This window comes from Pantoea sp. JKS000250 (genome assembly GCF_003201065.1).
GTDB lineage: Bacteria > Pseudomonadota > Gammaproteobacteria > Enterobacterales > Enterobacteriaceae > Pantoea > Pantoea vagans.
Window position 1 is genome coordinate 1 of record NZ_QICZ01000002.1, and the last position, 57671, is coordinate 57671.

Sequence of the window (57671 nt, forward strand, 5' to 3'; positions counted from 1 at the left end):
TTGAGGTAAATCCACTCACGCAGCAATCGAGAAAACCAGCCCGTCTGTTCCCGCTGTGCATGCCACTTGGCCAGAACGATGTTGTCGCGGGTAACCAGCTTTGCAGAGTCATACATGCCCTCATTGCCAAACCGTTCAATTTTATTACGCGCATCGTAGCTGTCGGCAAATACGGTTGCCGCAGTGAGCGTGGTGCTTAGCGTCGAGCCGATTAAATCAAGATTACATTTCTCATAGTTTTTAATAAAAATGAGCGACGTCGATGACAGCAACAACCAGCACAACAGTAATATCACCGCCGAATTGATGGTGCTTATTTTCCGCAGTTTATTGCGGATGGATGATTTATCGTGCTTGAGTTTATCGAATTTCATTTCATTCACTTCCCTCGCGGGAGAGTAAAAGCACATCCGGATTCACTCTGACACCGCTTCTGGCAAGTGAATCGAGATTAACGGAGAAGTGCGTATGGTCCGGTTGAAAAATCAGGCAAAAAGCGGCACCCACAGCGCATTCCGCATTGTTCTCTGCCAGGGTAAGCACCGCTCTTCCCTTCAGCTGCTCAATAATGTCCACCTGCTGCTGCGGTGTCTGATCGCCGAAATAAAGGGCATCGCAGCGATGCGACGCGAGATCACCTGCACCCGCAAGATAGACCACGGTGAATGTCGCTGCTGCAGCGGCGCTGTTTTCCGGCAAAGAGAGATGGCGTGCTGAAGTAAAAACACATAATTCAGGCGGCTTATTTAAATTTTGCCAGTGGGTAAAACTGATGATGCCGCTGACGATACGATTAGCCTTGTTATCCTTTATCCCGGCCAGCGCAACAGAGGGATGAAGACTCAGCAGAATAAGTAGCGTTAAGGCGATCTGGCAGATGCGGCGCACCAGTAGCAGCACATCGACGTCATGATGAAGGTGATATTTATCGGTCATACTGCGTTCCGGTAATACTACGCACGGCAGGAGAGCTGGATAAGCGCACAAATATTAACATAGCGCGGGTTACGCTTGCACACGGAATTTTCTTAGCTATAGATCATTCTGCTTATACTTTCAGACAGGCTTATTCACGGAATAGTCTTCGGCCGTAACGGCTTTTGACAGCGACGGCCGGCAGAGGATTAACGCATTTCACCGGCTATTTGTGGTGGATAATTACGTCTCTCTTCTGGTGCAGCAATCCGCTCAACTATTCGTTTTAAGGCACAGACTGGATAAAGACGTCAGAATAAACGTGATGCTGATAATCTATCGCGCCAGCGATATTCCGCAATTAATCTGTCCCCTTAACACCCTCAGACATACCCCATCATTTTCAGCAGCGACTGCACCTGATTCATCGCTTCGCTGCGATGTGACACGCCCAGTTTCTGATAGAGATTGCGGATATGAGTTTTGATGGTAGTAGACGCCACCGCCAGCTCACCGGCAATCTGATCGTTGCTGTAGCCCGAATAGATTAACCCCAGCACCTGCCATTCGCGCTGCGTCAGCGGGCTGGTGCGGATCAGTTCCGGCACGTCAGGATGGTTAAGCAACCGGCTGACAAAGCCTTCATCGAAATGGGCGAACTTGTGACGGTGATATTTGTTGATCTCCAGCAGGATGCGGCGGGCGCGGTGGCTGTCCAGCTCATTCAGGGTATTAAGCTGTATCAGCTGCCGCAGTTGCTGCGCCATCATCTCGCCTTCAATGACAAAGTGGCTGATAAAGCCGGTGCTGCGCGCCAGTTTCAGCGCCTCGATCAGCACGCGCTGCGCCTCCGCCTTGCGGTCGGTCTGCCAGTAGATCTGATTCAGCAGCAGCAGATTACGGTTTAAGTCGCTCATCAGGCGCAGGGCGCGGGCGTTCTCATTCAGCTCCTCCAGCACCACTTCCGCCTGACTGACATCGCCCAGCAGAATCTGCGCGCGGGCGATGTTACGCCACTGCCCCTGCAGAAAATGGTTGTTGGCGAAGGCGGGTTTGGGTGTCAGCCGCATCCAGTCTCGGGCGTTCTGGCTTTCGCCTGTCATCTGCCAGTAGATCACCCGCACTTTGTCGGCATTAGCAATCCAGTCGCTGTGCCAGTTACCGTTGTTCAGCAGGTTTTCCAGACGGTTAAGGTAGCTGCGGGCGTTATCCAGATTGCCGCGCGCCAGCGAGCACTGCACCAGCAATCCCAGACACTGGATCTGCTGCTGCGGCTGGAAACCGTTCAGCACCTTGATGCCTTCGCGCGCCGCCTGCTCTGCCTCTTCCAGTCGTCCCCAGGCCCAGAGCAGCTGGGCACGTATGCGCAGCAGAAACTCATGCAGCGGGAACTGTGCCAGATGCTGCTCTTCCACCAGCACAAAGGCGCGGCTCTGGATCTCATAAGCAGCCTGCAAAAAGCCCTGCGCAAACAGAATTTCGCTCTGCTGAATCAGGCTCCAGAGCGCGTAGTGCCACACTTCATCGCGACGCGCCATCTGTTCGGTCTGCCGCATCAGCTTAAGTGAATCGTCCAGTTCGCCTTTGCAGTGCATCACCTCACCGTGCACCGAGGTTGCCACAATGCGGCTGTAGTGACGGCTGGCTGGCAGGGTATCAAGCGCCACTTTCGCCAGCCGCTCCGCTTCATCGGTCTTGCCATCGTTGATCGCCACCTGAGCGCGCAACGCATTAAATTCACCGCGCAGTGCCGCGTCAATCTCGCAGTGGCTGGCCTGCTCAAAACGCGCCAGCAGGCTGTCGACTTCTGAAAAGCGATGCTGAGTCTGCATCAGCCACGCCTGCAATAGCACCAGCATCGGGTTGTCGAGCATCATCTCCCACGGCAGCGCTTTTAAAGAGTTCTCCAGCAGCGGCAGCTCGCTCTGATTAAACAGCGTCCAGGCGTGCTTCAGCAGCACGTCCCGCAGCATGGTAGCGTCGCCCGAGGCAAGCGCATGATGAATCGCCTCGCCGGGAAAGCCCTGCGCCATCCAGCTCTCGGCTGCCGCCCGATGCAGCGCAGGCAGCTCTGCCGCCAGTTCCCACTGACAGCGCTGACGCAGGAAGTTGCCAAACAGCGGATGGTAGCTGAACCAGCAGCCGGAGTCGTCCATGCGCTGCAGAAACAGTCCCTGGCGTTCGATCTCCTCCAGCCGCATCTGACCGTTCTCTTCGCGGGTCACGCAGGCGATCAGTTCATCATTCATTGAGCGCAGCAGCGCGGTTTTCAGCAAGAAATGGCGGGTCGGCAGATCGACGTTATCCAGCACCTCTTCAACCAGATAGTCGGCGAGATGGCTGGCATTGATGCCGGAGAGACGCCGGGCGGAATGCTGCGCCGAACTGGCTCCCTGGCGTGCCGATAGTACAATCAGCTGCAGCGCCGTCGCCCAGCCTGCGACATCATCACACAGGCGGCTGCTCTCTTCGCTTTCCAGCGGGGCCGCCAGACGACAGTCAAAAAACTGGCGCGCCTCCTGATGGGTGAACGCCAGCTGCTGGCTGCCCAGTTCGATCAGCTGCTCCCGCACCCGCAGATTAGCGATACCGAGCTGCGGCAGGTTACGAGACATCAGAATCAGGGTCAGATTTTCAGGCTGATGGCGCAGGAAAAAGCGCATCGCGTCATGGATAACCGGATTGGTGATCAGATGGTAGTCATCAACGATCAGCCACAGCGGCTGCTGCCACTCCACCAGCTCGATAAACAGCTGGGAAAACAGCGCGTTGAGATTCACATATTGCCGCTTCTGCGCCAGCAGCTCACTGCGGGGACAGCCGCCGTGTGTTGCCTGTTGCAGTGCCGCGATCAGGTAATCGGCGAAGCGCTCTGGCTGATTATCACCCTCGTCTAAAGAAACCCAGCCCAGATCGCTTTTCCCCGCCGCCCACTGTGACACCAGTGTGGTTTTACCGTAGCCCGCCGGACTGGTCACCAGCACCAGCCGATAGTTACCGGCAGCGGTGAGCTTTTGCAGCAATCTCTCGCGGATCACGGTGCCTTCAAGACGCACCGGGCGACTGAGTTTGGCGGGTATTAACATGGGCGCGCGTTTCTCCATTTGTCGAGCGCATCATTATTTTACGCTTCGTAATTATTCCTTACACAGGTTCAGCATTTCGTCAGATGAATGCAAGCAAACCCATTAATTAAACTTTACAAAAGCGGGCGCAATCACACTCCTGCGGCGATTTCGGATTAGCCTCATCCTCTCCACCCTCCCTATCCTCCTGCCCTAATTCTTTGCAGGAGGATGAGCAATGATTTCCACCCGGGCAGACTGTCGCCTCATTGACCCATTTTCTGTTTTTACAGGACATCAACCATGACACAGCCCGATTTCAACCCGACTCAGTTCAACGCGGCCCTGACCCGTCAGTGGCAGCGTTTTGGCCTGCGCGATGCGCAGGAGATGACCCACGCACAGTGGTGGCAGGCACTCAGCGGTGCGCTGGCCGATATGCTGGCCGCGCAGCCTGCTCCCCCGGTCCCGACAGACCTGCGCCATGTTAACTACCTGTCGATGGAGTTTCTGATTGGTCGCCTGACCGGCAACAACCTGCTGAACCTGGGCTGGTATGACGCGGTTAACGACGCGCTCTCGGCCTGGAACGTTTCACTGACCGACGTGCTGGAAAACGAAACGGATCCGGCGCTGGGCAATGGCGGCCTGGGTCGGCTGGCGGCCTGCTTCCTGGATTCCATGGCGAACGTGGGTCAGCCTGCGACGGGCTACGGTCTGAACTATCAGTACGGACTGTTCCGCCAGCGCTTTGAGCAGTGCGCACAGATTGAAGGCCCGGATGACTGGCAGCGCGATCGCTATCCGTGGTTTAACCACAACGCCGCGCTCAACGTGCGGGTCGGGCTGGGCGGTAAAGTGGTGACCATTGGCGGGCAGCCGCAGTGGCAGCCGGCGTTTGAACTGACTGGTGAAGCCTGGGATCTGCCGGTGGTCGGTTATGAGAATGGCATCAGTCAGCCACTGCGTTTGTGGCAGGCGAAACATGCGCAGCCGTTTAATCTGGGTCGCTTCAATGACGGTGACTTTCTGCGCGCGGAACAACAGGGCATTGATGCAGAAAAACTGACCAAAGTGCTCTACCCCAACGACAATCACCAGAACGGTAAAAAGCTGCGTCTGATGCAGCAATATTTCCAGTGCGCCTGCGCGCTGGCTGACATTCTGCGTCGCCATCATCTGGCCGGACGCAGCATTGAAACCCTGGCCGATTACGAAGTGATCCAGCTGAACGACACCCATCCGACGCTGGCGATTCCGGAGCTGATGCGGCTGCTGCTGGACGAGCATCAGCTGAGCTGGTCTCGCGCGTGGCAGATCACGCAGCACACCTTCGCCTACACCAACCACACCCTGATGCCGGAAGCGCTGGAGTGCTGGGATGTCCGGCTGGTGCGCAGCCTGCTGCCGCGCCATATGATGATTATCAACACCCTGAACGCGCAGCTGAAAACGGCTGTCACGGCGCGCTGGCCGGACAATGACGCAAAATGGGCAAAACTGGCGCTGGTGCATAACAACCAGCTGCGGATGGCCAATCTCTGCGTCACCAGCGGCTTTGCCGTTAACGGCGTGGCAGCGCTGCATTCGAAACTGGTGGTGCAGGATCTCTTCCCGGAGTATCACCAGCTGTGGCCGGAGAAATTCCATAACGTCACCAACGGCATTACGCCGCGCCGCTGGATTAATCAGTGCAACCCGGCACTGAGTGCGCTGATCACCCGAACGCTGAACAAGCCGTGGCTGAACGATCTTGATGCCCTGCAGGGACTGGAAGCCTTTGCGGATGACGCTGCCTTCCGCGCGGACTATCGCGCCATCAAGCAGCAGAACAAACAGGCGCTGGTCGGCTGGATCAAAAACCGCACCGGTATCGAAATCGACCCTACCGCGCTGTTTGATGTGCAGATTAAGCGCCTGCATGAATACAAACGTCAGCATCTCAGCCTGCTGCACATCATTGCGCTGTGGCAGACGCTGGTCAGCGATCCGCAGGCGAATCGCGCGCCGCGCGTGGTGCTGTTTGGTGCCAAAGCCGCGCCGGGCTATGCGCTGGCAAAAAATATCATCTACGTCATCAACAAAGTGGCTGAGGTGATCAATCAGGATCCGCGTATTGGCGACCGGCTGAAAGTGGTGTTTATTCCCGATTACAACGTCTCCGTTGCCGAGCGACTGATTCCCGCCGCCGATCTCTCTGAGCAGATCTCTACCGCCGGAAAAGAAGCCTCCGGCACCGGTAATATGAAGCTGGCGCTTAACGGTGCGCTGACCATCGGCACACTGGATGGCGCGAACGTTGAGATCGCTGAGCAGGTCGGCAGCGAGAACATCTTTATCTTCGGGCATACCGTGGAACAGGTGAAGGCGTTAAAAGCCGATGGCTATGCCCCGGCGCAGTGGCGCAAAAAAGATCCACAGCTCAATCAGGTGTTACAGGCGCTGGAAGATGGCACCTTCAGCCAGGGCGACCTGCACGCGTTTGACGCGATGCTGCACAGTCTTGGCCCGGAAGGCGGCGATCCTTATCTGGTGCTGGCTGACTTCCAGCCCTACCTGGACGCACAGGCGCAGGTTGAACTGCTGTGGAACGATCAGGAGGCCTGGACGCGTGCCACCATCCTCAATACCGCGCGCTGTGGCATGTTCAGCTCCGATCGCGCGATCCGCGATTACCAGCAGCGCATCTGGCAAGCGAAACGCTAAGGAACGCCATGAAAGTTTTGGATGAATTTTCCCTGGCAGGCATCGCTGCTGAGTATATCAATGCACACGGCAAGCCACAGGCGATTCCGACCCTGACCCGCCAGCGGTTGCTGGCGGTGATGCAGCCTTCCCATCCGCTAAGCGCGCCGCTGCCACCGGCGGTAATTTTTCGCAGCGGCGAGTCGCTCAGCCTCTCGCCGCAGCTGAGCGACGATACCCACTGGCATCTCATCAGCGAGGCGGGTGAGATCAGCTCCGGTCGCTGCCAGCCCGCCCAGCCGCTGCATCTGCCGCCGCTGCCCGAAGGCTATCACCAACTGACGCTGCAACAGGACGCGCAGCAGTGGTCATGCCGGGTGATTATTGCCCCCGCCCGCTGTTATGAACCCCCTCAACTGCTGGCGGGTGAATCCTTGTGGGGAGCCTGCGTGCAGCTCTATACCCTGCGCTCGGCCGAAAACTGGGGCATTGGCGACTTTGGCGATCTGCGCCGGATGCTGCCAAAGGTGTCCGCACGCGGCGGCGCGTTTATCGGCCTTAATCCTGTTCATGCGCTGTTTCCCTCCAGCCCGGAGAGCGCCAGTCCTTACAGCCCGTCGTCCCGGCGCTGGCTCAATGTGCTTTACATCGATGTGAATGCGGTGATCGATTTCCGGCAGAGCGCCGCCGCGCAGGCCTGGTGGCAGTTGCCGCAGACGCAGCAGACGCTGGCGCAGGCTCGCGCAGCCGAATGGGTCGATTATGCGGCAGTGACGCGGCTGAAAATTCAGGCGCTGAGCCTCGCGTGGCCGCAGTTTACCCAGCGTGACGCCATCGATCCTGAGGTGCAGGCGTTTAATGCGTTTATCAGGGAAGGCGGCGAGAGCCTGCTGCATCAGGCGCTGTTTGATGCGCTGCATGCGGATCAGATGGCGCAGGACAGCGGGCGCTGGGGCTGGCCGATCTGGCCGGAGGCGTTAAAGCATCCCGGCAGCCCGGCGGTGCAGGCGTTTTTAAATCAGCATCAGGATCAGGTGCGTTTCTGGCTCTGGCTGCAGTGGCTGGCCGCACAGCAGTTTGAAAGCTGCTGGAATTGTTGCCAGCAGCAGCAGATGCCGATCGGACTCTACCGAGATCTGGCGGTGGGCGTCGCCCAGGGTGGCGCAGAGACGTGGAGCGAGCGCGATCTCTACTGCATGGAGGCCAGCATAGGTGCACCGCCGGATATTCTCGGCCCGCGCGGTCAGGACTGGGGATTGCCGCCCATGGATCCGCAGATGATGCGTCAGCGCGCGTGGGAGCCGTGGATCAGCCTGCTGCGCGCCAGCATGCGTCACTGCGGTGCGCTGCGTATCGATCATGTGATGGCGCTGATGCGGCTGTGGTGGATCCCGGCGGGAGAAAGTGCCGACCACGGCGCTTATGTGCACTATCCAATCGACGATTTGCTGGCGATTCTGGCGCTGGAAAGCCAGCGTCATCGCTGCATGGTGATTGGCGAAGACCTTGGCACCGTGCCGGAGGCGATTGTCGATAAGCTGCGGGATGGCGGTGTTTACTCCTATAAAGTGCTCTGGTTCGAACAGACCTCCGATACCGGTTTTCGTCCGCCCGCCAGCTGGCCACGCCAGGCGATGGCTGTCGCCACCACGCACGATCTCCCAACGCTGCGCGGCTGGTGGCAAAGTGACGATCTGACGACCGGCGCGCAACTCGGTCTTTATCCCGACAAAGTGGTGCTGGCCGGGCTGTATCAGGATCGACTCCGGGCGAAACAGGCGCTGTTGAACAGTCTGCATCGGGTCGGTGCGCTGCCGAAACGTGCCGGACGCGATGCACGCCGCACCGGGATGAGTAAAGCACTGAACCGGGCGATGCAGCGCTATCTGGCGGACAGCCACAGCGCCCTGCTGGGTCTGCAACCGGAGGACTGGCTGGATATGGCCGCGCCGGTCAACATTCCCGGCACCAGCGACGAATACCCGAACTGGCGACGCAAGCTGAGCGTGACTGTTGAGGCACTGTTCAGCGATGCGGAAACTGACGTGTTGTTAAGGGATTTAACGACTCGCCGCAGGCGGCGGCTGCGGGGTTAAGGCTGGAGTTAAGATTAAAAGAGCAAACCCCGAAATTTTCGGGGTTAGTTCATTTGATAGCAAATCCTGTCGTCATCATTTACGGACGAAAACCTGCTCCCGGATTATTACGTTTAGGCGGAGAAAATTTCAAACATGCAGGGCTGACAACAAAAATGACTCTTACGGAGACAAAAACGATAATCGCCGCAATACAGCAGCAATGACCTTAGTCGTAGCATCACCAGTAGCGGCAGATACCGTTAATTCTTCGAGTTCATTATCTTCATCACGTATAGCTATGCCGTTACGATTCAAAAAAACCATCGTGACGAAAAATGCAGTTCGCTTATTACCATCATTAAAAATGCGTCCCCGGGATATAGCGATGAGGTAGATGGCGGCTAATACAAAGATATCTTCCACACCTTCATAATAGAGCTGGTTCTGTACCCTATAAATGATAGCTTCTGCTCTCTGGGGTTCTGGCATACCCTTGATACCTGGCAGAACAGCCAGCAGACGATCATGAAAAGCTATCACCTCCTGAGCACTAACCCATTTCATCGGTCAGCCAGTGCCTTCACCGTACGTGAATGTCGCCCCATAATGTCGGCAAATTCGGCATCCAGTTTTGCTTCCTGCCAGGCATTAAAATCGTCGCGACTGATAAGTACAGCAGAAGAACCATCGCGCCGGGTTATTTCTACAGGCTCACCGGCCGTAGCTGTGTCCATGACTTCAGCAATGTTTTGTCGGGCCTCAGTGGTGGTGTAACTACGCATATAGCCTCCTGAAATCAGATAATGAAATGTACATCAGTAACGTACAACTCGCAACTTCAGAGCATTATGTTTGCTCACCCGTTTTTATACAGATTGCTCAGCCAGACAACACCAGGGCAAGGGTGCGTATCGCAACAAAAAAAGGTGCGCCAGAGCGCACCAGATGGGACAACATCAATAGCGTCGGGGCAGCATCACCCCTTGCCTTTAACACTACTGATAAAGGTTTGCCGTGCAGAGGTGGAACCCAGCCGCTCGGCTTCATCCAGCAGTTTCAGCGCCTTGTCGATGTTGCCGCTGTTCACTGCCTGGGTGATCTTCTGATTAAAGTAATGCTCGGTGTCGCTCATGATGGGTTCAGCACGGGCTTTTGGCTCGGGCGCGGCGGCCGGAGCAGGCGCTGCGCTGTAGGCCGTTGCCGCCGGTGCACTGTTACCCACTGTGACCGGGCCTGGCCCGGATGAGCCAAACAGTGGCCCGACCAGAATCGAGGAGCCGGAACTGGTCTGCATTTTCAGCTTAATGGTGCCTTCGCGGCTGTGGCTGGCAACGGGATCGGGGATATCCGGTACGGCATGACCGGTGCCCTGGGCATAGGCTTTGGCCGGATCGAGCAGTGTGGTGGTCTGTGTCAGATCGCTGTCGGTGGTGAACACCAGCAGGTAAATCTTCTGCTGGCCCAGCGCCGGCGTGAGTTTCATCACGCCTTCCAGCCGATCCGCCGTCATCACACCCGGCTTTTGGTAGGTAAAGTAGCGGCTGGGAAACCAGGCCGCCGGACGCAGATTTTCATCCAGCACCAGCACGTTAGGCGCAAAAACCTGACCGTTCTCCACAAGGCTGCTCAGCGTCAGCGTCAGTTCGCCAATCGTGGCGGGCAGACTGTAGGCCGCGACCGGCCCGGCAATGTGTGGCGCGTTCAGCGTCTGGCCGCTATTAGCCAGTTTAGTGGTCTGGGTCTGAGAGGCCGCCAGAGGCTGCCAGCTCAGGCGTTGTAACGTTTCAGGAGCCACGACGGGTGCAGCGGAGAGATCCTGCGGCACCAGATTAACATCGGCCAGGGCAGGCAGAGCGTGCCCTGTCAGCAGCGCCGCACTCAGGCAGAGTGCAGCCAGTTTTTTCATTTTCATTATGCGTACCTTATTGCAGGTCGCGGTGTGAACCAGGCAATGGCACACCACGACCAAAGAGATCCCTCAGGCGCGAGGCCGCGCCTGTCAGAAAAGGTTTACCACCAGATTTCCATCTGCGCGCCGAAGGTGACTTCGTCGTTGTTGCCACGGCTGTTAGTCAGGATGCCGTTGCCGGTGGAGTCAGCAGAGGCGAAGGTAGTGAGATCGCCGGCTTTGTCTTTGCTATAGCCCCACTTCTCATCCCATTTGGCGTAGGTTGCGAACAGACGCAGCGCCGGTCGTGACCAGATGCTGTCACCCGCCTGCCACTGCTGCGCCAGCGTCACTTTGTACTGTCCATTACGCTCGCCGGCCTGCTGCGATTTCACGTTGTCGTAGCCCAGCTCCAGCAACGTACTCATAATCGGCGTCCATTTGTACATCGGGCGCACACCGACGGTGTACCACTCGGTGCCGCGGTTATTGTCCAGATCGATGTTCTGATACATGGCGACGTACATCAGGTCCCAGCGTTCCGCCAGCGAGATTGCGCCGTGATCGAGAATACGATACATGTCACCGTTGTTATTAAGGCTGGTGCCCTGCGGCACGCCTTTGCCCTGCGAGGTCAGCGCGTCGGTTGCGTATTGCAGCACAAACTTGTTGTAGCCTTTCAGCATGCTCTGGGTATGTTCAGCCGTGAACATCCAGCCATCTTTCGACGCACCATCTTCAAGACGGTAGTCATCACGGGCATTGGCACGGCCGTAATCGACACCCAGTTCCAGCACGCCATCCGTGTTAGTTTCCAGACCGGCCAGACGCACATCAAACACGTCGTTGGCGGTGCTGGTGGCGAAGTCACGGATACGATCGCTGGAGAAGGTGTAAGAGCCGCCGGCTTCAGACGAACGGGTTGCCGCGAAAGAGAGCTTACCAAAGCCGAGATCAACATCTTCCAGACCCGCGCCCGGACCGGAGATATCCCAGTAGTAGAAGTCGATCATATGAACGTCGTGACGCTGATAGAAGCGCTTACCGGCCCAGATGGTGGAACCTGGCAGTGCGTCGATCAGGTTTTTACCTTTGACGTTGGCTTCGCGGAAGGCGGGTGAGGTCGCTTCCCAGTCATTCTGCTGTGCCACGGAGTAAGCCACGTTGGTGTCGAAATAGAAGCTTTTGTCGCCCTCTTTCCACACTTCCTGGCCTAATTTCAGTTCGGCGTAGGTTTCACATTCGTTACCCAGACGGTACTTACTTTGAGCGCCGGTCGTCTGGAAACATTGCTGCTCGCCACCGCTGCCGGTCCAGCCAATGCCGGAACGGGCGTAACCGGTAAAATCAACCGCCATCGTCGGGGCGGAGAGGGTTCCCACCGCGACGGCAACGGCAATGGGAAGTTTGCGCAGAGTTAACATTTTCTATCTCCTGAGGTCATTGCTTTTATTGTTTTTGGCAGGGCTATACACCCGGCTCCTGATACAGCCTGCGGCACGCGCTCCCGTCCTCGCGGAACAGGTGACAACGCTCGGGCGGCAGGCCAATACCGAGGATGGCGCCCTCTTTTACCAGCACGACGTCCTCCTGGCGGTAGACCAGGTTCTGACGGATAGCGGGAATCTCGATGTGAATCTGTGTTTCATGCCCCAGCTGTTCCACTACCTGCACTTCCCCTTCCAGGGTAACGTCGGCGATATCGCTGGAGAGCAGATGTTCCGGGCGAATACCCAGTGACATATTGCTGCCAACCTGGACCCCGGCACTGTCCACCGGCAGCCAGACCAGCTGCTGATTCGGCAGCCGCACCTGCACCTGATCGATGGCGGTGGCGGTCACTTTGACCGGCAGGAAATTCATTTTGGGTGAGCCGATAAACCCGGCGACAAAGCGGTTGGCGGGATAGTGATACAACTCAAGCGGCCTGCCGATCTGCGCAATGCGCCCGGCATCCAGCACCACAATCTTGTCAGCCAGCGTCATCGCTTCGATCTGATCGTGGGTGACGTAAATCATGGTGCGCTTAAGGCGCTTATGCAGACGGGAGATCTCAATGCGCATCTGAACGCGCAGCGCGGCGTCGAGATTCGACAGCGGTTCATCGAGCAGAAAGACGCGCGGCTCCGCCACCAGCGTGCGACCAATCGCCACGCGCTGACGCTGGCCGCCAGAGAGGGCTTTGGGACGGCGATCGAGCAGGTGCGCCAGTTGCAGAATCTCAGCGACCTGATTGACGCGCTGATGGATCTCCGCTTTTTTCACCCCGGCCAGCTTCAGGCCGAAAGACATATTCTCCGCCACCGACAGATGGGGATAGAGCGCATAAGACTGAAACACCATGCCGATGCCACGTTCAGCAGGCGGCACCTCATTCATGCGCCGGTCGCCGATTAACAGTTCGCCGCTGGTGATGGTTTCCAGTCCGGCAATCATGCGCAGCAGCGTCGATTTGCCACAGCCCGACGGGCCAACGAAAACAACAAATTCCCCTTCACGAATAGTGAGATCGATATCTTTCGACACCACCGTATCGCCCCAGGCTTTTGTGACATTGCGTAGCACAACGCTCGCCATGATCCCTTCCCTCTTAGCTGCACATTCGTGTCTGCCGGGCGGCAGACGGGTTCCGGGGCTCACTATGCGAGAGGAAACAGGGAGTCACATCCTCCGCCGCCACGCAATCTGCTGGGGGAGGAGGCGGGAGGAGGAGAAACGCGGGCTGACGCGGAAGGCCGCGCGGTGCCGCGCTTTTTTGTGATCGCTGACGCAGACCTGCAGGATTTTTTACCGCTTCAGCTCGCGCTTAAGGCGCTTTTTGCCAGTGCGATCACAGCGATTACGCCAGGGGCGTAGAGCGCGGGAGGATGAGATGCCGGTGTGGATACGCACAATGATGCCGACAGAGCATTCACCACTTCCGCTAACAGGATGGATTTATGACGATGAAAACCGGAGCACGAATTCTGGCCCTTTCTGCCCTCTCTGCCGTGCTCTTTTCAGCAGGCGCGATGGCAAAAATCGAGGAAGGTAAACTGGTCATCTGGATCAACGGTGACAAGGGGTATAACGGCCTTGCCGAAGTGGGTAAGAAGTTTGAGCAGGAGACAGGTATCAAAGTCACGGTCGAACATCCTGACAAAATGGAAGAGAAGTATCCGCAGGTCGCAGCGACCGGCGATGGCCCGGACATTATCTTCTGGGCGCATGACCGTTTTGGCGGCTATGCGCAGTCGGGCCTGCTGGCAGAAGTGACGCCAGATGCCAGCTTCCGCGAGAAGATCTTCCCGTTTACCTGGGATGCGGTGCGCTTTGACGGCAAGCTGATCGGCTATCCGATTTCCGTTGAGTCGCTGTCACTCATCTACAACAAAAAGCTGCTGCCGACTCCGCCAAAAACCTGGGAAGAGATGGCCGCGCTCGACAAGCAACTGCGCGCCAAAGGCAAAAGCGCCATCATGTTTAACCTGCAGGAGCCCTACTTCACCTGGCCGCTGCTGGCTGCGGGCGGGGCTTATGCCTTTAAGCTGACCGACGGACACTATGACGTGAAGGATGTCGGCGTCGATAACGCCGGGGCGAAAGCGGGCATGCAATTCCTGGTCGATCAGGTTAAAGCCAAAACGCTGAATGCGGACACCGATTACTCCATTGCCGAAGCCGCCTTCAACAAGGGCGAGACCGCCATGACCATTAATGGTCCGTGGGCATGGGGCAATCTGGATAAGAGCGGCATCGACTATGGCGTTACAGAACTGCCGACGCTGAACGGGAAACCGTCTAAAGCCTTTGTCGGCGTACTGAGCGCCGGGATCAACGCCGCCAGTCCGAACAAAGAACTGGCGAAAGAGTTTCTGGAGAACTATCTGCTGACCGATTCCGGGCTGGAAACGGTCAACAAAGACAAGCCGCTGGGTGCCGTGGCGCTGAAATCTTACCAGCAGACGCTGGAGAAAGATCCGCGTATCGCCGCCACCATGAGCAACGCGAAACAGGGCGACATCATGCCAAACATCCCGCAGATGGCGGCCTTCTGGTACGCGATGCGCACCGCGACCCTGAACGCGCTGGGCGGACGTCAGAGCGTTGACGCCGCACTGAAAGATGCCCAGGCCCGTCTGAAGAAGTAATTCTCCCTTTTGCAGCCGGGGCAACCCGGCTTGAGTGATCGTTAAGGAAAACCGCATCATGTCAGGAAAACCGAAAACGCGCAGTCTGCTGCTGAAAAGCGTTCTCATCGGGCTCTGCTGTCTGCTGGTCGGCTATCTGCTGGTGCTGATGTACGCGCAGGGAGAATATCTGTTTGCGCTGCTGACGCTGATCCTCAGCGCGACCGGACTGTGGATTTTTGCCAACCGTCGCGCCTATGCGTGGCGCTATGTCTATCCTGGCGTCGCAGGCATGGCGCTGTTTGTGCTATTCCCCCTCGCCTGCACTATCGCCATCGCCTTTACCAACTACAGCAGCAGTAACCAGCTTACCTTTGAGCGGGCGCAGCAGGTGCTGCTGGGCCGCACCTTCCAGTCGGGTGAGGCGGTGAATTTTTCACTCTTCCCGGCGGGCGATCGCTGGCAGCTGGTGCTGAACGATGGCAAAGACAATTTTGTCTCTCCGCCATTTGCATTTGGCGCAGATCAGACGCTGAAAATGACGCCTGCCACGCCACCTGCAGGCGAACGGGCGACGTTCCGAGCGATCACCACCCACCGTCAGGCGCTGAGCCAGCTCCGCGCCGAGCTGCCGGATGGTCGTCAGCTGCGGATGAGTTCGTTGCGCCAGTTCTCCGGTACCCAGCCGCTCTATCGGGCTGGCGCGCAGGATGAGCTGATTAACCAGCAGAGCGGCACGCGTTACCGCGCTAATCCGCAGACCGGTTTTTATCAGGCGGTGAACGCAGACAATAACTGGGACAACGAAACGCTGAGTCCTGGTTTTACCGTGAATACCGGCTGGAAAAACTTCGTGCGGGTCTTTACCGACGAAGGGATTCAGAAGCCGTTCCTGGCGATATTTGGCTGGACGCTGCTCTTCTCGTTGATCACCGTGGTGCTGACCGTCGCCGTGGGCATGGTGCTGGCCTGTCTGGTGCAGTGGGAAGCGCTGCGCGGCAAAGCGGTCTATCGGGTGATGCTGATTCTGCCCTATGCCGTGCCGGCCTTTATCTCGATCCTGATTTTCAAGGGGCTGTTTAACCAGAGCTTTGGTGAGATCAACGTGATGCTGAGCGCGCTGTTTGGCGTGAAGCCCGCCTGGTTCAGCGATCCGACGCTGGCGCGCACCATGCTGATTATCGTCAACACCTGGCTCGGCTATCCCTACATGATGATCCTCTGCATGGGGCTGCTGAAAGCCATTCCCGACGACCTTTATGAAGCCTCGGCGATGGACGGTGCCGGACCGCTACAGAACTTCTTCCTGATTACGCTGCCGCTGCTGTTGAAGCCACTGATGCCGCTGATGATTGCCAGCTTTGCCTTTAACTTTAATAACTTTGTGCTGGTGCAACTGCTGACCAACGGCGGGCCGGATCGCCTGGGCACTACCACGCCAGCCGGTTATACCGACCTGCTGGTGAACTATACCTGGCGTATCGCCTTTGAAGGCGGTGGCGGGCAGGACTTTGGTCTGGCGGCCGCCATTGCCACGCTGATCTTCCTGCTGGTGGGTGCGCTGGCGGTGATTAACCTGAAAGCCTCGCGGATGAAATTCGATTAATAGCCTGATGGACCAGGCGCTAAGGAGTTGTTATGGCTATGGTACAACCCAAATCGCAACGGCTGCGTCTGCTGACCACGCATCTGCTGCTGCTGTTATTTATTGCCGCGATTCTGTTTCCGCTGCTGATGGTGATCGCGATTTCCCTGCGAGCCGGTAACTTTGCCACCGGCAGCCTGATCCCGGAGCAGATTTCCTGGGAGCACTGGCGGCTGGCGCTGGGCTTTAGCGTTGAACATGCCGACGGACGCGTGACGCCGCCACCCTTCCCGGTGCTGCTGTGGTTATGGAACTCGATCAAGATTGCGGCAATCAGCGCGCTGGGCATCGTGGCGCTCTCCACCACCTGCGCCTATGCGTTTACCCGTATGCGCTTTACCGGTCGCGCCAGCCTGCTGAAAGGGATGCTGATTTTCCAGATGTTCCCAGCGGTGCTTTCGCTGGTAGCGCTCTATGCGCTGTTTGATCGTCTCGGCCAGTATCTGCCCTTTATCGGGCTGAATACCCACGGAGGGGTAATCTTCGCCTATCTGGGCGGCATTGCGCTGCATGTCTGGACGATTAAGGGCTATTTCGAAACCATCGATGGGTCACTGGAAGAGGCCGCCGCGCTGGATGGCGCAACGCCGTGGCAGGCGTTCCGGCTGGTGCTGCTGCCGCTGTCGGTGCCGATTCTGGCGGTGGTATTTATTCTGGCGTTTATCGCCGCGGTAACTGAAGTGCCGGTCGCCTCGCTGCTGCTGCGCGACGTCAACAGCTATACCCTGGCGGTGGGGATGCAGCAGTACCTCAATCCGCAGAACTACCTGTGGGGGGATTTTGCCGCGGCGGCGGTGCTGTCCGCGATTCCGATCACCCTGGTTTTCCTGCTGGCGCAGCGCTGGCTGGTAAGCGGATTAACCGCGGGCGGGGTGAAGGGCTAAACGATCATCATTGTACGTTGCCACTGCTTACACAACGCCTGTTGTGGTTGAATGATTCGGCGGCCTGCGGGCCGCCTTTTTTCTAATCCACTTCTGACGCCAGACTGTCTGCCACCAGCGCCATCACCATAGCCGCTATCGCCTGCTGACCTTCCGGCTTGCTGATATCGCCGCGTGCCACTGCGCCTGCGATGGCATCCGCGCCCCCCAGCAGCCCCCACATGCCGGCTTCCGCAATACCGCTACTGCCAGCAAAAGGCGCAAGCCAGCACTGACAGCGGGCAATAAAGTCGAGCTGATAATGGCGTTTGACGGCGGCCAGTTCCGGTGAGGTACTGAGCGCGGAGAGCAGTTCGGGGATTTCGCGCCCCTCCGTCATCACACAATCGACATAACAGGCCGCGAGCACGTCCGCTTTTTGTTGCAGCCTGACTGGCGCGGCATCCATCGCCGCATTCATCCGCTCGCTCTGGCGGCGATCAAAATCGTCATACAACGCCGCCAGCAGCCCATGACGGGTGGTGAAATGGTCATACACCACCGGTTTACTGACACCCGCGGCGTCGCCGACCCGCGCCAGCGTCAGCGCCTCGCTGCCTTCCGTCTGCATTATCTGCCACGCGACGTCTGACAACTGCCTGCGTCGGGCCTCACGTGACAGACGCTTACGGGGTGTTTTTTCTACGGTCATGTTTTTCCTGATGGGCGAACAGACGCTGGCCCAGAGCCTGCGCCAGCTGATAGTGCGACTCAGGATAACCTTCATCGCCGATCAGTAACAGCTCACTGGTCACCACCGGCGCACCGCAATAGTCAAAGATGCCGTTTTCAATCTGATTACGCATGCTGGTGAAATAGCCGCGCCGCAGAAAGGTTCGGGTGTCCGCCGCGCCAATCGCCAGCAGATGCACAGGCAGATGGCCAAGGCGTTTAATTACCCGACCATCCTGTTCGCTGAAGGCCCAGTCCTGGATAAACACCCGGTCGATCCAGCCTTTTAGCTGTGCCGGGAATGACCACCAGTAAATCGGATAGACCAGTACCAGCGCATCGGCGCGGTCCAGTCGCTGCTGTTCCGCCAGCACTTCGGGCGATGCCATAGCCTGACCGTTGAAACGTCGATGATCATCGAGCGTGAAGCGCGGATCAAACCCTTCTGCCGCCAGATCGGCCTTTTCAACCGTGTGGTGCCCTGTCGAGATTATGCCCTGCGCCAGCTGGTCTGCCACGTGGTGGGAATGCGCATCCTGGTCAGGATGGGAAGTCACTATGAGTGCATGCATCGTTGTCACCTTACCTGATTAACCTGATTAGCCAATAAGCTACTAAAAGTAAGTTACTATTGGTAGGTTAGCAAGCAGCAACGTCTGTTCTTCTGACCAACCGCATTTACGGTTTAAACGCAGCCGTCGCCAGCAGAGCCTGCTCCAGTTGATGAGGGTCGAACCTAAAGGGAAGATGCGCCAGGCTGGCGGCCGGAAAGTGGATTTGCTGCGCGATTTGACGCACGGTGTCGGCGTCGATAGCCGCGGGCAGCGTCAGGGGCGAGTGGAAAAGGCGCAGCAGCGACAGCAGTTCCGGCTCGATCTGTTTGCCCTGCTGTTCAATCCATGACTGGATAAGCAGGCTGAAACCGACCTTTTCGCCGTGCAGCCAGTGATGCAGTTCCGGCTGGTGCGTCAGACGATCATGGATAACATGGGCAAAGCCGGGCGTCGCCATTGCGTCCTGAATACTGTTCGCCAGCCCTGCCAGCACAATATTGGCTTCAATCACCTTCTCCAGCGCTGGGGTCACCTGTTGCGCAAGGTTATCGGCCACCGCCGTTTCACCCCATTGTTTCAGCACCGTCACCGCCTGCCAGGCGGCGGCGACTTTAAGATCCAGCGCCATCCGGTGCCGCGTCTGTCGCTGATAAGGTTCAAACTCAAACCATTTTGCCAGCGCGTCAACAATACCGGATCGCAGGTAGCGGACGTCGCTATGGGCAATCACTTCACTGTCCACCAGAATCCATTCCGGCATGGCATTAAGTGGCTGACTGCGAAGATGCCCGCCCTGCTCGTTATAGATAATTGCCAGCGGAGACCAGGCCGCGCAGGTGGCAGCCAGCGTGGCGAAGTTGACCAGCCGCACATCCGGCAGGGCATCGTTGACCGCTTTGGCACAGTCCAGCACCCGGCCACCGCCCACTGCCAGTATCAGGGTGGCTCCGTGCGTCTGCACCCGCTGTTGCAGAGCAGCTATCGCCGCATCGGTGCATTCACCGGTCAGCATGTCGAGCTGCCAGCGAATACCTGCCTGTTCCAGGCTGATGGTCAGTGCCGGATTCACCGCCTGCCAGGCGTTCGGCGACGTGAGGATGTGAATATGCGAGGCCAGCGGCCGGATAATCTCACCCACTTCAGACCGGAGTCCGGGCCGTTGCAGGTAGCCTTTCGGCGACATTACACGAAACATCGATGCCCCTTAACGCCGATAAGCCAGCGAACGCACCAGGCGGTCACCAAGTTTCTGAATCAGCATCACCAGCGCCAGCAGCACCACAATGGTGGCCGCCATGATCTGGTTATCGAAGCGCTGATAGCCGTAGCGAATCGCCAGATCGCCCAGTCCGCCACCGCCGACCACACCCGCCATCGCCGAGAAGCCAATCAGCATCACAATAGTCAGGGTAATGCCCGCCACCAGCGCAGGGAGTGCTTCCGGCAGCAATACGCGGCTGACGATATGCCACAGCGTGCCGCCCATTGAGACTACCGCCTCAATGCGGCCGCGATCGACCTCATCCAGCGCGTTCTCCACGATGCGGGCAAAGAAGGGAAAGGCGCCCAGCGTAATCGGGACAATCGCGGCGGTACTGCCGAGCGTGGTGCCGACCAGCAGGCGGGTAAAAGGAATCAGTGCGATCAGCAGCACCACAAACGGCAGCGCGCGCCCGGTATTGACCAGCGCATTGAGCAGCAGTGAAATCGCGCGGTTAGGCAGAATGCCCTGGGGACGGGTCAGGAACAGCAGCACGCCCACCGGTAAACCTATCGCAACCGTAAAGAGTGCCGCCAGCAGCACCATATATAACGTTTCGCCTGTGGCGTTCAACAGCAGTTCCTGAAACCGATCGCTACTCATGCTACGCATCGGGTTAATGCCTCTCGCTGATATTTTTCAATAAACGCCCGGTCCGCTTCGCCATCCTTCAGCAGCATTTTGCGCAGGCGTCCCTCTTCACGTCCCATGATCTGGCTCAGCGTGCCGCTCTCGACCAGCTGGCCATTCTCCAGCAGCGCCGCACCGTCACAGATACGTTTTACTACCGCCATCTCATGGGTAATCAACACAACTGTGATATTGAGCTGCTGCTGAATATCGGCCAGCAGATCGAGAATCGAGGTGGTGGTTTCGGGGTCCAGCGCGCTGGTGGCCTCATCGCACAGCAGATAACGCGGTCGGGCGGCCAGCGCGCGGGCGATGCCGACGCGCTGTTTCTGTCCACCTGAGAGCTGCGACGGCCAGGCGGCCGCAAAGGACTCCAGCCCCACCAGTTTCAGTAGCGAGGCGACCCGCTGGCGGCGCTCCGCCCTGGGCACACCGGCAATCTCCAGCGCCAGATCGACATTGTCCTGCACGTTACGGGAATGCAGCAGATTGAAGTGCTGGAAGATCATCCCCATCTGCTGGCGCTGCTGACGCAGCTGCGCCAGGCTCAATGTGGCGAGATCCTGACCATCTATCTCAATCCGCCCGTTGGATGGACTCTCCAGCCGGTTCAGGCAGCGCAGCAGCGTACTTTTGCCCGCCCCGCTCCGGCCCAGGATACCAAAGATGGTGCCCTCTTCAATGGTCAGAGAGATATCGTCTAACGCTGGCGCAGGTGCGCCAGCGTAGTGTTTGCTGAGATGACTGAGCTTAATCATGCTGCTGGTCCACGACCGGAATCACAGAGCCCTGATAGGTTTTACGGATGAACTCTGCCACCTGCGGCGAGCGCAGATCTTTCGCCAGCTGAATCACTCGCGGATCTTTCGCCAGTTCAGGCGTGGTCACCAGCAGGTTGGCGTAAGGGTTATGCGCCGCGGACTCCAGCCCCAGCGCATCTTTCGCCGGATTCAGACCCGCTTCCAGGGCATAGTTGCCGTTGATAATGGCGGCATCAACGTCATCCAGTGACCGTGGCAGCTGCGGTGATTCGATCTCAACAATTTTAATTTTCTTCGGGTTTTCACTGATATCTTTCGGCGTCACCAGCGTCGAACCCGCCTCGCCCTGCGCGTTAAGTTTAATCACCCCTTTATCCTGCAACAGCCAGAGTGCGCGGCTCAGGTTGGTGGTGTTGTTCGGCACGGCAATGCTTGCGCCCTCTGGCAACGCTGCCAGCGATTTCACCTTACGCGAGTAGATCCCCAGCGGCTCAATATGCACACTGGCGACCACGGCAAAGGTTTTTCCCAGCGCTTTCTCCTGATCTTTTAAATAAGGCAGATGCTGGAAGTAGTTGGCATCGACATCCCCGGATGCCAGCAGTTCATTGGCATTCACGCCCCCGCTCAGCTCAACAATTTTGATATCCAGTTTCGGATCCAGAGTTTTGACATACTCAAGGATTTCCGCATGCGGCAGCGGATCGGCCGCCACGCGCAGCGGTGCCGCCTGTAAACTTTGAGCAATCAGCAGTGAAAGACCAGCCAGAACCAGAAAGCGCTTTTTAATCATCATCATTTATCTCTTATCGTTATCAGTCGTAGTTTTTAGTGGGTGTTGTGTTCGGGATAGAAACGCTGGGCAACTTCCGGATGCGAACGCAGCCGGCCTTTAAGGTAATTCCAGCCCACTTCTCGCAGGAGCGGATTAAGCGGATCGCTGCTCGGTCCCTGCGCCAGCTCAGCCAGCTGCGGGGGAAGCTGATAGATTGGCACGACGGCGTCGAGCTGTGCGCCAAGGAAGAATGCGATGGATAACCGCTCATTGTTCTGCTGCGGAGACACCACGCGGTGTACCGTCGCGCGCAGATAGCCGTTGGTCGCCAGCTCCAGCAGTTCGCCAATGTTGACCACAAACGCGCCCGGCAAAGGTGAGGCATCGATCCAGTTGTCCGGCGTCACTTCAACCTGCAAGCCCGGCTGGTCGTCCTGTAATAGCATGGTCAGGAAACCCGAATCCTTGTGTGCACCTACACCCTGGCGTGATTCACCCTCGGTGCGGCCCGGATAGCGGATCAGTTTGATGTGTTCGTTGGGATAGTCGCCGTAAAGGTTATCGAAGGCGTTACGTGGCAGGTTCAGCGCTTCGGCAAAGGCGCGCAGCAGCTCCAGCGCCACGGCAGTCATCTGCTGCTGCCAGCGGGTCACCACCGTCTGCAATTCAGGCAAGGCTTCAGGCCACTGGTTCGGCCCCTGCATGCGTTGCCAGGTCGGGGAATCGGCAGTGACGGGCAGCGCTTCGCGCTCTGCGCCAATATCGAACTGCTCACGATAGTCGGGCTGGCTGCGGGTGATTTCCACGCCCGCCAGGTTGTAACCACGAAAATGCGGTGAGTTGGCCATGGCGACCGCCGTTTTGTCCGCCTGCGGCAGAGCAAAAAACGTCCGTGCGACCCGCTGAACCTCATCCAGTAATTCACGGTCGATACCGTGATTAATTAAGTAGAAGAAACCGACATCACGCGCGGCCTGGCTTAATTTTTCCAGAACCTGTCGCTGCTGTTGTTGATTACCTGACAATAATGCGAAATCAATGACCGGCAATTCTGATGGGGTTAACGCACTCATGATTAACACTCTGTTGGCATAGAATCGTTTTACCTTGCCATTTCAGTTATGCGTTAACTACCAACTAATCCTGCTATGGATATGCGGCGGATGGGAATATCCCACCGCCCCTTAAGTCCCCACCCGCAGATTACTCTGTGGTCGGGATCACAAATTCCGGTGGCGACCACGCTGTGATTTCAGGCAGGATCTCGTGGTAAAGCGCAATCTCTACAAAACAGGTCTGCGCGCTGCACCCCTGGCCCAGTCGTGAACTGCCGCGATCCTGGGTCAGCACATTAGGGTTGCCATGTTTATCCAGCGGCTTGCCCTCCTGCTGTTCGAGCGGGTCATACCAGGCCCCGGTCGACATCTGCACCACCCCCGGCAGGATATCCTGTGTCAGATGCACGCCCGCCAGCAGCGCGCCGCGTTCGTTGAACACTTTCACGATGCTGTTCTCCTCAATGCCGCGCGCAGCCGCATCCTCAGGGTGCATCCAGAGCGGCTCGCGCCCGGCAATTTTGGTAGCCCGGCTGACCCGGCCATGATCGTACTGGCTGTGTAGCCGGGTTCGCGGCTGGCTGGAGAGCAGATGCAACGGCCACTGCTGCTTCTCCTGCTGCTGAGCCTGATATTCCGGCGGATACCAGAAGGCAAAACCGGGCGCTTCTTCATAGCCAAAGTCAGCCACCCGCTGCGAAAAGAACTCAATTTTTCCCGATGGCGTGCTGAGCGGGTCCGACTCCGGGTTATCGCGAAATGCTTTGAGGAGGATCTGCGGTGTGTCAGGCGCGGGATATTCCACCATGCCCTGTGACCAGAAGGCCTCAAAGGGCGGCAGTTCAATACCCTGCGCCGCTGCGCGTGGTTGGGAGTCTTCGTAGATGGCTTCAAGCCACTGGCGCTCATCGCGCCCCTGAGTAAAGACATCAGCAAAACCGAGCCGCTGCGCCAGCTCAGCAAAGATGGCGTAATCCGATTTTGCCGCCCCAAACGGCGGCAGATGCTGCGGCATGGCAATAATAAAGCCGTCGTTGCTGGCGCTGCCGATATCCTCACGCTCCAGCGAAGTGGTGGCGGGCAGCACGATATCGGCAAATCTGGCCTGCGCCGTCCAGAACTGCTCATGCACAATCACGGTATCTGGCTGCTGCCATGCGCGTATGAGCTTGTTGATATCCTGATGATGATGGAAGACGTTGCCGCCCGCCCAGTAGACCAGCCGGATATCGGGATAGGTTCGCTGCTGGCCGTCAAACGCGTAGAGACCGCCGGGATTAAGCAGCATGTCGGCGATACGCGCCACCGGTATAGTCTCCTGTACGGCATTATGGCCGGCAGGCAGCCGGGGCCCGGAGAACTGTCGCCGGGCGGCACCCGCCAGATTGGTTGAGGCGTAACCAAACCCCAGCCCGCCGCCGGGCGTGCCAATCTGCCCCAGTAGCGCAGTGGTGGCGACGGTGGCCCAGAACGCCTGCTCGCCCTGCCGCGCACGCTGTACTGACCAGGCAATATTGACCATCGTTTTGTGAGCCGCCATCTGTCGTGCTAACCCGCGAATCTGATCGGCTGCCAGCCCGGTCAGCGGCGCGGCCCATTCGGGCGTTTTGACGAGACCGTCATGCTCACCCTGCAGATAAGCCGCGTAGGTTTCAAAACCCACGGTATAGCGCGCCACAAAGGCCGCGTCATACAGGGATTCCGCAATCAATACCTGCCCGATGGCCAGCAACAATGCCGTATCGGAGCCGGGCTTTATCGCCAGCCACTCCGCGTCGGCCACCCCGACGAGATCGTTTCTGACCGGACTGATGTTGATAAATCGGGTGCCATTCTGCCGCAGTGTGGTCAGCCAGTGGGCCAGCGCATGATCGTTAGCCCCACCGCCATTGACCTGCGCATTGCGCAGCGGCAATCCGCCAATCGCCACAAACAGTTCACAATGCTCCGCCAGTACCGGCCAGTGAGTATGGTGACGTTGTAACTCATCCAGATTACCGATGATGTGCGGCAGCGTGCGTTCACCGGCCGCAATGCTGTAGGTATTGGTGCTGGCGGTGTAGCCGCCGTAATGGTTAAAGAAGCGGTGCAGCTGGCTCTGGGCATGATGGAATCGTCCGGCGCTGGACCAGCCATATGAACCGGCATAGATCGCTTCATTGCCGTGCCCGGTTTTCACCCGCGCCAGCTCGTCCGCCACCAGCTGCAGCGCCACTTCCCAGCTGACCTCGACAAACGGCTCTTTGCCGCGCCTGCTGCGTGAAGCGCTTCTGTTCTGCAGATAGCCGAGCCTGACAGCCGGATTTCTGACCCGGGTTTCACTCTGCACCGCGCCCGGCAGCGACTGACCGATAGCGGACGGATTACGGTCCCACGCCACCGGCCTGACCGACGTCAGCGTATCGCCGTCGGTGGTGACGTGATAGGTGCCCCAGTGCATTACCGTTAAATCATTCTTCTTCATGGTTTACTCGCGTCGGATACGGCGTGAAATACGCGTCCCCAGGGTTTGCAGAAGCTGGACAATAATAATGAGAACCAGCGCAGTCGAAATCGTGGCAAAGGCGTCAAAGCGCTGATAACCGTAGGTAATGGCGAGGTCACCGATGCCGCCGCCACCCACCGTGCCCGCCATCGCCGTGGCACCCAGCAGTCCGATGGTGGCGGTGGTCAGCGCCAGCACCAGTGAAGAAGCGGCCTCCGGTAACATGAAATACCAGATAGTCTGCAGCGTGGTAGCCCCCATCGCGTTGGCTGACTCCAGAATGCCTTCGTCGACTTCCAGCAGTGCGCTTTCCACCAGCCGCGAGATATAAGGCGCAATAAAGATCACCAGCGGCACAATGGCACCCGCCGTGCCAATCGTCGTGTTCACCAGCAGGCGCGTCAGCGGCAGGATAGTGATCAGCAGAATAATGAACGGCAGCGAACGGATGATATTCACGACGGGGTTCAGCAGCTGATGCACCAGACGCTGCGGCTGTATTCCGCCCGGACGGCAGACCACCAGAATAATGCCCAGCGGCAGCCCCAGCAGCGAACCAAAGCCCAGCGACAGCCCCACCATAATCAGCGTGTCCTGCATCGCCGTCAGGAACTGATCGCCGGTAACAGCCGTTTCAAAGAGTTCAGACATCACTGATTTTTACTCCGGTCGCGGTGAGAAACTGAATCGCCGCCTCGCGCTGCGCGGGTTCACCTTTGATCTGCACAATCATGAAACCCAGAATGGTGCGCTGCACCTCCGTCATGCTGGCGAACAGAATATTCACCTCCACCTCATAGTTACGAATCAGCTGATTGATTACCGGCTGCTGTGCCGTGCTGCCGACAAACTCCAGCCGCAACGCGTCGGCTGCCGGATGCTCGCTGAGCAATTCAAGCGTCTGCTGTGGCAGGCGATCGTGAATGACCGACTGCACAAAGCTGGCGCTCACCGCCTGCTGCGGTTCGGCGAACAGCGTCAGGACATCGCCCTGTTCAACAATACGCCCGTGCGCCATCACCGCCATCCGGTTGCAGATCTTCTGCACCACTGACATCTCGTGGGTGATCAGCACAATGGTGATGCCATAACGCTGATTGATTTCCTGTAACAGCAGCAGAATCTGCACCGTGGTCTGAGGATCCAGCGCCGACGTCGCCTCATCGCACAGCAGAATGGCAGGATTGGTTGCCAGCGCACGGGCAATCCCGACGCGCTGTTTCTGACCGCCGGAGAGTTCGTCCGGGTAGCTGTTGGCTTTGTCGCTGAGGTTCACAAACGCCAGCAGTTCCGCCACGCGGGTGGCGATAAAATCTTTACTCCGCCCCTGCAATATCAGCGGGATGGCCACGTTGTGAAATACGGTACGGGCATTGAGCAGATTAAAGTACTGAAAGATCATCCCAATCTGCTTTTTGACGTCAATTAACCGCTTTTTGCTGATCCCCTGTAACGCTTCACCCTGCACCTCCACCGTGCCGGTTGTCGGCGTTTCCAGATGATTAATCAGGCGCAGCAGCGTGCTTTTTCCGGCACCGCTGGTGCCGATAACGCCAAAAATATCGCCCCGGTTGATGCGCAAATTAATATCCTGCAGCGCCTGTACTTCTGTCCCGTTACGTGCAAAGGTTTTGCTGACCTGGTGAAACGCGATAGCCGTCTGACTCATTTGAAATAGTCTGGCAACAGATAGCCCGCATATTGCGCATTACTGGTGATATACGCTTTGAATTCCGGCGAGTGATAGCCGGCAATAATGTCACGGGCAAACTGAGCCTGCTTATTTTTACCCGCTACCGTTACCACGTTAATAAACTGGCTGGTTGGTGCCTCCAGTTTCAGCGCGGAATTGAGCTTCAGCCCACTGGAGACCGCGAAGTTACCCTGAATGACACCATAATCCACATCAGGCAGTGCGCGCACCTGCTGTGCGTTATCCATCTCTTTCAGCACGATTTTGTAGGGGTTCTCCGTAATGTTTTTCTGCGAGAAGGTTGCGGCATCACTCTCAGGGCTGATTTTCAGCCAGCCTATGCTCTGAAGTAACAGTGCAGCCCGATACTCATTGGAGGGCTGGTTCGGCACAGAGACCGTGCTGCCTGGCGCAGGCTGCGTCAGCGTTTTTGCGCGTTCAGAATAAAGCCCCATTGGCGGGGTCGGCACCTGCACAATACCGACGTTATCGATGCCAAGCCGATCGTTAACCGACTTCAGATAGACCGGGTGCTGCATGATATTGGCGTCAATCGTGCCGCGATGCACAGCATCATTAACCTGAATGCCATCGCTGAAATCTTTATATTCCAGCGTATAACCCTGCTTAATTAACAGAGGCGCCACGCCTTTTTCAAACTGCTCTTTATACGGACCCGGATTAAAACCAATGCGTATTTTTTTCTGGTCTGCGGCTTGCGCAGCAGAGATAAAAATCGAAAAAGCCGTTAGTGAAAAAATAATTCCCCGTGAAGTAATGCGCATAATGCTTCCTGATTCATTATTGTGAGAGTAATCGATTTAATCACAGCCCTTACAATCAGGAACAGGCAAAACCGGCCCCGACTTTGGCTTATTTATGCTAACGATAGTCACAGGCTGAATATCCAGATAGCGGCAATCTTCAGCGTTATTTCTGCTAAAGAAATGAAACGCGGCTGTGTCATTCTTTTCCGCTTCACACTCTTTATTGCGGGACGGTTATGGCGGAGTTTGCAGCTTCAGATTTGGTCGCAGGGCTGGAAGAGAATCTTTTCAGCTTACTCGAGAAGCAGGCAGCAGAACTGGATGCATCGCAGTTACCGCTTATCGATCTCTCATCGGGCAGCCCGCGACAGCCTACGCCGCCTGCGGTCATCGCCTCCTTACAGGCTGCTGCGGCGAGGCCGGAAAATCATGAATATCCCTCTTTCTGGGGAAAGCCCGCCCTGCGTCAGGCTATCGCAGACTTTTACCAGCGTCACTATGGGGTCATGCTGGATCCCGATACCGAAGTTGCGCTGTTTCAGGGCGCACACATTGGCGTCAACGGCTTTCCCCGCGCCCTGCTCAACCCGGGCCAGGTGTTAATCTCCACCGATCCCTGTTATCCAATCTATCGCTCAGCAGCACGCCAGGCCGGTGCCAATTTTTATGGCATCCCGCTGGAGGCGCGCAACGCTTTCCTGCCCGATTTTACTCAGGTGCCGGATGAGATTGCCGCGCGCGCCGGTCTGGTTATGCTCAACTATCCCCATAATCCCACCGGCGCACTGGCGACGCCCGTGCTGTTCGCCGACGCGCTGGCTTTCGCCCGCCAGCACCATATTCCGCTAATTCATGACTTCGCCTACGCTACGCTGGGCAGTGAGCCGGACGAGCAGCCGCTGAGTCTGCTGGCCCAGCCCGATGCTAAAGATTGGGGGGTGGAGATTTACACCCTGTCGAAAAGCGCGTTGATGGCAGGCTGGCGAGTGGGCTTTGCGGTGGGAAACGCCTCGATGATTGCGGCTTTTAAAAAACTGCATACTCACAGCTACAGCACGGTGTCTGGCGCGGTGCAGGATGCCGCTATCACCGCCTTGTCGCTTTCTGCTGAGCAACTTAACCGCCTGGCTGATCCTTATCACCAGCGGCGTCGCGTGGTACTCGCCAGGCTGGCAGCGATGCACTGGCCGGTGCGCGCTCGTCAGGGCACCTTTTTCCTCTGGCTGCCTGCGCCACCCGGTTTTACCGGCGAGGAGTTCGCCAGCCTGTTACTCAGAGAGTGTCATCTGCTAGTGGCACCGGGTCACGGCTTTGGCCCCGCCGGGCGGGATTATATCCGTATCAGCCTGACCGCCAGCACGGAACAGCTGCTTCAGGCGCTGGACCGTATTGACAGCCTGATGTTGATTAATGAGCCCAGGCGTAGCTGATGAAATCAGAGCCAGACAGCATCTGAGCCATAAAAGCGGAATATGACCAAATGTTTATGAGCGTAAGCAGGCATGAGTAAGCGCAGTGTGCTGGTTTTGTCAGCAAAGCCAGTTATTTCGGCTGAAAACTTGCAAAACCTTACATTCGTAGTCTAAGGTTTACCGGCTGCGGTTTCTGCCGCTTCACTTAAAAATTATTCGGCTTCTTATAGCTTTCATTTCCACGGTTTCTTCTGAACATTATTTGCGGCTGCGAAAGCTATAAGACTCCTTCATTGAAGTACCTGAGGAGAATATGGACACCAGAAACACATCGCCTGAACACCCAAAGAAACATTTCTGGAACAGGAAGCCCAAAGAGCTGACTGTTGACGACATTACCGTCATCGATAACGACATGCTGAAGCGCGCAGTTGGCGCAGCGGCGCTCGGTAACGCGATGGAATGGTTCGACTTTGGCGTATACAGCTATCTTGCCGTCATCATCGGCAAAGTCTTTTTCCCGGATGCCAACAACGCGGTGCAGCTGATTGCTACCTTTGGTACGTTTGCGGCGGCCTTCCTTGTGCGTCCAATTGGCGGCCTGGTGTTTGGCCCGCTGGGTGACCGCATCGGCCGCCAGAAAGTGCTGGCGATGACGATGATCATGATGTCGATCGGGACATTCTGCATCGGGCTGATCCCGGCCTATTCGTCGATAGGGATTATGGCCCCGATTCTGCTGCTGGTCGCGCGCCTGATTCAGGGCTTCTCGACCGGCGGTGAATATGGTGGTGCAGCGACCTTTATCGCGGAGTACTCCACCGACAAACGCCGTGGCTTTATGGGCAGCTTCCTGGAGTTCGGTACCATTGGCGGTTACCTGCTCGGGGCCAGCCTGGTCACGGTGATGACCACCGTGATGTCGAACGAGGCGATGATGTCCTGGGGCTGGCGCGTGCCGTTCTTTATTGCGGCGCCGCTGGGTCTGTTCGGCCTCTATGTCCGTCTGAAGCTGGAAGAAACCCCGGCATTCCAGCAGCACATGGAAAAGCAGGAAGCGCTGGAGCAGAGCAAACCGCGCCTGACGCTGATGCAGATGCTGAGCAAGTATCGTGCGCCTATGCTGAAATGTATCGGTCTGGTGCTGCTGTTCAACGTCTCTAACTACATGCTGACCTCGTATATGCCGAGTTACCTCACCGGCGTGCTGGGACTGCCAGAGCTGAGTGGTCTGCTGCTGGTGATGGTGGCGATGTTCGTGATGATGCCGCTGACGCTGCTGTGGGGGCGCTGGACCGATCGCATTGGTCGTCGTCCGGTGATTGGCTTTGGTGCAGTAGGCCTGATTCTGCTCGCCATTCCGAGCTTTATGCTGATTGGTTCCGGTAACATGTGGGCGGTATTTGGCGGCCTGCTGATTCTGGGCGTGCTGCACACCTGCTTCAGCGGCACCATGCCTTCGACACTGCCAGCCCTGTTTACAACCGATATCCGTTACAGCGCACTGGCTATCGGCTTTAACCTGTCGGTGTCGCTGTTCGGCGGTACGACACCGCTGATTACCGCGTGGCTGGTGGATACCACCAAAAACAACATGATGCCCGCTTACTACATGATGGGCGCAGGTGTGATTGGCCTGCTGACCATTCTGACGGTACGTGAAACGGCGCGTCAGCCGCTGACCGGCTCTTCACCTGCGGTAGCAACCAAAGCGGAAGCCCATCGACTGATTGATAAGCTGCGTAAACGGCAAAAGCCCGCCACGACAGCGGCTAAATAACACTTCTGACACCCTGCTCTGCAGGGTGTTTTTTTATCTGGCAGACGCACGCTCTACCCACCCGATTTTACTGCCCTGAAACGGGCGACTTTCGCCCGATTGCCACACAGCGCCATGCTGCACCAGCGGCGGCGATGCGCTTTGGTGCGATCGTAAAACCACAGGGTGCAGTCGGGATGTTCACAGGCACGGACTCTGCTGAAATCTTCCTGCGTGAGCAGCATTGCAGCCTGTTCTGCAACCTGTCCCAGCCGCTGCCTTACGTTCTGGCTGGCGTAAACGCGCCGGATAGTCAGCGAACCCGACTCCCCGCTCAGTTGCAGGTGACTCGTTGCCTGGCCCAGCCAGACATTCAGCGCCTCAGTACTCACATTCTCACCTGCTTTATGCTGCTGCACAGCGTCACGAACAATCTGACGTAACTGACGTGCGGCCTGCACCAGCGCGCCCGGCTCATACTGCGGCGCAGATCCGTCGGTTAGCAGTCCGGCCTGTTGCAGCCAGGCTTCAACATCCTGATCGCTTTGCAAGAAATCGTGTGGCCGCCCCTCTGCGATAGCCTCGGTGTTGATAAAATCCAGCGCCGGATGATCGGCCAGAAACCACGGCCCCTGGCCGGAGTGTGATTGCGTTTCCGCCATGATGTCGCCCTCATTATTGAAATCTTCTGACGCTACTGTAACCGATAAAAAAGCAGATTAGTAGTTACAGACAGCCTGATGTAACCACTAAATATCAATTTGACAGGTTACATAATCGCTGCATAATAAGCCCTTGTAACCCTATAAATGCTGTTTAACCAGTTACAGGAAAATATTATGAATACACACTCTGTTTCTTATCGTTATCAGCAGGCCGACGGCGTTAATGTTTTCTATCGAGAAGCGGGCGATCCATCACTGCCGGTGTTGCTACTGCTGCACGGTTTTCCCACCTCTTCTCATCAGTTTCGCAATCTCATCCCGCTTCTGTCCGGTAAATTCCATATCATCGCGCCCGATCTGCCTGGCTTTGGTTTTACTGACGTCCCCGCCGAACGTAACTATTCATGGACTTTCGACGCGCTCGGCCAGACGCTGACCGCGTTTGTCGATGCACTCGGGCTGAAACGCTACGCAATGTATGTTTTCGACTATGGCGCTCCCGCAGGTCTGCGGCTGGCGCTGGCCTACCCGGATCGCGTCAGCGGACTGATATCGCAAAACGGTAATGCCTATCTGGAGGGACTGGGAGACGCCTGGGCACCGGTTCGTGCATACTGGGCGGAACCCAGCGAGGAAAACGGTGAGGTGATCCGCGACGCCATCCTGACAGCCGAAGGGGTTAAGTGGCAGTATCTGCATGGGGTCAGCGATCCGCAGCAGATCGCCCCGGAAAGTTATACTCTGGACACGCTGCTGATGGAGCGTCCCGGAAACAAAGATATTCAGCAGGCACTGTTCCTTGATTACGCCAGCAATCTCAAACGCTACCCGGAATTTCAGGCATTCTTTCGCCAGCAGCAGCTCCCGACGCTGGTGATCTGGGGCAAACACGATCCTTTCTTTATTCCACCCGGCGCCGTGGCCTGGCAGCGCGATAATCCGCAGGCGGTGGTCGAGCTGCTGGATAGCGGTCACTTCGCGCTGGAGACCCATACCGATCACATCGCAATGCGCATCCGTGAGATGTTCAGCGGCGACTGACCCGCTGCGCACAGAGGCAGGCTACAGGTCGCTGCCTCTTAAAACTCAACGCTTATTCGTTGCTGAAGCGGCCAACCGTGCTGGCCGCGCCCAGGGCATGACCTTTCAGCTGGGCCACCAGCTCTGCCTGGGTTAACCCCGCCTTCAGCTGGCCCACCGGCAAATCGGTGGCGATCAGCACAAAGTTATAGTGATGCAGGCCGCTGCCTTTCGGTGGACAAGGCCCGTAATAGTGCAGTGTCCCGGGGGTATTTTTTCCGCCGGTATAGTCCTTGCCCTCTGTCAGCGCGCCCTGCGCAAACGACGAACGGCTGGCCGGAATGTTATAGGCCACCATATGTGTCACGCCCAGTCCTTTGGCCCCGACCGGATCGGTCATCAGCAGAGCCAGACTACGGGTGCCCGCCGGAATCGCAGACCAGTTAAGCTCGGGAGAAATATTCTCACCTGTGCAGGAAGGATTACTTTTATTGGCACCGGCAAACTTTTTGTCCAGTAGCGCATTATCGCTGAAGTCCTGTGATTGCAGCGTAAACACCGACGCTGCCAGCGTAGTTATTGGCAAAACGGCAAGCACCGTTGCGTAGAGTAATTTTTTCACCAGCCACTCCTTATCAGGTTAATTCCGGATGGATTGCATCACTGCCTGCTTACTATAACGGCTTTAACTCATTTAGCCCGGATGACCGCCCGTTTAAATATTGCGAAACGGCAAATCTATGATCGCTGTCGCGCTGGCTGAGGGTGCTGACGCGTTGCCCTGAGACGTATTACCCGATATAAGTTAACGCCTGCCGCTGAGTTTTCGCCTGAAACCCCGTCACTGTCACCGATAAGTGGACACTATGCAGATTGAAGATCTCCGGATTTACATCGCCGTGATACATGCTGGTAACTTCACTGCAGCCGCTGAGCAGCTGATGTTATCGAAACAGTATGTCAGCCGCCGCATGGCCGCGCTGGAAGCGTCATTAGGCGTACGTCTGCTGGTACGTAACACCCGCAAGCTGTCAGTGACGGATGCGGGTCTGCTGTTTGCGCAACATGCTCAGCGCATTCTGGATGAGATTCAGGAAGCCGAACTGGCAGTGTCGGAGCAGCAGCATACGCTGCGCGGCACTTTCCGCATCAATCTGCCGATGTCGTTTGGCATGAGCCACCTGTCACCGCTGATTGCGGAATTTCTGAGTCATCATCCGGCACTGCAGTTTCAGATTGAGCTGGCGGATCGCTATGTTGATGTAATTGGCGAAGGCGTCGATATGGCAATCCGTATTGGCACCCTGGCCGATTCCACGCTGATTGCCCGCCCGCTGGGCGAACTGAAGCGGGTGATCTGCTGCAGTCCTGACTACCTGAAACGGGCTGGCACGCCTCAACATCCGGATGAGTTATTGCAACACGCCTGTCTGCGCTATGGACGGGAAGGACAGAATGGCTGGGAACTGCAGGTTAATGGCAAAGCGAAGTGGCTGGCGGTTCAGGGCCCCATGGTAAGTAACAATGGCGAAGTGCTGCGTGATGCCGCCCTGGCGGGACTCGGACTGGTCTTGCTACCCGCTTTTATCGTTGAGTCAGCCCTGCAAAGGGGGGAACTGGTGACGGTGCTGGATGGCTGCCAGCCGCCACCGCTCTCCCTGAATGCGGTTTATCCGCAGCACCGTCAGCGCAGCGAAGTAAACCGCCAGTTACTGGCCTTTTTACAGACGCGTTTAGCGCCGTAACTGATCTAAAGCGTTTTTAATGCCGCAAAAACGCTGGCGACTGCAACCGCACCGGGATCGGGCACGCCATTCAGGTTCGCGCTGTTGAGATAAGATGATCGGCCCGCCTTTGCTTTTCCCATGCTGGCGGTTGCATCACTGCCGTGCTGCGCCGCATCTGCTGCGGCTGCCAGCGATTTGCCCGCCACCAGCGCCTCAATTGCGGGCTGGAGCGCATCAATCAGTGTACGATCGCCCGGTTTAGCCCCGCCATACTGCTTCATTTTTTCCAGACCCTGTTGTAAAGCGATCGGTAAGTCGTCTCCTTCCGACAGGTGCTGTGCGGCGGCGGTGAAGAAGATAGCCATCAACACGCCGCTGGAACCACCCATAACCGTGGCCAGTCGCTCACCCGTTACCGCGAGCAGGTCAGGCAGAACATTCAGCGGCAGCTGATTATCGGCGCATTCACGCTGGATCTGACGCGCACCAGCAGCAAAGGTCGACCCGGTATCCCCGTCACCCACCTGCGCATCGAGTTTATTCAGCTCGCTTTCACTGGCGATCAGCGTTTCACAGATGCGGTTCACAAAGGCAGCGACCGCCGGGTTTTCGGAGGGTTGCACCGGATGCGCTGTCGCCTCCCGGGCTGCGTTAACCGGCTCCAGTGATGTGATCTCAACCGCCGGAACCCAGCCGGTTACTTCGACCGGGGCGCAGATAGCCGCTTCGAACAGCGGCGTCAGCGTCATGCGGGTGACGGAAAAGCCTTTCATGTCCAGCGCGGTCATCAGCGGTGCCGGACCTATCAGATAACGGCTTCCCCGGCTGAGCGGCGACTCAATCAGATCGCGTGTAACCAGACTCATCTCCAGCGCCGACATTCCGCCAAGATTATTCACCAGCAGCGCGCAGGGCTGATCCTTACCAGACATCACCTTCTCCAGCAGATGCTGCACAATCTGCTGGCTGTTCTGAGTCGGCATGACGTCAACGCCCGGCTCGCCGTGAATCCCCAGCCCCATTTCCACGCTGCCGTCGGGCACCCGCTGACCGGTCTGTTCATCCGGCAGATGACAGCTGGAAAGCGCGACCCCCATGGTGGCGATAGCTCGACTGGCGGCCTCTGCGGCCTCGGTTACCGCCGCCAGATCATCACCCCGCTCGGCGACAAAGCCTGCCACTTTATGCACCAGCAACGTGCCTGCCACGCCGCGTGGCTGAGGATTATCCGGTAAAGCCACATCATCACCGACAATCACCATATTGACGCTGAACCCTGCATTGCGGGCCTTTTCAGCCGCCAGCCCAAAGTTGAGTCGGTCGCCGGTGTAGTTTTTCACAATCAGCAGACATCCCGCGTCCCCGGTAAGGTTGATGATGGCGTTATAAACCGCATCAACGCTGGGTGAGGCAAACACATCGCCACAGACGGCCGCCGTCAGCATCCCTTTGCCGATGAAGCCGACATGGGCAGGCTCATGGCCGGAACCGCCACCGGAGATCAGTGCGACCTGCTGTTTTTTCCAGTCTCTGCGCATCACGATGCGAATGTGGGGATCGACCTGCAGCCGCACCAGATTACGCCAGGGACTGGCGTAAATCATGCCATCTAACGCGCTGTCGACGAGATCATCCTTCTTATTCATTACGAATCGGGTCATGTCTTCATTCCTCATGGGCGGACGGGTTTGTGATAAAGAAGTGTTGCACACAACGGACGATGGGCATAATTCCCCGCCCCTCATCGCAACCCCATCAGACGAAAGTCGTGTCTGAATGAAATGCGCGCATCACTTTTTACTAATTCATTGATTTTTATCAAATGTCCTTACCTGAAACTGAGAGGTTATGCGCAGAACCTGCACAGCGGATCACGGATCGTAGAAAACCATTTGTTAACAGAGGATGTTTTGATGACCCAACGTATGATTCTGAATGAAACCGCCTGGTTTGGTGCTGGCGCATTACGTCATTTGCCTGAAGAGGTACAGCGTCGCGGGATGCGTAAAGCGCTTATTGTCACTGACAAAGCGCTGGTTGCGGCAGGTGCGCTGAAGCGGGTCACTGACCTGCTGGAACAACATCAGCTTGCCTGGGCGGTTTACGATGAGGTCGTGCCGAATCCGACTATCCGGGTGGTGCAGCAGGGCGTTGCCGTGTTCAGGGAATCAGGTGCTGACTACCTCATCGCCATCGGCGGTGGCTCACCGCAGGACACCAGCAAAGCGATCGGCATTATCAACAACAACCCTGAATTCGAAGATGTCCGCAGCCTGGAAGGCGTCAGCCCAACCCGTCATCCGTGCGTGCCCATCATCGCCATTCCGACCACGGCAGGCACCGCAGCAGAAGTCACCATTAACTATGTCATTACCGACGAAGAGAATCGTCGCAAGTTTGTCTGCGTCGACCCACATGACATTCCAAAAGTGGCGATTATTGATGCGGAGATGATGGCGAGCATGCCCGCCTCGCTGAAAGCTGCCACCGGTATTGATGCATTAACTCACGCGATTGAAGGGTACATTACGCGCGGTGCCTGGCCCCTGACTGATATGCTGCACCTCAAAGCCATTGAAATTATCAGCCACTCGCTGCGCGAATCGGTGGCGGGAAATATTGATGCTGTTGAACAGATGGCGCTGGGGCAATATGTGGCCGGGATGGGCTTCTCCAATGTCGGGCTCGGTCTGGTCCATGGTATGGCGCATCCGCTGGGTGCCTTTTATAACGTGCCGCACGGCGTGGCGAACGCCATTCTGCTGCCACAGGTGATGGCGTGGAATGCTCCATCAACAGGCGAGAAATATCGCGATATCGCTCGCGTCATGGGTGTGAAACAGGTCGACACGTTGACGCTGGATCAGGCGCGGGAAGCGGCTGTCGCTGCGGTTCGTCAGCTCTGCCGCGATGTGGGCATTCCCCGTTCGTTGCGTGAGGTCGGCTTGCAGGAGGCAGATATTCCTGCACTGGCGCAGGCGGCACTGGATGACGTCTGCACCGGCGGCAACCCACGCACGCCGGATCTGGAAGCGGTGATGGCGCTCTATCGTCAGAGTTAAAACACGCACGCTGTGTCGTTATGCACTTCAATATCAGGCCCGCCCACCATCGCGGGCTTTTTTACGTCATGGCCACGGTCAGTCAGCAATCATTCGCCAGGGGTTGTTCAGACAGGATCGCGGCATCAGCAAAGGTCCGACCCGCATTTTCCGGCACGGTTTTCAGCCTGAAATCGCCCGTTATCTTCATGGAAGTCAGAGAGCAAATCAGCCGCATTGACCGGTAATTTCTTTAGATGCTAAACCCTGATTCACTTGATCTGGATCACAAAACTCCGCATCATGCGCAGCGAAAACCATAATGACGCTGCGGAGATATCAATGACACTGTACCAGGGTATGCTAATTTTCTATGCCGTTGTTGCACTGGTCGCGACGCTGATCACCTTTTTCATTGCCAAAGATAAGCTGAGCATCAAACTGCTGAGCGCCTTTCTGGTGGGTGCCACCTGGCCGATGAGTTTTCCTGTGGCGCTAATGTTTGCGCTGTTTTAATTGACAATATCCCCTTAGCGACCACACTCAGGTAAGACGTCCCTGACCTGCCAACCGCCGATCACCGACGTGACCTTACTCATGAAGGTTAATAAGGAGCGGATATGCGCGTAGTCAGTGTGATGATTCTGGTTTCTCTTCTCAGTGCCTGTAGCGCCCCGTGGCACGCTGAAAAACCGGTTCCCGCGGCCGAAACCCGGCAGCAGACCTGCCAGCCCGGCTCTAATCCCAGCCAGAACGACTGTGGTCACTTCCCTGAGCCCGAGTTCCACTAATCAGCTATACAACGATCGCTGTGGCGAGATCGCATTTACGCTATTTCATCACATAACAAGGCTTTACAGGCCGCTGACCGGTCAGTAAAGTAGCGTCCAGACATCAATTCTGATGCGTAAGCGTTAACGTCAACCAACGCCCCCGCAGCACTGCTGCATGTGATGATCCCTGCAATGATGCCTGTACAACAGCAAGCTAAACCCCTCGCTGCGTTTTCCAGCGCCAGCTTTTTTTTGTTCGTCCTGCTGCTCACCGCAGCGAATCTTCGGGCACCGATTACCGCCGTCGGCCCGGTGCTGCAGGATATTCGCCAGACTTTTGGCCTCAGTGCCAGCGAAGCAGGCCTGTTTAACTTTATTCCACTGATGCTGTTTGCCCTGCTCGCCCCCCCTGCTGCCTGGCTGGGAAATCGGGTCGGGCTTGAACGCAGTTTGTGGGGCGCACTGTGCCTGATTACTGCCGGTTCACTGTTGCGCTGGCTGCCCGCTGAAGCGGCGTTATGGAGCGGAACGCTGCTGCTGAGCGCAGGCATTGCCGCTGCCAACGTACTGCTGCCACCGCTGATTAAGCGCGATTTCACCGCCCATACCGCCAGATACATTGGCCTGTACGCCGCCACCATGTCGATTACCGCCAGCCTGGCGTCCGGCATTGCGGTACCGCTGAGCCAGTACGCAACGGCGGGCTGGCGACTCTCACTGGTTGTCTGGGCGCTGCCGGGACTGGTTGCGCTGCTCGCCTGGCTGCCGCTTTTACGTCAGCGGCAGTCCACTTTAGCGCCAGCTGACGAATCGGGTGCACATCGTCATGTGTGGCGCTCAGCTGGTGGCTGGCAAATCGCCCTGTTAATGGCACTCCAATCGCTGGCGTTTTATACCCTGATCGACTGGTTTGCCGTATTTGCTCAGGATAATGGCTTCACTCAGGCGCAGGCTGGCTGGCTGCTGTTCTGGTATCAGGCAGTTGCAATCGTTGCTAACCTGGGCTGCATGGTTGCGCTGAAGCGGGTAAAAGATGCCCGGCTCACCGCATTCATTGCTTCCTCGGGTATTTTCCTTGGTATGTCAGGACTGCTGCTTAATCCGCAATGGGCGGTGATCTGGCTGACACTGGCCGGACTGGGCGCTGGGGCTTCGCTGGTGCTCTGCCTCTCGCTGTTTAATCTGCGCGCCACACATCACCGTCAGGCCTCACAACTTTCAGGCATGGCGCAATGTGTGGGCTATGCGCTGGCTGCCCTGGGCCCGCTGTTTTTTGGCGTGCTCCATGAACAGAGCGGTAACTGGACGCTGCCCTTCAGCGTGCTGGCACTGCTGAGCCTGTTACAGATGGTATTGGCTCCGCTGGCAGCACAATCAAAACCCATCAGCTGAAAATGCGGCTCAGCGACTCATAACAGATGACTGACCGGGCGCAAATGCATAGCGCATTGCCGGTCAGCGAAAACCGACGGGAGAAAAGTGCGTGTCTGAACTGAATAATGCTCTGTTGCAGGAGGTCCTGGATCAGGTGCGTCCGCTGGTCCATAGGGGAAAAGTCGCTGACTATATCCCCGCGCTGGCCGATGTCGCGGCCGACAATCTCGCCATAGCCGTTTGCCTGCGTGACGGCACCCTCTTTCAGGCGGGCGATGCGGAGACGCGCTTTTCGATTCAGTCCATATCCAAAGCGCTATCGCTGACCGTGGCGCTGACCCGCTATGACGACAGTGAAATCTGGCAGCGGGTGGGCAAAGAGCCATCAGGCCAGCCATTTAATTCCCTGGTGCAGCTGGAGCTGGAACAGGGCAAGCCGCGTAATCCGTTTATTAATGCCGGGGCGCTGGTAATTTGTGATCTTCTGGAAACCCGCCTGACCGCGCCGCGCCAGCGAATGCTGGAAATTGTGCGCCAGCTGAGCCAGCAGCCCGATATCAATTATGATCGCCACGTTGCCCGCTCTGAATTTGAACATTCTGCCCGCAACGCCGCGATCGCCTGGCTGATGAAGTCGTTTGGTAATTTCGATAACGATGTCACCAGCGTCATGCAGACCTATTTCCACTATTGCTCGCTGTCGATGAACTGCGTTGAACTGGCGCGCACCTTTGTCTATCTGGCTAATCAGGGTAAAACACTGGATGGCAGCCAGATGATTACACCGCGTCAGGCACGGCAGATTAACGCACTAATGATCACCAGCGGGATGTATGACGGCGCAGGTGAGTTTGCGTGGCGGGTCGGGATGCCTGCGAAGTCAGGCGTGGGAGGCGGAATTATTGCCGTCATCCCTGGCGAGATGAGCATTGCCGTCTGGTCACCCGGGCTGGACAGTGCAGGTAATTCGCTGGCGGGCACCGCTGTGCTGGAATTGCTGACGGAAAAGCTGGGGCGCTCGATATTTTGATTATGAGCGCGCAAATGACAGGCTCACCGTGATGAAAATCAATGGTGTTCCCATGATTCCGGCAAGCTGATTTTATATATTCAGTGCAGTACGCTGGCGATTTGAATCGTCAGCGTTAATCAGCGCTCAAAAAAATCTTAGTGCGAAAGCTGTGCCAGCTCTTCTTCTGTAAGACCGGTCATCTGCATGACGGTATTGCGATCCATACCGCTCGTCAGCATAGTGCGGGCAATTCTGAGTTGCATGCTTTGCCTTCCTTCTTGAAGTCCGATCTCTTTGCCTTCGATGCGACCTTGTGCAATGCCCAGCTCAATGCCTTTCTCAAGCCCTATCTGCTCAAGCTGTTGTGCGATAGTCATAAGTGCGTTCTCGTGTTGGGGCACACGCTGTGCCAGCTCCTGTACAAAGGTTTTGGCGTCTGATACTTCGCCCGCCTGCACAATGTAGTTTACCAGTGATATCACCTGCGATGAAGAGTGATCGCCTGCCATCAAAATGGATACCAGCCTGTCCATCAGTTCTGCCAGATCCCGCTGCCGGATATGTTTCTGCAACAGGGTCAGTGCCGCCATGCTGCGGTGTTGCATGATCTCATCGTCAGGAATCGTCGTGACATCGACCAGCGGAAAACTGTGGCTGTAAAGCCTGTCCGCCAGCAGCGGGTCGTCGAACTCATCCAGCCACCGGGTCGAATAAGGATAGGGAGTGCGTCTGCCCACGTAAGACAGTATGGGTATCACCAGCGGCAGTCTCTTATGCCCAGCTTCAAGATGACGCTGCATGGCAGCTACTGCATAGCGCATCAGCCGAAATGCCATATGTTTGTCAGGTGATGACTGATGCTCAATGAGTACATGGATATATCCATTGCCAGCGGTAGTTTTAAGACTGTAAAGCACATCGCTGAAGTACTGCCAAAGGTCATCTTCGACAAACGACCCCGACTCCAGCTTCAATGTGCTGAGATCGCAGCATTCGCGCAGTTCTGGCGGCAGGTGCAGCGCCATAAAATCCCGGGGAATATCCGGCTGAGTCAGAAATTGCCGGAATGTTGCATCATGAGGCGTGGGCGTGCTGTTGTTCTTTTTCACTGACCAGAATCCTTTCTGTTCCTGAAGCGCTGACAACGGCTGATAAAGTCAGTAAAAGGCGCTAAATCCCGTAGCGCACGAACGTTTAAAGTACGGATGGAAATAAAGAAATGAATACTCTGATGATTGAACCCCGTAAAACGCTTTTCCTGAATTCTACGAGGTTGCTCTGGATATCAACGAATAGCGGGCCTTAAAAAGCCATTCCACCCCGCTCAGCTCACCACATTAACCGGCTCGCCCTGAATAAAGGCCGCGATATTGGCCATCATGCCAGTTACCAGATTTTCTACGCCGCTGCGGCTCGCCCAGGCAATGTGCGGCGTCAGCAGCAGATTGGGCAAATCTGCCAGTAGCGGGTTATCGGCAGAAGGTGGTTCGCTGCTCAGGACATCCAGCGCTGCGCCGCCAATCAGCCCCTGCTTTAATGCCTCCGTAAGATCGGCCTCGTTAATCAGCCCACCGCGCGCAGTGTTAATCAACAGCGCATGCTTTTTCATTTTCGCCAGCGCCTTACGGTCAATCAACTGACGGGTACTGTCACTTAACGGGCAGTGCAGCGAAATAATATCGCTGGTGGCAAGCATCTGCTCAAAGCTGACATAGCCCTCACGCACGCTGTCGCTGCCTTTACGCTCCGCGTACTGCACCTGCATTCCCAGCGCCTGGGCCAATCTGCCAACCGCCTGACCGATATCACCTTTACCCGCGATACCCAGCGTGGCGCCGCTAATATCCCCTATCGGCTGACGATGCAGACAGAAGTGCTGTGCCTGCGGCCAGTCGATGCGGGTATTAACGGCATAAGCCATTATCTGACGACGCAGGGCAAAAATGGCGGCGATCACCGCCTCCGACACGCTCTGGGTGGAGTAACCAGGAACATTACTGACCACGATGCCGCGGTCACGGCACGCGTTGAGGTCAATACAGTCATAACCCGTCGCCGCAACACAGATAAAGCGCAGTTCGGGAAGCTGCGCCAGGGTATCGGCACGCAATGGCACCTTATTGGTAATCGCAACCGTCGCGCCCGCAAGCGAAGACACAATGTCACTGACCGGTGTTTGTGCGCGAATCTCCCAGTCAGCCTGTTGTTGCCCGGTCGGCAGAGAGACAGGCAGCGTGTCACCATCCAGCATTACAATTTTCATCTTCAGTCCTTTTTGGGTTTGGTTTAATGCAACCGACCCATAAATGTTATTTGTATGTTTTTAACGGGTAACATCTAAGTTAAATGATGCTGGAATTAAAGTGAATACGTTCAAAGAGTGCGAAATTTTTCGGAACAGAAGCCACTTTATTTAACTCTTTTATCCCCTTCGCGTTACACTGCCGCCCGTAATTTTCACCCCTTGCGTCCGTTAAAATCATGCAGAAATCTTCACTCAGACATCGACTCACTGCCGGTATTGCGATACTGGCCGTGCTGCTGTTGTTTGTTGCCCCGATGATTTCAAAAAATCTGGCTGAGCATCACGAAACGATGCAACGTGCATCTGCCATGAGCGCAGAGATGCCAATGATGCATCATCACAGCGAGATGATGTCGATGGCGGACCATGGGATGATGATGGATCATGGTTTTGCCTGTGGCTACTGCGATTTATTGATGCATGTACCGCTGATGCTCTGGGTGTTTATCCCGTTCATCTGGTGGATGAGCCTGATCACCCGCGCCCCGCCGCCCTCTGCGATTAATCCGCCCCCGTGGCGATGGATGTTGCGTCTCCACCGACCACGAGCGCCACCTGCTTTCGCGTCACACTCACTGCTTTCTGATTCGATTGTGTGACAACGTCACCCAGTCGCCTTTGTCTTTTGAAAAGTGTGGAATGCTATGTCCTCTTCTCAGGAAATTATCCCTGCACCGCGCGGCACGCTGTTTAATCTTTTTCGCCGCCTGCATTTTTACATCGGCCTGTTTATCGCGCCGTTTATTTTTGTCGCCGCGCTCACCGGCACACTCTATGTTCTGACGCCGCAGCTGGAACAGGCGATCTACCACGATGCCCTGACTACCGATGCACAGGGCCAGGCGCAGCCGTTGTCAGCCCAGATTGCTGCCGCACGTGCGCGAGCGGGTGAATCAGCACGTATCTATGCCGTGCGTCCCGCGCCGGGTCCGCAGGATACAACCCGCGTGCAGTTTGCTGAGCCTCAGCTTGGCCCATCGGAATCGCGATCGCTGTTTATCGATCCTTACACGCTGCAGGTGAAAGGCGATATGACGGTGTATGGCACCAGCGGTGTGCTGCCGCTGCGCATGTGGCTGGATCAGATACATCGCGGCCTGCTGCTGGGCGATTTTGGCCGTAACTACAGCGAACTGGCAGCCTCCTGGCTGTGGGTCGCCGCGCTGGGCGGGATCGTTTTATGGTCCGGCACCCGGCCACCGCGCACCCGCAGAAAAGTGCGCAGCGGTTTTGCGGCAACGCGTCACTGGCACGTTACGCTGGGCCTGCTGCTGGCTATCGGGCTGGTCTTCTTTTCGGTAACCGGACTGACCTGGTCACAGTGGGCAGGCAACAACATTGAAAAAATGCGCAGCGACTTTGGCTGGAAAACGCCGCAGGTTAATACCGCACTGAACGGTGACGCGCCCGCCGAAGCCGCCGATCCGCATGCTGACCATCGCGGTGCGATGATCGGCATGACGATGTCCGGCATGACCATGCCAGCCAGAACCGCCGCGCCGGTGGTCCTGAATCAACCGAATCCCAGTTGGGATCAGGCGCTGGCAGCAGCACGCCAGGCCGGACTGCACGCCGCGAAACTGGAGCTGCGTCAGCCTAAGAAAGCAGAACAGGCCTGGACCGTATCGGAGATTGATCGCAGCTGGCCAAGCCAGGTTGATGCGGTTTCAATCAATCCGGCTGATTTTAGCGTGGTCGACCGCGTTGAGTTCGCCAGCTTCCCGCTGGTGGCGAAACTGACCCGCTGGGGCGTGGATGCGCATATGGGTGTACTGTTTGGTCTGCCTAACCAGCTGATTCTGGCCCTGTTCGGCTTTGGACTCTGTGCGATGATTGTGCTGGGCTACCGCATGTGGTGGATTCGCCGCCCGGCGGTTCCCCAGCTCAGCCCCTCGCAAACGCTGTTGTCCGCCTGGCTTGCACTGCCGCGCTATGCACAGGGCACCAGCCTGATAGTGACGCTGGCGCTGGGTTATGCGCTGCCTGTTATGGGCATCAGCCTGGTTGTGCTGATCCTGCTGGATATTCAACGCTGGCGCAGCGCGCAGCGTGCGTCGGTCATCCGGGAAGAAATTGCGCCAGATAAGCAGTCGCCGCTGGCTATCGTCCAGTCACGCTTCGCCGGAAAGCGCAAAGAGATGCGCTATTTTCTCCGCAGCGTCACGGTGCTGGCGCTGATTGTGATTTCAGTGATGGCGAATGCGATGATTGGCGGCGTGATTGACCAGTATCAGATCCCCTTTAGCCACTGGTCACTGACCATGTATATCACCCAGGCGATGATGATCCTGCTCTACTCCACGGTCTTTACCGGGCTGTTGTCGATCCCACTCTGGTATTTCTTCCTGGGTGAGAGCGACGAACAGGGCAAATAAGCCGATGGCGCCCCGCGTGATTTTTTATTCAAAATAACTGACGAAGCCGGGCAAATCATCCGGCTTCTCATTCTGCGCCTGAGGTCTATGATCGTTGTTATGCCTTCCTTTATCTGAGAATAAATCATGAACATTGTGCGAGCTAATCCTGAACAACTGTTTGAGTACGGTCCTTTTACCGTTCGTCGTCAGCGACCTGGCGAGGCGCTTAGGCCGTTGCTCACGGTTGACCTGATGTCGCTGAAACTGGATGCCCGGCTCCCGATGCAGCAGCATCAGGATGAAGAAGTGTTCACCTACCTGTGGCGCGGTTCAATGCAGCATCAGGACAGCAACGGCGAGTGTACCCAGCTCTCTGCGAAAAAGGTGATGGTGGTGAATGCCGGTGAGGGTGTTCAGTACGAAGAGTCGGTGCCGCTGTATGAAGCGGAACTGTTGCAGGCCGTTATCCGGCCTTCGCAGCCGGGCGGTGAAGCGATGACTCAGGTGCTGGAGCGCGATCAGGGCATCATGACTAACGGCTGGACCGAACTGGCCGGGCCGGAAGAGTCTGACGCCCCGCTGGAACTGCGCCAGGAAGTCTATATCTACGATACGCTGCTGGAGCGTAATCAGACGGTGGACGTGCCCTCGATGGCGGGCTTTGTGGCTTATCTGACCGTGCTGGAAGGGATTATTCGCATTGGCAATCAGCGACTCAGTCGTGGCGATGCGGTGAGCGGGCTGGATAGCAGCATGGAGATCACCGGCGACAGGGATGCCAATCTGGTCTGCTTCCTGGTCAGGCCAGACAACGTTGCATAACATAGCGCGGGACGTTTCCCGCGCTTTTTGTTCCACACAGATTAAAGCGTATGGCGTTGCTGCATCGCCTGTACCCGCTTATAGGCATGATCAAACTGACGTACATCGTCGCGCAGCCAGTGGCGCTGTGTCAGCGGTGCATCATCCAGCGCCTGCGGCAGCGGTACACCCGCCAGCGATCCACGGCAGCAAAAGGCACGCGCCAGCGTCGGTGTAGCGATGCCAATGTAGCGGGCAAACTCAGGTAAGGTCATCAGTGCTGTACTCATTTTCCACCTCCTGTTAACAAAATATTCCCTGCATTTTCAGCCCAAATCTTTAATGCTTTTATTGATCTGAAACATAGATGTGGTACTAATCTTCTGCCTGCTGATGAGATAGCTCGCCTCGCCTGCCGTAAAACGAAAAGAAGTGAGGAACCCGTGCGCCATTATGGATTGATGATTGCTCTGCTGTTTTCCGGTTTTGCCACGGCTCACACGCTGACCACAGGCCAGCCAGTCCCGCCCGTCTATGTTGCCGATAAAGGGGAAATGCTCCTCAATGAGGGCGATATAAATTATCAGCGCTGGAACAGTCAGACACTGACCGGAAAAGTGCGTCTGGTGATTCATGTAGCGGGCCGGCTTTCTGCAAAAGACCAGAGCGCACCCTTAATCAAGGCCATTCAGCAGGCAAGTCTGCCGCGTGACCGCTTCCAGACTACCACCATCGTAAATACCGACGATGCCCTGCCCGGCAGTGCCATTTTTGTGGTGCGCAGCATCGCCTCCAGCAAAAAAGCGGCACCCTGGCAGCAATTTATTATCGACAGCAGTGGCGTCACTGCCCATACCTGGCATCTTCAGCCGGAAAGCGCGTCCGTCGTGGTGATTGATCCGGAAGGGATTGTGCGCTTCGCTAAAGATGGCGCATTATCAGATGAGGATGTCGCCAGCGTGATGAATCAGCTGCGCGCATTGCTGGGCTGATTCAGGCAATATAGTGGTCAGGATGGCGCGTCAAAACGCGGAATGCTGCTGAATTCGCCGACATTTTTATCGCTGTAAGCTACGCTTAGTTGTAATGGATTTACCCGCCGTTCTTTGAAAACCTGCCAACTATGCTGTGGCAGTCGGGGACGATTATTGAAGATGGCATCGAATCATTTCGACCTGCTGTGACTTCCTCTGTAGATAAGGACAGCCATGATGACGGTCTGTGCAGAACAATACGTCAATTTCAGCCACAGTGATGCAGCCAGCCTGTTGAACGACATTGAGCAACGGCTTGATCAGCTTTTACCAGTTGAGAGTGAACGTGATTTAGTCGGCGCGGCAATGCGCGAGGGTGCGCTGGCACCGGGAAAGCGTATTCGCCCGCTGCTGCTGCTGCTGGCCGCGCGCGATCTCGGCTGTAGCGCCACCCCTGCCGGGCTGCTGGATCTCGCCTGCGCGGTTGAGATGGTGCACGCCGCCTCCCTGATTCTGGATGACATGCCCTGCATGGATGATGCGCAGCTGCGTCGCGGACGACCAACCATTCACTGCCAGTATGGTGAACATGTCGCGATTCTGGCCGCAGTGGCGCTGCTGAGTAAGGCGTTTGGCGTGGTGGCAATGGCTGAAGGCTTAACGGCGGCCGCCAGAGCCGATGCGGTCGCGGAGCTATCCCACGCGGTCGGCATGCAGGGTCTGGTTCAGGGTCAGTTCAAGGATCTTTCAGAAGGCGACAAGCCACGCAGTGCCGACGCGATTCTGATGACCAATCATTACAAAACCAGCACCCTGTTCTGCGCCTCTATGCAGATGGCCTCTATTGTGGCGGAAACGCCAAAAGAGGCACGCGAACAGCTGCACCGCTTCTCGCTGAATCTCGGTCAGGCCTTTCAGCTGCTGGACGATCTCACCGACGGCATGGCGGATACCGGCAAAGATGCCCATCAGGATGACGGGAAATCGACGCTGGTCAATCTGCTGGGGCCTCAGGCGGTAGAAACGCGACTGCGCGATCACCTGCGCTGTGCCAGCGAGCATCTGCTTTCGGCCTGCCAGGACGGTTATGCCACTCATCATTTTGTTCAGGCCTGGTTTGAGAAAAAACTCGCTGCCGTCAGTTAAGGATGCTGCATGAGCCACTTTGCGGTCATTGCACCGCCCTTCTATAGCCATGTGCAGGCGCTCACGCATCTGAGCCAGGCCTTAATCGCACGCGGACACCAGATTACCTTTCTCCAGCAGACGGATGTCAGCGCACTACTGATTGACAGCAGGATCGGCTTTTTCCCGCTGGGTCTCGCCTCGCATCCGGCAGGCAGTCTGGCGCATACCCTGCAGCTGGCGGCGCATCCTCTTGGCCCGTCGATGCTTAAGTTAATCAATGAGATGGCCCGCAGCACAGAGATGCTCTGCCGTGAACTGCCGGTGGCGATGAAGACGCTGGCGATTGATGGCGTGATCGTCGATCAGATGGAGCCAGCCGGTGCATTGGCAGCAGAGTCTCTGAACCTGCCCTACGTCTCTGTGGCCTGTGCGCTGCCACTTAACCGTGAACCCGATTTTCCGCTGGCCGTGATGCCGTTTGACTATGCAAACACCGATCAGGCACGCGAACGCTATCGCGCCAGTGAAAAGATCTATGACTGGCTGATGCGCCGTCACGATCGCGTTATCGCCCGCAATGCCCATGCGATGGGATTAACACCACGGGAAAAGCTGCATCACTGCTTTTCACCCCTGGCGCAGATCAGCCAGCTGATGCCGGAACTCGATTTCCCCCGCCAGGCGTTGCCCGACCATTTTCATTCGGTCGGCCCGCTGCGTGCAGCGGTAACAGCGCCTGCCGCGTCGCAGCCACGCTACTTCCCGCACGGCGACAGACCGCGCATTTTCGCATCACTCGGTACGCTGCAGGGACATCGCTACGGCCTGTTTAAAACCATCGTTCGCGCCTGCCAGGAGATCGACGCGCAGTTGCTGCTGGCGCACTGCGGTCGCCTGTCACCGTTTCAGGCGGAAAAACTGGCGCAGTCCAGCCATGTACAGGTGGTCGATTTTGCCGATCAGGCTGCCGCACTGGCGCAGGCCGATCTGGCGATTACCCACGGCGGCATGAATACCGTGCTGGATGCCGTTAACCATCTGACGCCACTGCTGGCGATTCCGCTGGCATTTGATCAGCCAGGCGTCGCGGCCAGAGTGGTCTGGCACGGTATCGGACGTCGCGCGTCACGCTTCACCACCAGCCACGCGATGGCCCGTCAGCTTCAGACCCTGCTGGCTGATGAAAGCTACGGCCAGCAGATGAAAACGCTGCGCACTGCGCTCTGTCAGGCGGGCGGTACTACCCTCGCAGCGGATATCGTCGAGCAGGCGATGCAGACCCGCAAACCGGTCATCACCAGGAGAGATTATGCCGCGGTATGATCTGATTCTGGTGGGCGCAGGGCTGGCTAATGGCTTAATCGCCCTGCGTTTACGCCAGCAGCGCCCTTCACTGCGCATTCTGCTGATTGATGCAGAAAGTGAGCCTGGCGCGCATCATACCTGGTCGTTTCATGCGGACGATCTCTCTGACACGCAGCTTCACTGGATTGCTCCGCTGGTGGTTCACCACTGGCCCGGTTATGAGGTGCGCTTTCCGCAACGAAACCGTTCCCTTAACAGCGGCTATTTTTGTGTCACCGCAGAGCGCTTCGCGCAGGTCATCCGCGACCGGTTTGCACCGGATCTACTGCTGAACACCCGCGTGGCGAGCATTGCTTCACGCTCGGTCACGCTGGCGGATGACCGGGTGCTGGAAACTGACGCAGTGATCGATGGACGCGGCTATCAGCCCGATGGTGCGCTGCGCATGGGCTTCCAGGCGTTTGTGGGTCAGGAGTGGCAGCTCAGTTCACCTCATGGCCTGACCGCACCGATCATCATGGACGCGACCGTGGATCAGCAGTCAGGCTATCGCTTTGTCTACAGCCTGCCCTTTTCGGCGGATACGCTGCTGATTGAAGATACCCACTATATTGATAACGCCACGCTGGAAGGCGATCGTGCCCGTCAGAATATCCGTGACTATGCCGCTCAGCAGGGCTGGCAGTTAAAACAGCTATTGCGTGAAGAACAGGGTGCGTTGCCGATTACGCTGACCGGCGACGTGGACGCTTTCTGGCAGACACGCGATCAGCCCTGCAGCGGTCTGCGTGCCGGGTTATTCCATCCCACCACCGGCTACTCGCTGCCGCTGGCGGTCGCTCTGGCTGACCGGCTTGCGCAGATGCAGTCGTTCACCTCAGAGACCCTGCACGCCACCATTGCGCAATTTGCGGGTCACACCTGGCAGCAGCAGCGCTTCTTCCGGATGCTGAACCGGATGCTGTTTCTGGCGGGTCCGGCTGACCAGCGCTGGCAGGTTATGCAACGTTTTTACGGCCTTCCCGAAGGTCTGATTGCCCGTTTTTATGCGGGAAAACTCACTGTGTCTGATCGGCTGCGCATCTTAAGCGGCAAGCCGCCGGTTCCCGTACTGGCTGCGCTACAGGCTATTATGACTCCTCACCGTCAACAGGCGATGCAATGAACAGAACGACAGTAATTGGTGCAGGCTTTGGTGGTCTGGCGCTGGCCATTCGCCTTCAGGCGTCAGGGATCCCTACGCGACTGCTGGAGCAGCGTGACAAGCCTGGCGGCCGCGCTTATGTCTACGAGGATCAGGGCTTTACCTTTGATGCTGGCCCCACGGTGATTACCGATCCCAGCGCTATTGAAGAGCTGTTCACCCTCGCAGGTAAGAAGCTTTCTGACTATGTCGAACTCCTGCCGGTGAAGCCGTTTTATCGCCTCTGCTGGGAGTCCGGCAAGGTATTCAGTTATGACAACGATCAGCCCGCGCTGGAGGCGCAGATCAGCGCATTTAATTCGCGCGACGTTGAAGGCTATCGTCGCTTTCTGGCCTATTCCCGAGCGGTGTTTGCGGAAGGTTATCTGAAGCTTGGGACCGTGCCGTTTCTGTCGTTCCGCGACATGCTACGTGCCGCGCCTCAGCTGGCTAAACTGCAGGCGTGGCGCAGCGTCTACAGCAAAGTGGCGAGCTATATTGAAGATGAGCATCTGCGTCAGGCGTTCTCTTTCCATTCGCTGCTGGTAGGCGGAAACCCGTTTGCCACCTCGTCAATCTATACCCTGATTCATGCGCTGGAACGTGAATGGGGCGTCTGGTTCCCGCGTGGCGGCACGGGTGCCCTGGTGCAGGGCATGGTGAAGCTGTTTGAAGATCTGGGCGGCGAAGTGGAGCTGAATGCCAGCGTTGCCCGGCTGGAGACGCAGGAAAATAAAATCACCGCTGTGCACCTGAAAGATGGCCGCGTATTCCCGACCCGCGCGGTGGCCTCTAATGCGGACGTGGTTCATACCTACCGTGAACTGCTGAGTCAGCATCCCGCCGCGGTGGCCAGGGGAAAATCCCTGCAGAACAAGCGCATGAGCAACTCGCTGTTTGTGCTCTATTTTGGTCTGAATCATCATCACGATCAGCTCGCGCATCATACGGTCTGCTTTGGCCCGCGCTACCGTGAATTGATTGATGAGATCTTTAACAAAGATGCCCTGGCAGAGGACTTCTCGCTTTACCTACACGCGCCCTGCGTGACCGATCCGTCACTGGCACCCGCTGGCTGCGGCAGTTATTACGTGCTGGCACCGGTGCCGCACCTCGGCACCGCCGATATCGACTGGGCCGTGGAAGGACCGCGCCTGCGCGATCGCATCTTCGACTATCTGGAACAGCACTACATGCCGGGCCTGCGCAGTCAGCTGGTGACGCACCGCATGTTCACGCCGTTTGATTTCCGCGATGAACTGAATGCGTATCAGGGCTCGGCGTTTTCGGTCGAGCCGATTCTGACGCAAAGCGCCTGGTTCCGGCCCCACAACCGCGATAAAAATATTAACAATCTCTATCTGGTCGGCGCGGGCACCCATCCTGGCGCGGGCATTCCAGGGGTGATTGGTTCGGCCAAGGCCACCGCAGGATTGATGCTGGAGGATCTGGCTTGAATAGTCCGTCACTGCTCGATCATGCCGTAGAAACCATGGAAGTGGGTTCGAAAAGCTTTGCCACGGCATCAAAACTGTTTGATGCCAAAACCCGACGCAGTGTGCTGATGCTCTACTCGTGGTGTCGTCACTGTGATGATGTGATTGACGATCAGGTGCTGGGATTCAGCAACGATACGCCGTCACTGCAATCCGCCGAACAGCGCCTGGCGCAGCTGGAGATGAAAACCCGCCAGGCCTACGCCGGATCGCAGATGCATGAGCCTGCCTTTGCCGCCTTTCAGGAGGTCGCGATGGCGCACGATATTCTGCCGGCTTACGCTTTTGATCATCTGGCAGGCTTTGCGATGGATGTCCATGAGACCCGCTATCAGACGCTGGATGATACGCTGCGCTACTGCTATCACGTGGCGGGCGTGGTGGGCCTGATGATGGCGCAGATTATGGGCGTGCGCGACAACGCGACGCTGGATCGCGCCTGCGATCTCGGTCTGGCGTTTCAGCTGACCAATATTGCCCGCGATATCGTTGAAGATGCCGAAACGGGACGCTGCTATCTGCCCGCAGAGTGGCTGGCTGAAGAGGGGCTGACACGGGAGACACTGGCGGACCCGCGCAATCGCAAGGCACTCAGCCGCGTTGCCCGCCGGCTGGTGGAGACGGCAGAGCCCTATTATCGATCGGCATCGGCTGGGTTACCCGGTTTACCGCTGCGTTCAGCGTGGGCCATTGCGACAGCAAAACAGGTCTATCGTAAGATTGGGATGAAAGTGGTTGAGGCGGGTGCACAGGCGTGGGATCAACGTCAGTCCACCAGCACGCCAGAGAAACTGGTCATGCTGGTGGCGGCATCCGGTCAGGCGGTTACTTCCCGGATGGCGCATCCTGCTCCGCGCCCGGCTTATCTATGGCAGCGCCCCGTTTAACGCCGTGACGTTCCCTGAGCGTCGCCTGCAGTTTTGACAGCGGCGGCGCGTAGAGAAAACCAAACGAAACACAGTCCTCTTTGCCGCGTACGGCATGATGCAGGCGGTGTGCCATATAAAGCCGGCGCAGATAACCCCGGCGTGGCACATAGCGGAAAGGCCAGCGCTGATGGACCAGACCGTCATGGACGATAAAATAGAGCAGGCCATAGAGCGTCATCCCTGCGCCGATCCACTGCAACGGCCAGATGCCCGTGCTGCCCAGATAAATAAGTAAAATCGACAGGCCTGCGAACACCACCGCATAGAGGTCGTTAACCTCGAACCAGCCCTTATGGGGTTCATGATGTGACAGATGCCAGCCCCATCCCCAGCCATGCATAATATATTTGTGCGCCAGCGCCGCCGTTATCTCCATGCCGATAACGGTGACCAGAACAATCAGGGCATTCCAAATCCACAACATAGCTTCTCCCGAACATGCATCCTGCAAAGTGGCGCAGAGGAATAATCTTAACAGAGATTAGGGAAAACCGCGGGTTGGGGTTAGCGGGTTTTAACGATTGCTGCAGGAGACGCACCATACAGCGATGCTGAGCGGACGCAATGTTCCAGGCAGAAACACCTACAGCCAGCATCACGCGACATTCGCCGGTAATGCACAGACTGTGCCTGTTAATTATAAACGAGATTGAACGTCACTGTGCCGTCCGCTTTTCCCGCCATCACCTGCCCGTCAGTCTGAATATATTGCGCGTTAAACGCCATCGACGCCGCCTGGTTGGGAGAAGAGACCGTCGTCAGCACCGGCAACTGGTCGGTTGAAACATTTAGCGGCACGCGCTGACCTTCCGGGACCTGCAGACCGGGTCCATAGGTCAGCGCAATGCCCACGCCGGATGCTGAGTTGCTCTGCGGCGTCAGGCTGATGGCATCTTTATCGCCTGATGTAGCCATACCAAAGAAGCCGACTTTTACGGCGGCACTGTGTTCACACATCACCTGAATCTGAAAGCCTTTCTGGCTTCCTGCCCGGCTGCCAATACCGCTGAATTCCGCCTTACTCACTTTTCCCATGTCCACATTAATGGCGGACTGGGAGGTGACCACAGAACAGCTGCCATACTGCACGGTAAAGCTGGAGAGGAAAATTTGCGGCTTGTCATTGATTGGCTGGCTGCTGGCTGCGCTGTCCCCGACCTTTAAGCTGGCATTGCCAACGTTCACCTCACCGACAGAGGCGGGTTGATCGCCAGGATTAAGCGGCGATCTCTGTCCGGGAATTTTATAGAACACCACATAGGACTGAAGGGTTATGTCGTGGGCAGAATTGAACTGTGGGCTGGTCTGAGAGTTACAGATCGAGCTGGTTTTGCCCTTACCAGTGGTATCAGCGAAACCGCCACCGCAATAAGACGGCTCCTTGAAACCAATAGCGAACCCGATGCTCTCGACCCCCGGAACACGGTATATCGGCGTATTGTGCCCGCCCGCAATATTGGTCTGCAAGCCGGACTCTTCAGCATTAATTTCAAACCCCATATCTTTGTAGTTATAGCCCTGCTCGCCACTGTTTTTGTTACAGGTAAAGGCATTGGCACTCTGCAGCGGCATCTGCGCAGAAATGGGTGTGCCATCAGCTGCGCCCGGCACATAGTTGACGTTATGCACCTGAACGACTACCTGGCTGATGCCCTGACAGGACTCCTGCCCCAGTGCAGGTAAAGCACACAATGTCGGGATGATTAGCATGAGCCCTTTCACTAAACGCAGAACTGTTTTCATCTTAAACTCCTGTGAATTACTGGCAAACGGCCGAGACCAGTCTGACCGGGTTCGTGCCGCTGGCGGCAGGCAGGCGGAACGGCGCGCGGCAGCTTTTCTCCACCCCCTCTTCCTGCCATTTCACTTCGATAACACCCTGAGCGGGTACCCCACTCAGATAAAGTTCGCCTTTTTCAGCGACGATGCCGCTCGTACTGCCCTCTTTACCCTCTGCGGCGCGGGCAATCTGACCTGCCGCACCAAATGGCGGGAAGGCATCCTGCCAGGTCAGCGTGAACAGCACCCGGTTACCCACATGGGTGGCGTAGTCGGCCATCACAATCGCTCCGCGGGTCGGGATGGCCGTTTGTCCATCCAGTTCCACATCAACGTTGTCAGGCAGCGTGTCAGTTGCCAGTTCGATAGCATTTTCATGGTAGGGCGAGAGAGATGGCACAATCGCATAGCCGCGACCATCGGTGACCACATTGCTGCTGCTCTCAATACCCACATCGGCCGTATCGGGCACACGAACGATCGCGAAGGTATCGCCCAGCGGCTGGCTCAGCGTAATGCCGTGTGCATGCGCGACGATGCCGCCTGAAAGACCATAGCTAAACTGAGAGCTGTGGCGATCATGACTGACCCCGGCACTGACGCTGCCGCGACTGCCGCGATAGTCCAGCGAGCCGTTGCTGTTCAGATTTTGTCCCTGGCTGTCATAGCCCTGTTGCAGGTTGTAGTACAGGTTGTTGTCCTGCAACGCACTGCCCGACAGACTGACCTGCTGCGAGACATCCCCATCGTTGCTGGAGTTCATGCTGTAGCTGACGGAGCTGTCTGGCAGCAGCGCGCTGAAGGGAACAGAGACATTAAACGAGACCGCGCGGTCAGCCTTACGGGCGCTGGTCGAGTCGGTGTAAAACCAGGCAACGCCCCAGGAAATGGCTTTGTAGTTGCTGAAAAAACCCAGATGCAGGGTGCGATCTTCACTATTTGATCGCCAGTAGCGTTGCACATAGGCAGAAGCGCTAAGGCTGCCATAGTCGCCGATACCCTGCGAGATCGAAATCTCCGAGCGACTACGCTTGTTAGCCACGTAGCTTGCCGGGCTGGTCATCGCGTTGGCTTCGCTGAAGGCATAGAAGCCGCTGGAGGAGTAGCGATAGCTTGCCATGCTGAAGGTGGTATTCGTCGAGACGAAATTTTTCTGATACTGTGCGCGGACTGACTGACCACTGCTGCTCTGGCCCTCCGGTAAACGGGTTTTGGCTACGGTCACATCGGTTCCCAGCGAGCCAAAATCGCCCAGACTTTTACCCAGACCGATCGCTACAGCGTGATAATTCTGCGCCATCTGAACGCCGCCAAAGGCGGTAAAGTCATGCGGCAGTCCGTAAAACAGCGTGGACTGCACAAACTCAGGTGAACGCAGATTGTTACTGCCTGAATAATGGTAACGACCACCACTGACACTGTATTTCAGATGACCCTGACGCAGCATGTAAGGCACTGCAGAGTAAGGTTGAGTGAAGGTGCGTACCGAGCCATCGCTTTCATGGATAGTGATGTCGAGGTCACCGCTCTGTGCGGTGGGATAGAGATCCTTGATTTCGAATGCGCCCGGTGCAACCACGGTTTCATAAATCACATAGCCATGCTGACTCACCGTGACCCGCGCATTGCTGTGGGCGATGCCGTGTATCACCGGCGCAAAGCCGCGCTGACTTTCCGGGAGCATGGTGTCATCAGACATGATCTGCACACCGCGAAACTGCACGCTGTCAAAAACGTCGCCAGAGGTATAAGTATCCCCGACCCCAAACTGGCTTTTCAGTGTCTTAAGATCCCGCTCCAGATAAGTGGTCTGGGATTGCCAGTGGCTGACCAGATCGTAGCGCCAGGTGGCGGTGTTACGCAGTCGCCATGCGCCAAAATTGGCTCCACTGCGCAGGCTGAGCAGCGTTGAATTCCACCGGTCGCTCTCATTACGACTGCTGCTTCCGGTGAGGTTATAGTTTACAAAAGCAGCCGATACGCCCTCATCCCAGCGCGAAGGATCGACATAATCGCGATCTTTTATTTTCAGGGCGATCTGAGGAATGGAAAGATTTAACTGCTGATGCGCGAAATCAAAGTCGGCCGCAGCATCGGGTATGAATTCACTCAACTCGTCAATGGTCTCACCGTTCTTTAAGCGGCTGAAGGCGGAAAAGCCATCAACGTTGACGCCCATTGCGGAAAGCTCTGCAACCGTCAGTTGCGGAACCAGCCCGTTTCTGCCCTGCACAAAAGTGACATCGCGGCTATCAATCACCCGGTTGTTGAGTAACAGCGTGACATGATAGGTACCGGGTTGCTGACCGCCTTCACGGGCGAAATAGTGGAGATCGGTGGCATTATGTTGATCGGATGAAAATTCCAGCGCCGCAGGATTAAAGTAGTCATCCGCGCGGGCACCACGCAACAGGCAGAACATGAGCAGCATCAGACCCGGAACGCCTGCAAGCCAGGGAGAGGCGTGAAACGTTTTCGCGTGCCTTTTCTTGCCTGTCTCAGCCTGTGGAGTGACTTTCACTGTTAGTGCCCCGGATTCAAATCAAAAAAACAGTTAGCGCGTACGTTGTTCGGTGATGCCGCCGTAGTCGTTAATCGCAGACCAGGTCACTGCGCCGGAATCGGCGACGGTCCACTGACGATCCTCACCCGGGCCAATCATGCCTGGGT

52 protein-coding genes (1 of these 52 running past the window's edge) are annotated in these 57671 nt (G+C 57.0%); 23 read left to right on the forward strand and 29 right to left on the reverse strand.

Annotation, left to right across the window (positions count from 1 at the left end):
• From BY447_RS19775 to malT, 3 genes are all read right to left on the reverse strand, one after another.
• Positions 1-374 (reverse strand): CHASE sensor domain-containing protein (locus BY447_RS19775; protein WP_323859513.1); only part of this gene is annotated, 374 nt, incomplete at its 3' end.
• A gap of 1 nt (position 375) precedes the next feature.
• Positions 376-936: a YfiR family protein gene (locus tag BY447_RS19780; protein WP_110331967.1), complete on the reverse strand. Its 561-nt coding sequence runs from the start codon at positions 934-936 to the stop codon at positions 376-378.
• A 362-nt stretch (positions 937-1298) separates the two neighbouring features.
• Entirely contained in the window at positions 1299-4001 is a 2703-nt protein-coding gene (gene malT, locus BY447_RS19785) for an HTH-type transcriptional regulator MalT (protein WP_110331968.1), read from the reverse strand.
• Positions 4002-4283: 282 nt separating this feature from the next.
• On the opposite strand from malT, the gene malP reads away from it, so the two are divergent.
• Positions 4284-6686 (forward strand): maltodextrin phosphorylase, encoded by a 2403-nt coding sequence (gene malP / locus BY447_RS19790; protein ID WP_110331969.1) that lies wholly within the window; start codon positions 4284-4286, stop codon positions 6684-6686.
• Positions 6687-6694: 8 nt separating this feature from the next.
• On the forward strand, positions 6695-8761 hold the full coding sequence (gene malQ, locus BY447_RS19795; RefSeq protein ID WP_110331970.1) for a 4-alpha-glucanotransferase: 2067 nt from the start codon (positions 6695-6697) through the stop codon (positions 8759-8761).
• Positions 8762-8923: 162 nt separating this feature from the next.
• On the opposite strand, the gene BY447_RS19800 is transcribed toward malQ, so the two are convergent.
• The 5 genes from BY447_RS19800 to malK form a co-directional block, all read right to left on the reverse strand.
• Positions 8924-9307 carry a type II toxin-antitoxin system death-on-curing family toxin gene (locus tag BY447_RS19800; protein ID WP_110331971.1) on the reverse strand — a complete coding sequence of 128 codons (384 nt, stop codon included), beginning with the start codon at positions 9305-9307 and terminating at the stop codon, positions 8924-8926.
• Positions 9304-9525 carry a type II toxin-antitoxin system Phd/YefM family antitoxin gene (locus BY447_RS19805; protein WP_013196184.1) on the reverse strand — a complete coding sequence of 74 codons (222 nt, stop codon included), beginning with the start codon at positions 9523-9525 and terminating at the stop codon, positions 9304-9306. The genes BY447_RS19800 and BY447_RS19805 overlap by 4 nt, the downstream gene beginning before the upstream one ends.
• A 194-nt stretch (positions 9526-9719) precedes the next feature.
• Positions 9720-10655, reverse strand: a complete 936-nt coding sequence (gene malM / locus BY447_RS19810) for a maltose operon protein MalM (RefSeq protein WP_110331972.1) — start codon at positions 10653-10655, stop codon at positions 9720-9722.
• 98 nt (positions 10656-10753) lie between these two features.
• Positions 10754-12055 (reverse strand): maltoporin, encoded by a 1302-nt coding sequence (locus BY447_RS19815; protein WP_110331973.1) that lies wholly within the window; start codon positions 12053-12055, stop codon positions 10754-10756.
• A 43-nt stretch (positions 12056-12098) separates the two neighbouring features.
• Complete coding sequence (gene malK / locus BY447_RS19820; protein WP_013196181.1) at positions 12099-13208, reverse strand: maltose/maltodextrin ABC transporter ATP-binding protein MalK; 1110 nt, start codon at positions 13206-13208, stop codon at positions 12099-12101.
• Positions 13209-13570: 362 nt separating this feature from the next.
• Here malK and malE point away from each other — a divergent pair, with 362 nt between their 5' ends.
• Genes malE through malG form a run of 3 tightly spaced genes read left to right on the forward strand, consistent with a single transcriptional unit; the run spans position 13571 to position 17269 of the window.
• Positions 13571-14761, forward strand: a complete 1191-nt coding sequence (malE, locus tag BY447_RS19825) for a maltose/maltodextrin ABC transporter substrate-binding protein MalE (RefSeq protein ID WP_033785017.1) — start codon at positions 13571-13573, stop codon at positions 14759-14761.
• A 58-nt stretch (positions 14762-14819) separates the two neighbouring features.
• Complete coding sequence (gene malF, locus BY447_RS19830) at positions 14820-16346, forward strand: maltose ABC transporter permease MalF (protein WP_107320394.1); 1527 nt, start codon at positions 14820-14822, stop codon at positions 16344-16346.
• Between the two features lie 32 nt (positions 16347-16378).
• On the forward strand, positions 16379-17269 hold the full coding sequence (gene malG, locus BY447_RS19835; RefSeq protein ID WP_110331974.1) for a maltose ABC transporter permease MalG: 891 nt from the start codon (positions 16379-16381) through the stop codon (positions 17267-17269).
• 82 nt (positions 17270-17351) lie between these two features.
• On the opposite strand, the gene BY447_RS19840 is transcribed toward malG, so the two are convergent.
• From BY447_RS19840 to BY447_RS19890, 11 genes are all read right to left on the reverse strand, one after another.
• Complete coding sequence (locus BY447_RS19840; RefSeq protein ID WP_110331975.1) at positions 17352-17960, reverse strand: TetR/AcrR family transcriptional regulator; 609 nt, start codon at positions 17958-17960, stop codon at positions 17352-17354.
• Positions 17935-18552 carry an NAD(P)H-dependent oxidoreductase gene (locus BY447_RS19845; RefSeq protein WP_033785013.1) on the reverse strand — a complete coding sequence of 206 codons (618 nt, stop codon included), beginning with the start codon at positions 18550-18552 and terminating at the stop codon, positions 17935-17937. The genes BY447_RS19840 and BY447_RS19845 overlap by 26 nt, the downstream gene beginning before the upstream one ends.
• Positions 18553-18658: 106 nt before the next feature.
• On the reverse strand, positions 18659-19729 hold the full coding sequence (locus BY447_RS19850) for an iron-containing alcohol dehydrogenase family protein (protein ID WP_110331976.1): 1071 nt from the start codon (positions 19727-19729) through the stop codon (positions 18659-18661).
• A 9-nt stretch (positions 19730-19738) separates the two neighbouring features.
• Complete coding sequence (locus BY447_RS19855; RefSeq protein ID WP_013196174.1) at positions 19739-20407, reverse strand: methionine ABC transporter permease; 669 nt, start codon at positions 20405-20407, stop codon at positions 19739-19741.
• The gene (locus tag BY447_RS19860) at positions 20395-21183 is read right to left on the reverse strand and encodes a methionine ABC transporter ATP-binding protein (protein WP_110331977.1); all 789 of its coding nucleotides are present in this window, start codon (positions 21181-21183) and stop codon (positions 20395-20397) included. Before BY447_RS19860 ends, BY447_RS19855 begins: the two co-directional genes overlap by 13 nt.
• Complete coding sequence (locus tag BY447_RS19865) at positions 21176-21979, reverse strand: MetQ/NlpA family ABC transporter substrate-binding protein (protein ID WP_110332276.1); 804 nt, start codon at positions 21977-21979, stop codon at positions 21176-21178. Before BY447_RS19865 ends, BY447_RS19860 begins: the two co-directional genes overlap by 8 nt.
• A gap of 35 nt (positions 21980-22014) precedes the next feature.
• A complete protein-coding gene (locus BY447_RS19870; RefSeq protein WP_013196171.1) occupies positions 22015-23034 on the reverse strand; it encodes an isopenicillin N synthase family dioxygenase in 1020 nt (339 codons plus the stop codon).
• 130 nt (positions 23035-23164) lie between these two features.
• On the reverse strand, positions 23165-25480 hold the full coding sequence (locus BY447_RS19875) for a molybdopterin-dependent oxidoreductase (RefSeq protein WP_110331978.1): 2316 nt from the start codon (positions 25478-25480) through the stop codon (positions 23165-23167).
• A gap of 3 nt (positions 25481-25483) precedes the next feature.
• Complete coding sequence (locus BY447_RS19880; RefSeq protein WP_013196169.1) at positions 25484-26152, reverse strand: methionine ABC transporter permease; 669 nt, start codon at positions 26150-26152, stop codon at positions 25484-25486.
• A complete protein-coding gene (locus tag BY447_RS19885; RefSeq protein ID WP_110331979.1) occupies positions 26145-27170 on the reverse strand; it encodes a methionine ABC transporter ATP-binding protein in 1026 nt (341 codons plus the stop codon). Before BY447_RS19885 ends, BY447_RS19880 begins: the two co-directional genes overlap by 8 nt.
• Complete coding sequence (locus BY447_RS19890; protein WP_110331980.1) at positions 27167-27979, reverse strand: MetQ/NlpA family ABC transporter substrate-binding protein; 813 nt, start codon at positions 27977-27979, stop codon at positions 27167-27169. Before BY447_RS19890 ends, BY447_RS19885 begins: the two co-directional genes overlap by 4 nt.
• Positions 27980-28197: 218 nt before the next feature.
• Here BY447_RS19890 and BY447_RS19895 point away from each other — a divergent pair, with 218 nt between their 5' ends.
• Positions 28198-29391, forward strand: coding sequence for an aminotransferase class I/II-fold pyridoxal phosphate-dependent enzyme (locus BY447_RS19895; protein ID WP_110331981.1), 1194 nt, complete (start codon positions 28198-28200; stop codon positions 29389-29391).
• Between the two features lie 295 nt (positions 29392-29686).
• Positions 29687-31153 (forward strand): glycine betaine/L-proline transporter ProP, encoded by a 1467-nt coding sequence (gene proP / locus BY447_RS19900; protein ID WP_110331982.1) that lies wholly within the window; start codon positions 29687-29689, stop codon positions 31151-31153.
• Positions 31154-31206: 53 nt separating this feature from the next.
• On the opposite strand, the gene BY447_RS19905 is transcribed toward proP, so the two are convergent.
• Complete coding sequence (locus BY447_RS19905; protein WP_013196164.1) at positions 31207-31794, reverse strand: CGNR zinc finger domain-containing protein; 588 nt, start codon at positions 31792-31794, stop codon at positions 31207-31209.
• A gap of 177 nt (positions 31795-31971) precedes the next feature.
• Here BY447_RS19905 and BY447_RS19910 point away from each other — a divergent pair, with 177 nt between their 5' ends.
• On the forward strand, positions 31972-32838 hold the full coding sequence (locus BY447_RS19910) for an alpha/beta fold hydrolase (protein WP_110331983.1): 867 nt from the start codon (positions 31972-31974) through the stop codon (positions 32836-32838).
• Between the two features lie 52 nt (positions 32839-32890).
• Here the strand turns inward: BY447_RS19910 and BY447_RS19915 are convergent, their stop codons facing one another.
• Positions 32891-33439, reverse strand: coding sequence for a YbhB/YbcL family Raf kinase inhibitor-like protein (locus tag BY447_RS19915; RefSeq protein WP_110331984.1), 549 nt, complete (start codon positions 33437-33439; stop codon positions 32891-32893).
• Between the two features lie 244 nt (positions 33440-33683).
• Here BY447_RS19915 and BY447_RS19920 point away from each other — a divergent pair, with 244 nt between their 5' ends.
• The gene (locus BY447_RS19920) at positions 33684-34562 is read left to right on the forward strand and encodes a LysR family transcriptional regulator (RefSeq protein WP_110331985.1); all 879 of its coding nucleotides are present in this window, start codon (positions 33684-33686) and stop codon (positions 34560-34562) included.
• A 5-nt stretch (positions 34563-34567) separates the two neighbouring features.
• Here BY447_RS19920 and BY447_RS19925 read toward each other — a convergent pair whose 3' ends face one another.
• Positions 34568-36205 carry a dihydroxyacetone kinase subunit DhaK gene (locus BY447_RS19925; protein WP_110331986.1) on the reverse strand — a complete coding sequence of 546 codons (1638 nt, stop codon included), beginning with the start codon at positions 36203-36205 and terminating at the stop codon, positions 34568-34570.
• Positions 36206-36457: 252 nt separating this feature from the next.
• Here BY447_RS19925 and fucO point away from each other — a divergent pair, with 252 nt between their 5' ends.
• The 5 genes from fucO to glsB all read left to right on the forward strand — a co-directional run bounded on the left by fucO (position 36458) and on the right by glsB (position 40762).
• On the forward strand, positions 36458-37606 hold the full coding sequence (fucO, locus tag BY447_RS19930; RefSeq protein WP_110331987.1) for a lactaldehyde reductase: 1149 nt from the start codon (positions 36458-36460) through the stop codon (positions 37604-37606).
• A gap of 321 nt (positions 37607-37927) precedes the next feature.
• Positions 37928-38101 (forward strand): GhoT/OrtT family toxin, encoded by a 174-nt coding sequence (locus BY447_RS19940; protein ID WP_008924737.1) that lies wholly within the window; start codon positions 37928-37930, stop codon positions 38099-38101.
• A 104-nt stretch (positions 38102-38205) separates the two neighbouring features.
• A complete protein-coding gene (locus BY447_RS23420) occupies positions 38206-38376 on the forward strand; it encodes a hypothetical protein (protein ID WP_013196156.1) in 171 nt (56 codons plus the stop codon).
• A gap of 174 nt (positions 38377-38550) precedes the next feature.
• Complete coding sequence (locus BY447_RS19945; protein ID WP_110332277.1) at positions 38551-39750, forward strand: CynX/NimT family MFS transporter; 1200 nt, start codon at positions 38551-38553, stop codon at positions 39748-39750.
• Positions 39751-39841: 91 nt separating this feature from the next.
• On the forward strand, positions 39842-40762 hold the full coding sequence (gene glsB / locus BY447_RS19950; RefSeq protein ID WP_033784998.1) for a glutaminase B: 921 nt from the start codon (positions 39842-39844) through the stop codon (positions 40760-40762).
• Positions 40763-40899: 137 nt separating this feature from the next.
• Here the strand turns inward: glsB and BY447_RS19955 are convergent, their stop codons facing one another.
• A complete protein-coding gene (locus BY447_RS19955; RefSeq protein ID WP_110331989.1) occupies positions 40900-41853 on the reverse strand; it encodes an Rpn family recombination-promoting nuclease/putative transposase in 954 nt (317 codons plus the stop codon).
• A 215-nt stretch (positions 41854-42068) separates the two neighbouring features.
• Positions 42069-43007, reverse strand: coding sequence for a D-2-hydroxyacid dehydrogenase (locus tag BY447_RS19960; RefSeq protein ID WP_110331990.1), 939 nt, complete (start codon positions 43005-43007; stop codon positions 42069-42071).
• Between the two features lie 218 nt (positions 43008-43225).
• Between BY447_RS19960 and BY447_RS19965 the strand changes: the two genes are divergently transcribed.
• The 3 genes from BY447_RS19965 (at position 43226) to BY447_RS19975 (ending at position 46228) form a co-directional block, all read left to right on the forward strand.
• Positions 43226-43648: a DUF2946 domain-containing protein gene (locus BY447_RS19965; protein ID WP_110331991.1), complete on the forward strand. Its 423-nt coding sequence runs from the start codon at positions 43226-43228 to the stop codon at positions 43646-43648.
• A gap of 45 nt (positions 43649-43693) precedes the next feature.
• Complete coding sequence (locus BY447_RS19970; protein WP_110331992.1) at positions 43694-45424, forward strand: DUF2534 family protein; 1731 nt, start codon at positions 43694-43696, stop codon at positions 45422-45424.
• Between the two features lie 126 nt (positions 45425-45550).
• The gene (locus tag BY447_RS19975; protein ID WP_110331993.1) at positions 45551-46228 is read left to right on the forward strand and encodes a pirin family protein; all 678 of its coding nucleotides are present in this window, start codon (positions 45551-45553) and stop codon (positions 46226-46228) included.
• Between the two features lie 41 nt (positions 46229-46269).
• Here BY447_RS19975 and BY447_RS19980 read toward each other — a convergent pair whose 3' ends face one another.
• Entirely contained in the window at positions 46270-46497 is a 228-nt protein-coding gene (locus tag BY447_RS19980) for a hypothetical protein (protein WP_033735577.1), read from the reverse strand.
• A gap of 171 nt (positions 46498-46668) precedes the next feature.
• Here BY447_RS19980 and BY447_RS19985 point away from each other — a divergent pair, with 171 nt between their 5' ends.
• From BY447_RS19985 to crtB, 6 genes are all read left to right on the forward strand, one after another.
• On the forward strand, positions 46669-47199 hold the full coding sequence (locus BY447_RS19985) for a YtfJ family protein (RefSeq protein WP_110331994.1): 531 nt from the start codon (positions 46669-46671) through the stop codon (positions 47197-47199).
• A 219-nt stretch (positions 47200-47418) separates the two neighbouring features.
• Positions 47419-48327, forward strand: coding sequence for a polyprenyl synthetase family protein (locus BY447_RS19990; RefSeq protein ID WP_033784992.1), 909 nt, complete (start codon positions 47419-47421; stop codon positions 48325-48327).
• A gap of 9 nt (positions 48328-48336) precedes the next feature.
• A complete protein-coding gene (locus BY447_RS19995) occupies positions 48337-49632 on the forward strand; it encodes a glycosyltransferase (RefSeq protein WP_110331995.1) in 1296 nt (431 codons plus the stop codon).
• Positions 49619-50779: a lycopene beta-cyclase CrtY gene (crtY, locus tag BY447_RS20000; protein ID WP_110331996.1), complete on the forward strand. Its 1161-nt coding sequence runs from the start codon at positions 49619-49621 to the stop codon at positions 50777-50779. Before BY447_RS19995 ends, crtY begins: the two co-directional genes overlap by 14 nt.
• Positions 50776-52254, forward strand: a complete 1479-nt coding sequence (locus tag BY447_RS20005) for a phytoene desaturase (RefSeq protein WP_110331997.1) — start codon at positions 50776-50778, stop codon at positions 52252-52254. Before crtY ends, BY447_RS20005 begins: the two co-directional genes overlap by 4 nt.
• Entirely contained in the window at positions 52251-53180 is a 930-nt protein-coding gene (gene crtB / locus BY447_RS20010) for a 15-cis-phytoene synthase CrtB (RefSeq protein WP_013196144.1), read from the forward strand. The genes BY447_RS20005 and crtB overlap by 4 nt, the downstream gene beginning before the upstream one ends.
• Here crtB and BY447_RS20015 read toward each other — a convergent pair.
• From BY447_RS20015 to BY447_RS20030, 4 genes are all read right to left on the reverse strand, one after another.
• A complete protein-coding gene (locus BY447_RS20015; RefSeq protein WP_110331998.1) occupies positions 53119-53646 on the reverse strand; it encodes a sterol desaturase family protein in 528 nt (175 codons plus the stop codon). The genes crtB and BY447_RS20015 overlap by 62 nt on opposite strands.
• Before the next feature lie 209 nt (positions 53647-53855).
• A complete protein-coding gene (locus BY447_RS20020; protein ID WP_110331999.1) occupies positions 53856-54965 on the reverse strand; it encodes a fimbrial protein in 1110 nt (369 codons plus the stop codon).
• 16 nt (positions 54966-54981) lie between these two features.
• Positions 54982-57423: a fimbria/pilus outer membrane usher protein gene (locus BY447_RS20025; RefSeq protein ID WP_110332278.1), complete on the reverse strand. Its 2442-nt coding sequence runs from the start codon at positions 57421-57423 to the stop codon at positions 54982-54984.
• Positions 57424-57555: 132 nt separating this feature from the next.
• On the reverse strand, positions 57556-57671 hold the 3' portion of the coding sequence (locus BY447_RS20030) for a molecular chaperone (protein WP_110332000.1). It continues 553 nt past the right edge of the window; only the last 116 of its 669 coding nucleotides appear in the window; its start codon lies beyond the right edge, outside the window; it ends in the stop codon at positions 57556-57558.

Excerpts from the sequence above, each read along its gene's own strand:
- BY447_RS19780 (WP_110331967.1), bottom strand. The coding sequence starts at position 936 with ATGACCGATAAATATCACCTTCATCATGACGTCGATGTGCTGCTACTG.
- malT (WP_110331968.1), bottom strand. The coding sequence starts at position 4,001 with ATGTTAATACCCGCCAAACTCAGTCGCCCGGTGCGTCTTGAAGGCACC.
- malP (WP_110331969.1), top strand. The coding sequence starts at position 4,284 with ATGACACAGCCCGATTTCAACCCGACTCAGTTCAACGCGGCCCTGACC.
- malQ (WP_110331970.1), top strand. The coding sequence starts at position 6,695 with ATGAAAGTTTTGGATGAATTTTCCCTGGCAGGCATCGCTGCTGAGTAT.
- BY447_RS19800 (WP_110331971.1), bottom strand. The coding sequence starts at position 9,307 with ATGAAATGGGTTAGTGCTCAGGAGGTGATAGCTTTTCATGATCGTCTG.
- BY447_RS19805 (WP_013196184.1), bottom strand. The coding sequence starts at position 9,525 with ATGCGTAGTTACACCACCACTGAGGCCCGACAAAACATTGCTGAAGTC.
- malM (WP_110331972.1), bottom strand. The coding sequence starts at position 10,655 with ATGAAAATGAAAAAACTGGCTGCACTCTGCCTGAGTGCGGCGCTGCTG.
- BY447_RS19815 (WP_110331973.1), bottom strand. The coding sequence starts at position 12,055 with ATGTTAACTCTGCGCAAACTTCCCATTGCCGTTGCCGTCGCGGTGGGA.
- malK (WP_013196181.1), bottom strand. The coding sequence starts at position 13,208 with ATGGCGAGCGTTGTGCTACGCAATGTCACAAAAGCCTGGGGCGATACG.
- malE (WP_033785017.1), top strand. The coding sequence starts at position 13,571 with ATGACGATGAAAACCGGAGCACGAATTCTGGCCCTTTCTGCCCTCTCT.
- malF (WP_107320394.1), top strand. The coding sequence starts at position 14,820 with ATGTCAGGAAAACCGAAAACGCGCAGTCTGCTGCTGAAAAGCGTTCTC.
- malG (WP_110331974.1), top strand. The coding sequence starts at position 16,379 with ATGGCTATGGTACAACCCAAATCGCAACGGCTGCGTCTGCTGACCACG.
- BY447_RS19840 (WP_110331975.1), bottom strand. The coding sequence starts at position 17,960 with ATGACCGTAGAAAAAACACCCCGTAAGCGTCTGTCACGTGAGGCCCGA.
- BY447_RS19845 (WP_033785013.1), bottom strand. The coding sequence starts at position 18,552 with ATGCATGCACTCATAGTGACTTCCCATCCTGACCAGGATGCGCATTCC.
- BY447_RS19850 (WP_110331976.1), bottom strand. The coding sequence starts at position 19,729 with ATGTTTCGTGTAATGTCGCCGAAAGGCTACCTGCAACGGCCCGGACTC.
- BY447_RS19855 (WP_013196174.1), bottom strand. The coding sequence starts at position 20,407 with ATGCGTAGCATGAGTAGCGATCGGTTTCAGGAACTGCTGTTGAACGCC.
- BY447_RS19860 (WP_110331977.1), bottom strand. The coding sequence starts at position 21,183 with ATGATTAAGCTCAGTCATCTCAGCAAACACTACGCTGGCGCACCTGCG.
- BY447_RS19865 (WP_110332276.1), bottom strand. The coding sequence starts at position 21,979 with ATGATTAAAAAGCGCTTTCTGGTTCTGGCTGGTCTTTCACTGCTGATT.
- BY447_RS19870 (WP_013196171.1), bottom strand. The coding sequence starts at position 23,034 with ATGAGTGCGTTAACCCCATCAGAATTGCCGGTCATTGATTTCGCATTA.
- BY447_RS19875 (WP_110331978.1), bottom strand. The coding sequence starts at position 25,480 with ATGAAGAAGAATGATTTAACGGTAATGCACTGGGGCACCTATCACGTC.
- BY447_RS19880 (WP_013196169.1), bottom strand. The coding sequence starts at position 26,152 with ATGTCTGAACTCTTTGAAACGGCTGTTACCGGCGATCAGTTCCTGACG.
- BY447_RS19885 (WP_110331979.1), bottom strand. The coding sequence starts at position 27,170 with ATGAGTCAGACGGCTATCGCGTTTCACCAGGTCAGCAAAACCTTTGCA.
- BY447_RS19890 (WP_110331980.1), bottom strand. The coding sequence starts at position 27,979 with ATGCGCATTACTTCACGGGGAATTATTTTTTCACTAACGGCTTTTTCG.
- BY447_RS19895 (WP_110331981.1), top strand. The coding sequence starts at position 28,198 with ATGGCGGAGTTTGCAGCTTCAGATTTGGTCGCAGGGCTGGAAGAGAAT.
- proP (WP_110331982.1), top strand. The coding sequence starts at position 29,687 with ATGGACACCAGAAACACATCGCCTGAACACCCAAAGAAACATTTCTGG.
- BY447_RS19905 (WP_013196164.1), bottom strand. The coding sequence starts at position 31,794 with ATGGCGGAAACGCAATCACACTCCGGCCAGGGGCCGTGGTTTCTGGCC.
- BY447_RS19910 (WP_110331983.1), top strand. The coding sequence starts at position 31,972 with ATGAATACACACTCTGTTTCTTATCGTTATCAGCAGGCCGACGGCGTT.
- BY447_RS19920 (WP_110331985.1), top strand. The coding sequence starts at position 33,684 with ATGCAGATTGAAGATCTCCGGATTTACATCGCCGTGATACATGCTGGT.
- BY447_RS19925 (WP_110331986.1), bottom strand. The coding sequence starts at position 36,205 with ATGACCCGATTCGTAATGAATAAGAAGGATGATCTCGTCGACAGCGCG.
- fucO (WP_110331987.1), top strand. The coding sequence starts at position 36,458 with ATGACCCAACGTATGATTCTGAATGAAACCGCCTGGTTTGGTGCTGGC.
- BY447_RS19940 (WP_008924737.1), top strand. The coding sequence starts at position 37,928 with ATGACACTGTACCAGGGTATGCTAATTTTCTATGCCGTTGTTGCACTG.
- BY447_RS23420 (WP_013196156.1), top strand. The coding sequence starts at position 38,206 with ATGCGCGTAGTCAGTGTGATGATTCTGGTTTCTCTTCTCAGTGCCTGT.
- BY447_RS19945 (WP_110332277.1), top strand. The coding sequence starts at position 38,551 with ATGATGCCTGTACAACAGCAAGCTAAACCCCTCGCTGCGTTTTCCAGC.
- BY447_RS19960 (WP_110331990.1), bottom strand. The coding sequence starts at position 43,007 with ATGAAAATTGTAATGCTGGATGGTGACACGCTGCCTGTCTCTCTGCCG.
- BY447_RS19965 (WP_110331991.1), top strand. The coding sequence starts at position 43,226 with ATGCAGAAATCTTCACTCAGACATCGACTCACTGCCGGTATTGCGATA.
- BY447_RS19970 (WP_110331992.1), top strand. The coding sequence starts at position 43,694 with ATGTCCTCTTCTCAGGAAATTATCCCTGCACCGCGCGGCACGCTGTTT.
- BY447_RS19975 (WP_110331993.1), top strand. The coding sequence starts at position 45,551 with ATGAACATTGTGCGAGCTAATCCTGAACAACTGTTTGAGTACGGTCCT.
- BY447_RS19980 (WP_033735577.1), bottom strand. The coding sequence starts at position 46,497 with ATGAGTACAGCACTGATGACCTTACCTGAGTTTGCCCGCTACATTGGC.
- BY447_RS19985 (WP_110331994.1), top strand. The coding sequence starts at position 46,669 with ATGATTGCTCTGCTGTTTTCCGGTTTTGCCACGGCTCACACGCTGACC.
- BY447_RS19990 (WP_033784992.1), top strand. The coding sequence starts at position 47,419 with ATGACGGTCTGTGCAGAACAATACGTCAATTTCAGCCACAGTGATGCA.
- BY447_RS19995 (WP_110331995.1), top strand. The coding sequence starts at position 48,337 with ATGAGCCACTTTGCGGTCATTGCACCGCCCTTCTATAGCCATGTGCAG.
- crtY (WP_110331996.1), top strand. The coding sequence starts at position 49,619 with ATGCCGCGGTATGATCTGATTCTGGTGGGCGCAGGGCTGGCTAATGGC.
- BY447_RS20005 (WP_110331997.1), top strand. The coding sequence starts at position 50,776 with ATGAACAGAACGACAGTAATTGGTGCAGGCTTTGGTGGTCTGGCGCTG.
- BY447_RS20015 (WP_110331998.1), bottom strand. The coding sequence starts at position 53,646 with ATGTTGTGGATTTGGAATGCCCTGATTGTTCTGGTCACCGTTATCGGC.
- BY447_RS20020 (WP_110331999.1), bottom strand. The coding sequence starts at position 54,965 with ATGAAAACAGTTCTGCGTTTAGTGAAAGGGCTCATGCTAATCATCCCG.
- BY447_RS20025 (WP_110332278.1), bottom strand. The coding sequence starts at position 57,423 with ATGTTCTGCCTGTTGCGTGGTGCCCGCGCGGATGACTACTTTAATCCT.